Annotated in this window: 54 protein-coding genes and 1 tRNA gene (2 of these 55 only partly in view); 36 read left to right on the top strand and 19 right to left on the bottom strand. The window is 64.2% G+C overall.

What is annotated here, in order from left to right; genetic code table 11:
• The 6 genes from GGD67_RS03275 to GGD67_RS03255 all read left to right on the top strand — a co-directional run.
• Positions 1-1,003, top strand: the 3' portion of a protein-coding gene (locus GGD67_RS03275; RefSeq protein WP_179730851.1) for an iron-containing alcohol dehydrogenase. Its footprint begins 185 nt before the window's first position; the window shows 1,003 of its 1,188 coding nt (coding positions 186-1,188); its start codon lies off the left edge, out of view; it ends in the stop codon at positions 1,001-1,003.
• Between the two features lie 60 nt (positions 1,004-1,063).
• Positions 1,064-2,035: a tripartite tricarboxylate transporter substrate binding protein gene (locus GGD67_RS03270; RefSeq protein WP_179730849.1), complete on the top strand. Its 972-nt coding sequence runs from the start codon at positions 1,064-1,066 to the stop codon at positions 2,033-2,035.
• Between the two features lie 16 nt (positions 2,036-2,051).
• Positions 2,052-3,008, top strand: a complete 957-nt coding sequence (locus tag GGD67_RS03265) for an acyltransferase (protein WP_179730847.1) — start codon at positions 2,052-2,054, stop codon at positions 3,006-3,008.
• Between the two features lie 44 nt (positions 3,009-3,052).
• Positions 3,053-3,184 carry a hypothetical protein gene (locus GGD67_RS39680; protein ID WP_283814087.1) on the top strand — a complete coding sequence of 44 codons (132 nt, stop codon included), beginning with the start codon at positions 3,053-3,055 and terminating at the stop codon, positions 3,182-3,184.
• 175 nt (positions 3,185-3,359) lie between these two features.
• A tRNA-Gln gene (locus GGD67_RS03260) sits at positions 3,360-3,433 on the top strand.
• 168 nt (positions 3,434-3,601) lie between these two features.
• Positions 3,602-3,964 carry a DUF1428 domain-containing protein gene (locus GGD67_RS03255; protein WP_026202257.1) on the top strand — a complete coding sequence of 121 codons (363 nt, stop codon included), beginning with the start codon at positions 3,602-3,604 and terminating at the stop codon, positions 3,962-3,964.
• 212 nt (positions 3,965-4,176) lie between these two features.
• Here the strand turns inward: GGD67_RS03255 and GGD67_RS03250 are convergent, their stop codons facing one another.
• The 3 genes from GGD67_RS03250 to GGD67_RS03240 all read right to left on the bottom strand — a co-directional run bounded on the left by GGD67_RS03250 (position 4,177) and on the right by GGD67_RS03240 (position 9,133).
• Complete coding sequence (locus GGD67_RS03250) at positions 4,177-4,743, bottom strand: invasion associated locus B family protein (protein ID WP_018319814.1); 567 nt, start codon at positions 4,741-4,743, stop codon at positions 4,177-4,179.
• Positions 4,744-4,808: 65 nt separating this feature from the next.
• The gene (locus GGD67_RS03245) at positions 4,809-7,955 is read right to left on the bottom strand and encodes a multidrug efflux RND transporter permease subunit (RefSeq protein ID WP_092252580.1); all 3,147 of its coding nucleotides are present in this window, start codon (positions 7,953-7,955) and stop codon (positions 4,809-4,811) included.
• Positions 7,952-9,133 (bottom strand): efflux RND transporter periplasmic adaptor subunit, encoded by a 1,182-nt coding sequence (locus tag GGD67_RS03240; protein WP_179730845.1) that lies wholly within the window; start codon positions 9,131-9,133, stop codon positions 7,952-7,954. The genes GGD67_RS03245 and GGD67_RS03240 overlap by 4 nt, the downstream gene beginning before the upstream one ends.
• Positions 9,134-9,510: 377 nt before the next feature.
• Between GGD67_RS03240 and GGD67_RS03235 the strand changes: the two genes are divergently transcribed.
• The 6 genes from GGD67_RS03235 to GGD67_RS03210 all read left to right on the top strand — a co-directional run bounded on the left by GGD67_RS03235 (position 9,511) and on the right by GGD67_RS03210 (position 15,350).
• Positions 9,511-9,750: a hypothetical protein gene (locus GGD67_RS03235; RefSeq protein ID WP_018319817.1), complete on the top strand. Its 240-nt coding sequence runs from the start codon at positions 9,511-9,513 to the stop codon at positions 9,748-9,750.
• A 226-nt stretch (positions 9,751-9,976) separates the two neighbouring features.
• Positions 9,977-12,376, top strand: a complete 2,400-nt coding sequence (locus GGD67_RS03230; RefSeq protein WP_179731414.1) for a TonB-dependent siderophore receptor — start codon at positions 9,977-9,979, stop codon at positions 12,374-12,376.
• 2 nt (positions 12,377-12,378) lie between these two features.
• Positions 12,379-13,068, top strand: a complete 690-nt coding sequence (locus GGD67_RS03225) for a Fe2+-dependent dioxygenase (RefSeq protein WP_018319819.1) — start codon at positions 12,379-12,381, stop codon at positions 13,066-13,068.
• The gene (gene exbB / locus GGD67_RS03220) at positions 13,065-14,066 is read left to right on the top strand and encodes a tonB-system energizer ExbB (protein WP_179730844.1); all 1,002 of its coding nucleotides are present in this window, start codon (positions 13,065-13,067) and stop codon (positions 14,064-14,066) included. The genes GGD67_RS03225 and exbB overlap by 4 nt, the downstream gene beginning before the upstream one ends.
• Before the next feature lie 3 nt (positions 14,067-14,069).
• Positions 14,070-14,528 carry a TonB system transport protein ExbD gene (gene exbD / locus GGD67_RS03215; protein WP_018319821.1) on the top strand — a complete coding sequence of 153 codons (459 nt, stop codon included), beginning with the start codon at positions 14,070-14,072 and terminating at the stop codon, positions 14,526-14,528.
• Between the two features lie 9 nt (positions 14,529-14,537).
• Positions 14,538-15,350, top strand: a complete 813-nt coding sequence (locus GGD67_RS03210; protein WP_018319822.1) for an energy transducer TonB — start codon at positions 14,538-14,540, stop codon at positions 15,348-15,350.
• Here GGD67_RS03210 and GGD67_RS03205 read toward each other — a convergent pair.
• The 3 genes from GGD67_RS03205 to GGD67_RS03195 all read right to left on the bottom strand — a co-directional run bounded on the left by GGD67_RS03205 (position 15,338) and on the right by GGD67_RS03195 (position 17,444).
• Positions 15,338-15,760: a hypothetical protein gene (locus GGD67_RS03205; protein WP_179731412.1), complete on the bottom strand. Its 423-nt coding sequence runs from the start codon at positions 15,758-15,760 to the stop codon at positions 15,338-15,340. The two genes, GGD67_RS03210 and GGD67_RS03205, sit on opposite strands and share 13 nt — an antisense overlap.
• Before the next feature lie 64 nt (positions 15,761-15,824).
• On the bottom strand, positions 15,825-16,505 hold the full coding sequence (locus GGD67_RS03200; RefSeq protein WP_026202259.1) for a site-2 protease family protein: 681 nt from the start codon (positions 16,503-16,505) through the stop codon (positions 15,825-15,827).
• 75 nt (positions 16,506-16,580) lie between these two features.
• The gene (locus GGD67_RS03195) at positions 16,581-17,444 is read right to left on the bottom strand and encodes a LysR family transcriptional regulator (protein WP_179730842.1); all 864 of its coding nucleotides are present in this window, start codon (positions 17,442-17,444) and stop codon (positions 16,581-16,583) included.
• 89 nt (positions 17,445-17,533) lie between these two features.
• On the opposite strand from GGD67_RS03195, the gene GGD67_RS03190 reads away from it, so the two are divergent.
• A complete protein-coding gene (locus GGD67_RS03190; RefSeq protein WP_179730840.1) occupies positions 17,534-18,445 on the top strand; it encodes a DMT family transporter in 912 nt (303 codons plus the stop codon).
• A gap of 2 nt (positions 18,446-18,447) precedes the next feature.
• Here GGD67_RS03190 and GGD67_RS03185 read toward each other — a convergent pair whose 3' ends face one another.
• From GGD67_RS03185 to GGD67_RS03165, 5 genes are all read right to left on the bottom strand, one after another.
• Positions 18,448-18,840 carry a GFA family protein gene (locus tag GGD67_RS03185; RefSeq protein WP_179730838.1) on the bottom strand — a complete coding sequence of 131 codons (393 nt, stop codon included), beginning with the start codon at positions 18,838-18,840 and terminating at the stop codon, positions 18,448-18,450.
• A 7-nt stretch (positions 18,841-18,847) separates the two neighbouring features.
• Complete coding sequence (locus tag GGD67_RS03180; RefSeq protein ID WP_179730836.1) at positions 18,848-19,594, bottom strand: SDR family NAD(P)-dependent oxidoreductase; 747 nt, start codon at positions 19,592-19,594, stop codon at positions 18,848-18,850.
• A 17-nt stretch (positions 19,595-19,611) separates the two neighbouring features.
• On the bottom strand, positions 19,612-20,343 hold the full coding sequence (locus GGD67_RS03175; protein ID WP_179730834.1) for an SDR family oxidoreductase: 732 nt from the start codon (positions 20,341-20,343) through the stop codon (positions 19,612-19,614).
• 135 nt (positions 20,344-20,478) lie between these two features.
• Complete coding sequence (locus GGD67_RS03170) at positions 20,479-22,308, bottom strand: IlvD/Edd family dehydratase (protein ID WP_018319830.1); 1,830 nt, start codon at positions 22,306-22,308, stop codon at positions 20,479-20,481.
• Positions 22,309-22,430: 122 nt separating this feature from the next.
• A complete protein-coding gene (locus GGD67_RS03165) occupies positions 22,431-23,531 on the bottom strand; it encodes a LacI family DNA-binding transcriptional regulator (protein WP_018319831.1) in 1,101 nt (366 codons plus the stop codon).
• A 202-nt stretch (positions 23,532-23,733) separates the two neighbouring features.
• Here GGD67_RS03165 and GGD67_RS03160 point away from each other — a divergent pair, with 202 nt between their 5' ends.
• From GGD67_RS03160 to GGD67_RS03095, 14 genes are all read left to right on the top strand, one after another.
• Complete coding sequence (locus tag GGD67_RS03160; protein ID WP_091954325.1) at positions 23,734-24,801, top strand: ABC transporter ATP-binding protein; 1,068 nt, start codon at positions 23,734-23,736, stop codon at positions 24,799-24,801.
• A gap of 46 nt (positions 24,802-24,847) precedes the next feature.
• Positions 24,848-26,167 (top strand): ABC transporter substrate-binding protein, encoded by a 1,320-nt coding sequence (locus tag GGD67_RS03155; protein ID WP_018319833.1) that lies wholly within the window; start codon positions 24,848-24,850, stop codon positions 26,165-26,167.
• A gap of 100 nt (positions 26,168-26,267) precedes the next feature.
• Positions 26,268-27,185 carry an ABC transporter permease subunit gene (locus GGD67_RS03150; RefSeq protein ID WP_018319834.1) on the top strand — a complete coding sequence of 306 codons (918 nt, stop codon included), beginning with the start codon at positions 26,268-26,270 and terminating at the stop codon, positions 27,183-27,185.
• A complete protein-coding gene (locus tag GGD67_RS03145; protein ID WP_018319835.1) occupies positions 27,178-28,113 on the top strand; it encodes a carbohydrate ABC transporter permease in 936 nt (311 codons plus the stop codon). Before GGD67_RS03150 ends, GGD67_RS03145 begins: the two co-directional genes overlap by 8 nt.
• Before the next feature lie 68 nt (positions 28,114-28,181).
• Positions 28,182-29,168 carry a D-erythronate dehydrogenase gene (denD, locus tag GGD67_RS03140; RefSeq protein ID WP_018319836.1) on the top strand — a complete coding sequence of 329 codons (987 nt, stop codon included), beginning with the start codon at positions 28,182-28,184 and terminating at the stop codon, positions 29,166-29,168.
• A gap of 24 nt (positions 29,169-29,192) precedes the next feature.
• Positions 29,193-30,167: a sugar kinase gene (locus GGD67_RS03135; protein ID WP_179730832.1), complete on the top strand. Its 975-nt coding sequence runs from the start codon at positions 29,193-29,195 to the stop codon at positions 30,165-30,167.
• 26 nt (positions 30,168-30,193) lie between these two features.
• Complete coding sequence (gene eda, locus GGD67_RS03130; RefSeq protein WP_018319838.1) at positions 30,194-30,844, top strand: bifunctional 4-hydroxy-2-oxoglutarate aldolase/2-dehydro-3-deoxy-phosphogluconate aldolase; 651 nt, start codon at positions 30,194-30,196, stop codon at positions 30,842-30,844.
• 61 nt (positions 30,845-30,905) lie between these two features.
• Positions 30,906-32,075 (top strand): acetyl-CoA acetyltransferase, encoded by a 1,170-nt coding sequence (locus GGD67_RS03125; protein ID WP_026202261.1) that lies wholly within the window; start codon positions 30,906-30,908, stop codon positions 32,073-32,075.
• 123 nt (positions 32,076-32,198) lie between these two features.
• Positions 32,199-32,405, top strand: a complete 207-nt coding sequence (locus GGD67_RS03120) for a hypothetical protein (RefSeq protein ID WP_028145154.1) — start codon at positions 32,199-32,201, stop codon at positions 32,403-32,405.
• 126 nt (positions 32,406-32,531) lie between these two features.
• A complete protein-coding gene (locus tag GGD67_RS03115) occupies positions 32,532-33,731 on the top strand; it encodes a CaiB/BaiF CoA-transferase family protein (protein WP_179730830.1) in 1,200 nt (399 codons plus the stop codon).
• Positions 33,732-33,741: 10 nt separating this feature from the next.
• The gene (locus GGD67_RS03110) at positions 33,742-34,878 is read left to right on the top strand and encodes a thiolase family protein (protein WP_179730828.1); all 1,137 of its coding nucleotides are present in this window, start codon (positions 33,742-33,744) and stop codon (positions 34,876-34,878) included.
• Complete coding sequence (locus GGD67_RS03105; protein WP_179730827.1) at positions 34,875-35,234, top strand: Zn-ribbon domain-containing OB-fold protein; 360 nt, start codon at positions 34,875-34,877, stop codon at positions 35,232-35,234. The genes GGD67_RS03110 and GGD67_RS03105 overlap by 4 nt, the downstream gene beginning before the upstream one ends.
• A 481-nt stretch (positions 35,235-35,715) precedes the next feature.
• Complete coding sequence (locus tag GGD67_RS03100; RefSeq protein WP_179730825.1) at positions 35,716-36,243, top strand: carboxymuconolactone decarboxylase family protein; 528 nt, start codon at positions 35,716-35,718, stop codon at positions 36,241-36,243.
• 26 nt (positions 36,244-36,269) lie between these two features.
• Positions 36,270-36,572, top strand: coding sequence for a nucleoside triphosphate pyrophosphohydrolase family protein (locus tag GGD67_RS03095; RefSeq protein WP_179730823.1), 303 nt, complete (start codon positions 36,270-36,272; stop codon positions 36,570-36,572).
• Positions 36,573-36,578: 6 nt separating this feature from the next.
• Here GGD67_RS03095 and glsA read toward each other — a convergent pair whose 3' ends face one another.
• From glsA to GGD67_RS03075, 4 genes are all read right to left on the bottom strand, one after another.
• Positions 36,579-38,426 carry a glutaminase A gene (glsA, locus tag GGD67_RS03090; protein WP_179730821.1) on the bottom strand — a complete coding sequence of 616 codons (1,848 nt, stop codon included), beginning with the start codon at positions 38,424-38,426 and terminating at the stop codon, positions 36,579-36,581.
• Positions 38,427-38,447: 21 nt separating this feature from the next.
• Positions 38,448-40,523 carry a TRAP transporter permease gene (locus GGD67_RS03085; RefSeq protein ID WP_179730819.1) on the bottom strand — a complete coding sequence of 692 codons (2,076 nt, stop codon included), beginning with the start codon at positions 40,521-40,523 and terminating at the stop codon, positions 38,448-38,450.
• A gap of 240 nt (positions 40,524-40,763) precedes the next feature.
• Positions 40,764-41,930 carry a TAXI family TRAP transporter solute-binding subunit gene (locus GGD67_RS03080; protein WP_179730817.1) on the bottom strand — a complete coding sequence of 389 codons (1,167 nt, stop codon included), beginning with the start codon at positions 41,928-41,930 and terminating at the stop codon, positions 40,764-40,766.
• A gap of 168 nt (positions 41,931-42,098) precedes the next feature.
• The gene (locus tag GGD67_RS03075) at positions 42,099-42,320 is read right to left on the bottom strand and encodes an acetyl-CoA carboxylase biotin carboxyl carrier protein subunit (protein ID WP_179730816.1); all 222 of its coding nucleotides are present in this window, start codon (positions 42,318-42,320) and stop codon (positions 42,099-42,101) included.
• Between the two features lie 94 nt (positions 42,321-42,414).
• On the opposite strand from GGD67_RS03075, the gene GGD67_RS03070 reads away from it, so the two are divergent.
• The 3 genes from GGD67_RS03070 (at position 42,415) to GGD67_RS03060 (ending at position 46,683) form a co-directional block, all read left to right on the top strand.
• The gene (locus GGD67_RS03070; RefSeq protein ID WP_092252623.1) at positions 42,415-43,389 is read left to right on the top strand and encodes an IclR family transcriptional regulator; all 975 of its coding nucleotides are present in this window, start codon (positions 42,415-42,417) and stop codon (positions 43,387-43,389) included.
• On the top strand, positions 43,319-44,878 hold the full coding sequence (locus GGD67_RS03065) for an acyl-CoA carboxylase subunit beta (protein WP_179730815.1): 1,560 nt from the start codon (positions 43,319-43,321) through the stop codon (positions 44,876-44,878). Before GGD67_RS03070 ends, GGD67_RS03065 begins: the two co-directional genes overlap by 71 nt.
• 107 nt (positions 44,879-44,985) lie before the next feature.
• Positions 44,986-46,683: a GMC oxidoreductase gene (locus GGD67_RS03060; RefSeq protein ID WP_179730814.1), complete on the top strand. Its 1,698-nt coding sequence runs from the start codon at positions 44,986-44,988 to the stop codon at positions 46,681-46,683.
• Between the two features lie 997 nt (positions 46,684-47,680).
• Here the strand turns inward: GGD67_RS03060 and GGD67_RS03055 are convergent.
• Entirely contained in the window at positions 47,681-49,156 is a 1,476-nt protein-coding gene (locus GGD67_RS03055) for an FAD-binding oxidoreductase (protein ID WP_179730813.1), read from the bottom strand.
• A gap of 191 nt (positions 49,157-49,347) precedes the next feature.
• Between GGD67_RS03055 and GGD67_RS03050 the strand changes: the two genes are divergently transcribed.
• The 6 genes from GGD67_RS03050 (at position 49,348) to GGD67_RS03025 (ending at position 54,342) form a co-directional block, all read left to right on the top strand.
• On the top strand, positions 49,348-50,034 hold the full coding sequence (locus GGD67_RS03050; RefSeq protein WP_179730812.1) for a TetR/AcrR family transcriptional regulator: 687 nt from the start codon (positions 49,348-49,350) through the stop codon (positions 50,032-50,034).
• A 4-nt stretch (positions 50,035-50,038) separates the two neighbouring features.
• Positions 50,039-50,614: a peroxidase-related enzyme gene (locus tag GGD67_RS03045; RefSeq protein WP_179730811.1), complete on the top strand. Its 576-nt coding sequence runs from the start codon at positions 50,039-50,041 to the stop codon at positions 50,612-50,614.
• A gap of 56 nt (positions 50,615-50,670) precedes the next feature.
• Positions 50,671-51,885, top strand: a complete 1,215-nt coding sequence (gene acdA / locus GGD67_RS03040) for a 3-sulfinopropanoyl-CoA desulfinase (RefSeq protein ID WP_179730810.1) — start codon at positions 50,671-50,673, stop codon at positions 51,883-51,885.
• 56 nt (positions 51,886-51,941) lie between these two features.
• Positions 51,942-52,748 (top strand): CoA transferase subunit A, encoded by an 807-nt coding sequence (locus GGD67_RS03035; RefSeq protein ID WP_210286294.1) that lies wholly within the window; start codon positions 51,942-51,944, stop codon positions 52,746-52,748.
• Positions 52,745-53,491 (top strand): CoA-transferase, encoded by a 747-nt coding sequence (locus GGD67_RS03030; protein ID WP_179730808.1) that lies wholly within the window; start codon positions 52,745-52,747, stop codon positions 53,489-53,491. Before GGD67_RS03035 ends, GGD67_RS03030 begins: the two co-directional genes overlap by 4 nt.
• 356 nt (positions 53,492-53,847) lie before the next feature.
• Complete coding sequence (locus GGD67_RS03025) at positions 53,848-54,342, top strand: hypothetical protein (RefSeq protein WP_179730806.1); 495 nt, start codon at positions 53,848-53,850, stop codon at positions 54,340-54,342.
• A gap of 52 nt (positions 54,343-54,394) precedes the next feature.
• Here the strand turns inward: GGD67_RS03025 and GGD67_RS03020 are convergent, their stop codons facing one another.
• The 3 genes in view from GGD67_RS03020 to GGD67_RS03010 are tightly spaced (at most 23 nt apart) and all read right to left on the bottom strand, a layout consistent with a single transcriptional unit that may run on beyond the window.
• A complete protein-coding gene (locus GGD67_RS03020) occupies positions 54,395-55,162 on the bottom strand; it encodes an amino acid ABC transporter ATP-binding protein (RefSeq protein WP_210286293.1) in 768 nt (255 codons plus the stop codon).
• Positions 55,163-55,185: 23 nt separating this feature from the next.
• Positions 55,186-55,878: an amino acid ABC transporter permease gene (locus GGD67_RS03015; RefSeq protein ID WP_179730804.1), complete on the bottom strand. Its 693-nt coding sequence runs from the start codon at positions 55,876-55,878 to the stop codon at positions 55,186-55,188.
• Positions 55,875-56,401: the 3' portion of an amino acid ABC transporter permease gene (locus GGD67_RS03010; protein ID WP_179730803.1), read on the bottom strand. 268 nt of this gene lie beyond the right edge of the window; only the last 527 of its 795 coding nucleotides appear in the window; its start codon lies off the right edge, out of view; it ends in the stop codon at positions 55,875-55,877. Before GGD67_RS03010 ends, GGD67_RS03015 begins: the two co-directional genes overlap by 4 nt.

The raw sequence follows: 56,401 nt of genomic DNA, 5'->3' as shown, positions 1-56,401 counted from the left end.
TCCGTTCAACGCACGCCGCGTCGACATGCTGGCGCTGCCGGGTGCGGTGAAGGTGTTCGGCGACGTCAAGCCCGAGCCGGACCTGCCTAATCTCGAGAAGGCGGTGGCGATGGCGAAGGACGTCAAGCCCGATCTCGTCGTCGGCTTCGGCGGCGGCAGCGCGATGGATCTCGCCAAGCTGGTCGCGGTGATGTGCACGAGCGACGTGCCCTTTGCCGACATCGTCGGGCCGGAGAAGGTGGCCGGCCGCAGCGTCGCGCTGATGCAGATTCCGACGACGTCGGGCACCGGCAGCGAGGCCGGCACCCGCGCGCTCGTGACCGATCCCGTCAGCCAGAACAAGCAGGCGGTGCAGAGCCGCTTCATGCTGGCCGACATCGCCATCGTCGATCCGGATCTGACGATGACCGTGCCGAAGGAGGTCACCGCGGCGACCGGGGTCGATGCGCTGGCGCATTGCGTCGAGGCCTATACCAGCCGCAAGGCGCATCCGACGATCGACCTCTACGCGCTCGAAGGCGCGCGGCTGGTCGGACGTTATCTCAAACGCGCGGTGGCCGATGGCGGCGATCGCGAGGCGCGTGCGGGCCTCGCGCTGGCCTCGCTCTATGGCGGCTATTGCCTGGGACCGGTGAACACGACAGCCGGCCACGCGGTGGCGTATCCGCTCGGCACGCGGCACCACGTGGCACATGGCCTCGCCTGCGCGGTGATCTTCCCGCATACGCTGGCGTTCAACATGCCGGCGGTGGAAGCGAAGACGATCGCGGTGCTCCAGGCGCTCGGCCTGCCGGAGCAGGGCGATCCGAAGCTCGCGTTCGAGGCAAGCTACAAGTTCTGCAGCGATCTCGGCATCGAGATGCGGCTGTCCGCGCTCGGCGTGCCCCGGGACGATTTCGGCGTGATGGCCGACGAGGCGCACGCCATTCGCCGCCTGCTCGACAACAATCCGCGCGACCTCGGCCGGGACGCGATCCTGAACATGTACGAGGTCGCGTTCTGACCGTCTCCGCCGCTCGCGCGCGGCAGCCAATCAACAACACGGAAAACAGAGGAAACTTCTATGAGATCGATGTGGCTTGTCCTTGCCTCAGCCTTGGTGCTGGCGGCCTCACCCGCAAAGGCGCAGGACGGCTATCCGTCCAAGCAGGTGACGGTGGTCGTTCCCTTCGCCGCCGGCGGCACCGCGGACATCTTCGCGCGGATGGTCTCCAACCATTTGCAGGCGAAGTTCGGCAAGCCCTTCGTGGTCGAGAATGTCGGCGGTGCCGGCTCGATCCTCGGCGTGACGCGGGTGGCGAAATCGGCGCCGGATGGCATCACGCTCGGTCTTGCCAGCACGTCCGCGCTTGCGATCAACCCGTCGCTCTACGGGCCGAAGCTCAGCTACCAGCCGGACAAGGATCTGGTGCCGGTCGCCCAGATCAGCGTCGTGCCCAATGTTCTCGTCGTCAATCCCAACAAAATCAAGGCGCGTACCGTGCCGGAGCTGATTGCCTATCTGAAGGCGAATCCGGACAAGGTCTCGTTCGGCTCGGCCGGCGTCGGCACCTCGCAGCACCTTGCCAGCGAGCTATTCCAGCAGATGACGGGCACCAAGATGGTGCACGTGCCCTACAAGGGCTCCAGCCAGATGCTGACGGATCTGCTGAGCGGACAGATTGATCTCGCCTTCGACAACGTCCCCCTGCTGCTGCCGCAGGTGAAGACCGGCCAGCTCGCGCTGCTCGCGACCGCAACGCCGAAGCGCGCCGCCTTCGATCCCGAAGCTCCGGCCGTGGCCGAATTCCTGCCCGGCTTCGAGGCGGTGGCCTGGCACGGTTTCATTGTGCCCGCGGGCACGCCCAAGCCGATCGTCGAAAAGCTCTCGGCCGAGATCCGCGCCTTCATGGCGCAGCCGGAGACGGTGCAGAAGATGGCCGAACTCGGTGCCACCGCTGTCGCCGTGGATTCCGAACCGTTCGCGGCCTACATCAAAGCCGAGACGGCGCGCTGGAAGAAGGTGATCGAGGCCGCCAACATCAAGCTGGAGTAGGGCGGCACGCGATGAGATGAGCCGGCCGCCGCATGCAGATGGGGCGGCCGCTTGTTCAGTGCCGGTCGCCGGTCTAAGTTCGCATCAGCCAACGGGTGCGGGGGTGATGGGGACTGTTCGTTTTCTGCTGGCGGCGATCGTCGTTGGATTTCATTGCCAATTTGGCGTCATTCACCAGACAATCGGAGGTTTGGCCGCTGTAGAAGTCTTCTACATCATCAGTGGCTTCTACATGGCCGCCGCCTATGAGCGGCACTATCCGGGACGGCCTGCTGCATTCTTCGCCAGCCGCTTCGCGAGGCTTTATCCGTTCTACCTCGCTGTCCTGGTGGCTACGTTCGCGCTACACCTGTGGAACCCGGCGAACGAGAGCGGCATCTTCAATTCCCTCCGAACGGAAGAGCGGCCCTATGTGATCAACCTGTCGCTGCTGGGTCTCGATCTCTATTCGGCCATGCACAGCACCACGTATCTCCTGGTTCCGCAGGCGTGGTCGATCAGCGCGGAGATCGTCTTCTACGCGTTGCTGCCTGCCTTGCTTCTCCTGAACAGAAAATGGCTCGCCGGGTTGGTGGTCGCCGCCTTCGCGATCAAGATGACCATTCTGCACGTCTACGAATGGAAATGGGCTTACTTCCCGTTTTACAGCCAGATCGGCTATTTCGGCACCGGCGTTGTGCTCTTCTCGTTGCGAGATCGCCTGACATGGTCGACGCGTGCGGGCTACTGGCTCGCGGCCCTCTACTGCCTCTATCTCCTCGCCGACGTCTATGCCGACGTCGACTATCACGGGGCATCGTTCAGGGCGTGCCGCTGGTTATCGCAACCTGCATCGTTATTCCGACGCTCTTCTCAAGGATCAACGGACCGCTGTCGACCGCGTTGGGCGATGCCTCCTATGGCGTCTATCTCTCGCATTTTCTCTTCATCCAGATCGCGATCAATCTGCAGGTCTTTGATCCGATCACGCTGACCAATCCGCACATTGTGAGCCATTGGCGAATTCTGTTTCAGACCTTGGGCATCCTGCTCGCATCCACGGTCGTCGCGCTCGCCTTCGAGTTCACGGTGCAGCGATGGATTGATCGGGCGCGCCGATCGCTGTTCTACAACCGCAAAGGGCCGCAGGATTCCTTCGGGAAGGCTTGAGACAGTCCGTCTGTCGGTGCGAACGCAGCCAGAACAAGCCGAGATGTTCACAGAAGGGCTGGACCGCGAAGGTCAGCGCGGCTATATGAGCGGCCTGCGAGCCGCTGATTTGCAAAGTTGTCAGCCCGCCCTCGCAGAACTTCCGAAGAAAGCTTAGCGATTTCAAGCGCTTCGGTGGGGAATGGTGTAACGGTAGCACAACAGACTCTGACTCTGTTTGTCTTGGTTCGAATCCAGGTTCCCCAGCCAGTTCCGGGCATGCCCAAAGGTCCAGATCTTCAGGTCCTTCGGTGACAGTGACGGTCCACGGGCCGCGCCGCCGGTCGCGACCGTTTGCCTCATCAGAAATCGCATTTCCCCGGTCGGATCGCCGTGCTCTGCATCGTCCTTGGGTCACACAACTCAAGGAGATTCCTGATGCCCTATGTCGATGGTTTCGTTCTGGCTGTGCCGAAGGACAAGATCGAGGCCTACAAGACGCTGTCGACGACCGCCTGCGCGCTCTGGATGGAGCACGGCGCGCTCGATTATGTCGAATGCGTCGCTGACGATGTCCCCTATGGCGAGCTCACCTCGTTTCCGCGCGCGGTGATGGCGAAGGAGGACGAGGTCGTGGTGTTCGCCTGGATCGTCTACCGCGACCGGGAGACCCGCGATGCCGTCAACAAGAAGGTGATGGAGGACCCGCGGCTGAAGATGGAGGGCATGCCGTTCGACGGCAAGCGCATGATCTATGGCGGGTTCACGACCTTGCTCCGGGCGAGCGACGTCGTCAGCTGACAGGCGAGGAGAAAGCCTATCTCGGAGTGCGCGGTCGACTTCGGCCTGCAGCAGCAGCAACAGGCAGCCGGCGAGCCGCGCCTCCATCACCGAATACACGCTGCTGATCGACGGGGCTGCTGCACGTCACCGTCACCATGCACAATGACCAGCGGCTCGACGGCGATGCCGTCGGCAACGCGCAGATGGCGCGGCAGTAACGGGGACTTGCGTTACTTGATCTTGTCGTAGGCGGAAGCGAAATCGCCCAGCGGCATCGGAATCGCGATCGTCTCCTTGGCCATGTTCTGGAAGGAGACCTTGAGCTGCTTGCCCGACCGCAACGCGGCGAGCAGATCCGGCGCGATCGGCGCCGAGGCGTAGCAGCCGCGGTTCTCGCAGGTCTGGATCTGGAGATCGACCGTCTTGCCCTCGTCGACCTGGAGCTTGGCGCCGATGGGAAGGTTGAGGCCGAGCGGCAATTGCAGCAGCGCCACCGGCGTGCGGGTGTCGGGCGCGATGCGGATGTTGATCAGCACGATGGTCTGGCCGGTCTTGGTCAGCACCGCGTTCTGCTCCATCGCACATTCGAGCGGCGCGTCACGGCTGGCGCTGGTGCAGCGTACGATCCAGCCGGGCTGTTGCGCCGGCGCGCCGTCAGCCTGTGGCTGCGTCGGAGCCGGTGCCGGCTGCGCCGCAGGAGCGGGGGCGTTCTTCTTGGCGGCCTGTTGGGCATACGCGGCGCCCAAGGGCAACAGGACAGCTGCGGCGAGGGCGACAAGTCTGGATTGCATGAGCATGGCGAAACCGCGTTGGCGTGAACCGGGGCCTCGCTGTAGCGTCGCCGGAAGCGCCGTGCAAGCCGCTACTCGGCAGCTTCCTTAACGGTGCCGTGCTCCACCGCCTCGCCGCCTTCGCCGTCACCCGAACGGCCCCAGCCCGAGAACCAGTTGTTGAGCTCGTCGAGATAGAGATAGACCACCGGCGTGGTGAACAGCGTCAGCGCCTGGCTGACGATCAGGCCGCCGACCATGGCGTAGCCGAGCGGCTGGCGGATCTCGGCGCCGGTGCCGTGACCGAGCATCAGCGGCACGCCGCCGAGCAGCGCGGCCATCGTCGTCATCATGATCGGGCGGAAGCGGAGCAGGGCGGCCTGGCGGATCGATTCCGCCGGCGTCTTGTGCTCGTCGCGCTCGGCGGCGATGGCGAAGTCGACCATCATGATGCCGTTCTTCTTCACGATGCCGATCAGGAGAATGATTCCGATCAAGGCAATCAGGCTGAAGTCGAAGCCGGCCGCCATCAGGATCGCGAGCGCGCCGACGCCGGCCGAGGGCAGCGTCGACAGAATCGTGATCGGATGGATGTAGCTCTCGTAGAGGATGCCGAGGATCAGGTAGACCACGACGAGCGCGGCAAGGATCAGCAGCGGCACGGTGCCGAGCGATTGCTGGAACGCCTGCGCCGTGCCCTGGAAGCTCGAGTTCAGCGTCGGCGGCGCGCCGAGCTCGGCCATCGCCTTCTGCACGGCTTCCGTCGCCTGGCCGAGCGCGACGCCCTGGCCGAGGTTGAAGCTGATGGTGATCGCCGGGAATTGGCCCTGGTGGCTGATCGAAAGCGGACGGACCGGATCGGTGGTCCAGGTCGCGAAGGTCGACAGCGGCACCTGGTCGCCGGTCAGCGGCGACTTCAGATAGAGCTTGTTCAGGCTGTCGAGATTGCCCTGCATCTCCGGCAGGATCTCCAGGATCACCTTGTAGGTGTTGAGCTGGGTGAAATACTGCGTGACCTGTCGTTGTCCGAAGGCATCATACAGCGTGTCGTCGATCAGCTGCGGCTGGATGCCGTAGCGCGCGGCGGTGTCGCGGTTGATCTTGAGCTGGACCGTGGTGCCCTGGGTCTGCTGGTCGGTCGCGACGTCGCGCAGCTCCGGCAGCGTCTGCATCTTGGCGAGGATTTTCGGCGCCCACTCGTTGAGCTCGGCGAGGTCGGCGTCCTGCAAGGTGAACTCGAATTGGGTGCGCGTCGGCCGCCCGCCGAGCCGCACGTCCTGGGCCGCCTGCATGTAGACGCGGGCGCCCTCGACCTTGTCGAACTGCGGACGCAGTCGCGCGATGATCTGCTGAGCCGAGGCATCGCGCTTGTCGCGAGCCTTCAGCGTGATGAATATGTTGCCGTTGTTGCCGGCGCGGCCGCTGCCGCCGATCGACATGGCGACGCTGGCGACGTCGGGATCGGCGAGGATGATCTTACCGAGCTGTTCCTGACGCCGGGTCATCTCCTTGAACGAAATGTCCTGCGAGGCTTCCGAAGTCGCCGTGATCAGGCCGACATCCTGCTGCGGGAAGAAACCCTTCGGGATCAGGACGAACAAATAGATCGACAGTCCGAGCGTGGCGAAGAAGATCGCCAGCGTGGTGCGCCGCCAGGCCAGGGCGTGATCGAGAACGTATTCGTAGCCGCGCAGCATCGCGTCGAAGGCGCGCTCGCTCCATTGATAGAAGCGGCCGTGGCGCACCTCGCCATGGGCGCGCAGAAAGCGCGAAGCCATCATCGGCGTCAGGGTCAGCGACACGAACATCGAGACGAAGATGGTCATCGCCAGCACGACGGCGAATTCGCGGAACAGGCGCCCGATGATGCCGCCCATCAAGAGCAGCGGGATCAGCACCGCGACCAGCGAGATGCTGATCGACACGATGGTGAAGCCGATTTCCTTCGAGCCACGAAAGGCGGCCGCCATCGGCGATTCGCCTTCCTCGATGTATCGCGTGATGTTCTCGAGCATCACGATGGCATCGTCGACGACGAATCCGACCGCGATGGTGAGCGCCATCAGCGACAGATTGTCGAGTGAATAGCCGACGACCCACATCAGCGCGCAGGCGCCGAGCAGCGCCAGTGGAACCGTGATGGCGGGAATGACGGTGGCCCAGAAGCTGCGCAGGAAGATGAAGATGACCATGACCACGAGCGCGATGGTCAGCAGCAACGTGAACTGGACGTCCTCGACCGCGGCGCGGATGGTCGTGGTACGGTCGCTGATGAGCTCGATCTTGATGGCGGGCGGGATCGCCGCCACGAGGCGGGGCAGGGTCGCCTTGATCCGATCGACGGTCTCGATGACGTTGGCGCCTGGCTGCTTGAAGATCACCAGGAATACGCCGCGCTTGCCGTTGGCCCAGGCCGCCTGCTTGGCGTCTTCAGCGGCGCTGACCGCCTGGCCGATGTCGCGGATTCGCAACGGAGCGCCGTTGCGATAGGCGATGATGACGTCGTTCCAGTCCTTCGCGTGCGTGAGCTGGTCGTTGGCGTAGATCGTGTAGGCGCGCTTCTCGCCGTCGATATTGCCCTTCGGACTGTCGACCGTGGTGATCGCGATCTGGCTGCGTACGTCCTCCATCGACAGGCCCTTGGCGACCAGCTTCGCGGGATCGACCTGGACGCGGATGGAGGGTTTCTGCTGGCCGCCAATGAAGACCTGGGCGACGCCGGAGAGCTGGCTGATCTGCTGGGCGAGCTGGGCGTCGACCGCGTCGCTGACGCTGGTCAGAGGCAACGTCTCCGATGTCGCCGACAGCAGCAGGATCGGCGCATCGGCCGGGTTGACCTTGCGGTAGGTTGGCGGCGAGGGAAGATTCTTCGGCAACTGGCCGCTGGCGGCGTTGATGGCACCCTGCACGTCATTGGCAGCGCCGTCGATGCTGCGGTTGAGATCGAACTGGATGGTGATCGACGCGGTGCCCAGATAGCTCGTCGAGGTCATCTGCGCGATGCCGGGAATCTGGGCGAACTGCCGCTCCAACGGCTGCGCCACCGACGAAGCCATCGTCTCGGGACTGCCGCCCGGCAAATTGGCGGTGATCTGGATGGTCGGGAAGTCGACCTGCGGCAGCGGTGCGACCGGGAGCAGGGGATAGGCGACGAGACCGACGAAGAGGATGCCGGCCATCAGCAGCGAGGTGCCGATGGGATAACGGATGAAAGGTGCCGAAATCCCGCCCTCGGTCATTCCTGTCGTACCTTGTTCTGGGCGTTCTGGGCCGGGTTCGAACTCGCCACCGCCGTCGAGACGAGGCTTCCGGGCTGCACCTTGAACTGGCCGCCGGTGATCACCTGCTGACCGGGGCTCAGCCCTTCTTCGATGACCGAATGTCCATCGATAGCGTAGGTGACCTTGACCTTGTGCACCTCGGCCTTGTTGTCCTGATTGACGGTATAAGCGTAGAGACCGTTGGTCGAATGCTGAACCGCGTCATCCGGAACCACGGTCGCATCCTTCAGCGTCCGCACCAGAAGCCGCGTCGAGACCGACTGGCCCGGCCACAGCGTGTGGTCCTTGTTGTCGAACACCGCCTTGAGCCGGATCGTTCCGCTGCTGGTATCGACCTGGTTGTTGATGACCGCAAGCTTGCCCTCGGCCAGCGTCTTCTTGCCGTCGGTGGTGAAGGCGATCACCTTGAGCGCGCCGCTCTTCTGGCCTTCGGTGATATAGGGCAGCTGGTCTTCCGGCGCGGTGAAGATCACCGAGATCGGTTCGACCTGCGAGATCGTGACGATGCCCGTCTGCGTCGAGGCGTTGACGATGTTGCCGATGTCGACCTGGCGCAGGCCGGCGACGCCGGTGATCGGCGCCTTGACCTGGGTGTAGTCGAGCTGGGTCTGGGCGTTGGCGATCGCGGCTTCGTCGGCGGCGATCTGGGCGGTGAGCTGGGCGACGGTTGTGCGCTGGGTGTCGACCCGCTGGGCGGTCGCGAATTCGCCGAGCTTCATGGCGCGCTGAAGTTCGAGATTGGCGTTGGCCAGACTAGCCTCGTCCTGCGCCTTCTTGGCCTTGGCCTGGTCGAGCGTGGCTTGATAGGGACGGGGATCGATCGAGACCAGCAGCTCGCCCTGCTGGACGATCTGGCCTTCGCGGAAGGCGAGCTTGTCGATCTGGCCATCCACGCGGGTGCGGACTTGCACGGTGTTGAACCCCTGAACCGTGCCGAGGCCGGTCAGATAGACCGGGAAATCGACCTTCTGAACCGGGGCAACGCTGACGGGGACGGCGGGCGGGCGGGGTGGACCCTTCTGGGCGGTCTGGGTTTTTCCAGCCTGGGAGGCGTCGAATTTCTGCCAACCATAGTAACCCGCGGAGGCCACGGCCGCGATGATCAGAATCCAGAGGATCGGCCGGGACTTTTTCATATCGTCTCGTGTCGGCTCTTGTGCCCTCAGCTACGAATTATGGGGCAATCGTAGGGTTCCAGAGCGTTTGTATAATACACGCCAAGTTCCAGTGTAAACAGCACTATCAGTTGAGAATCCTAAACAATTGGAAAGCTTTGCACCGTCTGGGCAGTGGTCTGGCGCGGCGATGTGCAGTGCTGCATTTTCCCGGCAGGCGCGATCGGCGAACACACCTCAAGCAGCACTCCCGGACGGTGTGCTCGGGCCGAATGGCGCCGGGTCGAGCCGCCGGTCGGTATCGGTAACAAGAATGGTTCTAAGTCGGGCGGAAGCCGTTTCGGTTGTCAGGAATTTCAGCATCGTCCATATCGGCGCCGCCACAACGGGAGCGCAGGATGGACGAGCTGAACGGCAAGCTGATCGCGTGTCAGATTCTGATCACGGGATTGATCGCGCGTGTCGCCAATGAGCAGCGTGATCCCTTGCGCTTCCTCACCGACTTCCGGGACGAGATCAAAGCGGTCGTGAACGGCGTCAACATCGCCGGCATGGACTCAACCGATCGCGTGCGCGCTGTTGCGCTGAAAACCGTCGACGAATTGTTTTCGCTGATGAAGCCGCCGAGCAGCGATTGATGCTGCGAGCGAGCCATCGATTGCCCGGCATTCGGCGCGCGGTCTTTTAGAACGAGTCCAATATCAGTTTAGAACGATTTCAAACTGTAGTTTAGAATTGTTTTGAACTGGACCGATTCAAGGGTTCTTGCGAGGCGCTCGCATTGACCCGCTATTTTGCGGCCGATACCAACAACTCATCGTTCGTCAAAGTGAGTGAGCGAACAGGAAGATGGGGCGTTTGGTAATGGGGCAGGTGGTCGCACCGAGGTCGTTGCGTTCGGTCGCAGCATTCGGTCTGGTGGATGAAAAGTTCGCAGGTGTTTCCGGCAAGAAGGTCTCGGCAGTTGCGAGCTTGATCGCGGTGGCGTCGGTGTCGAGTGGCGCGCAGGCGCAGCAGTCCAACCTGCCGCCGGTAACGGTCGATGCTCCCGTCGAACGTCCGCGTCCAACGTCGTCGAAGCCTTCGCCGGAACAGGTCCGCGCCCGCAATGCGATTCGTCGCGCCGCGCAGCGCGAGCAGGCGGCACAGCAGACGGCGCCGACCACGCCGTCAGGCGCTCCCGACGGCAATCCCTATGCCGATCCGGCCGCGCCCTACAAGGTCGACCACGTCCAGGCCAGCGGCAAGTTTCCCGAGAAGATGCTGAACACGCCCAAGTCGATCACGGTGCTCAGCAAGGAAGTGCTCGAAGACAAGAACGCGACGACGCTGAAGGAGATCGGGCGCTCGACGGCGGGCGTGACGCTCGGCTCGGGCGAGGGCGGCAACGCGTTCGGCGACCGTTTCTTCATCCGCGGCTTCGATGCGCGCAACGACGTGTTCATCGACGGCATCCGTGATCCCGCGGTTTCCATCCGCGAGAACTTCTTCACCGAGCAGATCGAGATCCTGCGCGGGCCGGCATCCTCCTACGCCGGCCGTGGCACTGCCGGCGGTGCCATCAACATCGTCACCAAGCAGGCTGGCGACGTCAACTTCAAGCGCATGGACTCCGAGTTCGGCACGGATCAGACCAAGCGCGTCACGCTCGACGTCAACCAGGTCATCGACCCGACCTTCTCGGTGCGCACCGGCGGCCTGTTCCAGGATGCCAACGTCGCCGGCCGCGACTACGTGACCGACAATCGCTGGGGCACCTTCATCTCGACCAAGTACACCCCGACCAACGACATCAAGATCACCACGAACTACGTCCACACCGACCTCAGCGGCCTGCCGGATTTCGGCGTGCCCTATTACAAGCAGGGCAATGTGCCGGTGACCTCGGCCGGCATTCCGCGCGGCAATTGGTACGGCTTCCTTAATCGCGACTTCCAGACGGCGCGGCAGGATTTCGGTACCGGCACGATCGAGTACAAGGTCAATGAGGCCATCACGCTGACCAGCAAGGTGCGAGGCGAGCACTCGGTGCTCAACTATATCGGCACGCTGCCGCAGAATCCGAATACGACCAGCCCCAATCCGCTGCTCTGGACCACGACGGCGAGCGCGCAGAGCCGCTACCAGACCGTGGACGTGTGGGCCAACCAGAACGAGGCCACGTTCAAGCTCGACACCGGCGGGGTCAAGCACACCGCGGTGTTCGGCGTCGAATATTCGAACGAGAACATCTCGATCGACCGCTACGCCGGCCTCGCGTCGGAGCTGTCCGGCTCGCCCTTCACGAGCAACGGTGCCGTGACAGGGGTCAATCTCTACTCCCCGCAATACACCAACATTCCCTTCGGCATTCCGTCACTCCTCGGAAACCCGACGCGCTACGGCGTCAACACCAGCAGCGTCTATGTCATGGACACCGCGAACTGGCAGGACACGATCATCGTCAATGGCGGCGTGCGCTACGACGGCTACAGCCAGAGCGCGTCGAACAATTCGAGCTTCGTGAAGCAGAACGCGGATCTCGTGAACTACAACGTCGGCCTGGTCTACAAGCCGATGTCGATCGGCAGCATCTATGCAGCCTATGCGACCTCGGCCAATCCGTTCGGCTCGGAGCTTGACGCGACCGGCACCGATTACGGCGGCGTTCCGCCCAACTCGACCCTGTTGCTCGGGCCCGAGCGCAACAAGGCGATCGAGGTCGGCACCAAATGGGAACTCGCCGACCGCCACCTGCTGGTGACCGGCGCGCTGTTCCAGACCACCAAGGACAACGCGCGCGAGACCGTCAACGGCCTGCTGACCTCGGGCGCTGCCTACAGGATCCAGGGCATCGACATCGAAGCCGAGGGCAAGATCACCGATCGCTGGAGCATCTTCGGCGGCCTGGTCCTGATGCAATCCAAGGTCACCCAGAGCGGGGTTGCCTCCAATCTCGGCCTGCAGCTCGCCAACATTGCCCACCAGTCGTTCAGCATGCTGACCAAGTACAAGTTCGATGACGGCTGGGAGCTCGGCGGGCAGGCGGTGTACCGCTCGAAGGTTTACGGCGGCACGTTCGCGGCCAACACCAACGAGCTACCGAGCTATTGGCGCTTCGATGCCTTCGTCGAGAAGAAGATCGACAAGAACTGGACCATGAAGTTCTACGCGCAGAACCTGACCAACAAGCTCTATTACGACTCGTTCTATCGCAGCAACGTACCGTTCGTAGCGGTCGCGCCCGGGCGCGCGTTCTATGTCGTGACGACAGCGAAGTTCTGATCATGTTGACGTGCCTGCCAGGCGTTCTCAGCAAGGATGATGTGGCGGATTTCCGCCGCATCATGGACGCCAGCGAATGGGAGGATGGCCGGTCCACCGCCGGCGCGCAGTCGGCGATGGTCAAGCGCAACGAGCAATTGCCGCCCGATAGCGAAGTCGCGCGAAAACTCGGCAACCGCATCATCTCGGCGCTGACATCGAACCCGCGATTCATCGCGGCGGCTATACCGCTCCAGATCTTCCCGCCGCTGTTCAACCGCTATGCGGCGGATAGCGGCCACCATTTCGGCCTGCATGTCGACAATGCGATCCGCGGCGACCGTCTGACCGGCCTTCGCATCCGCACGGACCTCTCGGTGACGCTGTTCCTCGCCGAGCCGGAAGAGTACGACGGTGGCGAACTTGTGATCGAGGACACTTACGGCTCGCACGAAGTCAAGTTGCCAGCCGGCGACTGCGTGCTCTATCCCTCGACCAGCCTCCACCTCGTCACGCCGGTGACCAGGGGAACACGGGTTGCGTCTTTCTTCTGGCTTCAGAGCATGATACGGGACGATCAAGCCCGGAGCATGATCTTCGACCTCGACACCGCGATTCAGGCGCTGGTGGACCGGCTCGGGCGTGACGATCCCGAAACGGTCAAATTGACGGGTATCTATCACAACCTCATTCGCTACTGGGCCGAAGTATGAAGACCATGACCTTCCAAGCAAGCCTTGCCGCAGCCTTGATGCTGGCGGCCGCCTGGCTCGCATCCCCCGTTTCCGCCCAGACACAACCCCCCTCGGCACCGACGCAGTCGACGGCTCAGCCGGCCCCGGTCGCTCCGGCTCCGGCGGCGCCCGCGGCGACCACGCCTGCGGTCCCGGCGCCTTCGGCTTCGACGGCAGCCACCCCGGTCGCTCCGACGGCGCCCTCCGCGGCCGCCGTTTCGACCACCGCCAAGCCTGATGCCAAGTCCGATGCCAAGTCCGATGCCGCGGCTGGCATCGCGCCGGCGATGAAGGAATTGTCGCCCTGGGTGATGTTCATGTCGGCGGACGTCATCGTGAAGGCGGTGATGATCGGGCTCGCCTTCGCATCGCTGATGACTTGGACCGTCTTCATCGCCAAGTCGATCGAGCTGTCGGTCGCATCCTCCAAGCTTCGTTCGGCGCTGAAGAAGGTTGCGGAGACGCGCTCCCTCGCCGAAGCGCAGATGGCGCTCGGAGCGAAGGAAGGTATCCTGCCGTCGTTCCTGACGGCGGCCCTGCGCGAGGCGCGGATGTCGGCCGGCCTGTCCAGCGACGCCGGCATCAAGGAGCGCGCAGCCTCCAGCTTTTCCGAGATCGTGCGCGCCGAGGCGCGGCGGATCCGCATCGGCATGGGCGTGCTTGCGACCATCGGCTCGACCTCGCCCTTCGTCGGCCTGTTCGGCACGGTCTGGGGCATCATGAACAGCTTCATCGGCATCTCGAAGTCGCAGACCACGAACCTCGCCGTCGTCGCGCCCGGCATCGCCGAAGCGCTGCTCGCCACGGCGATCGGCCTCGTCGCCGCCATTCCCGCCGTCATCATCTACAATCACTTCTCGCGCGTGACGAAGGGCTATCTCGAGCTCGTCAGCCGCGCCTCGGGTGCGGCGGCGCGGCTGCTCTCGCGCGATCTCGACCGCAGCCACGGCAGCGTGCATTCGCGCGCAGCGGAGTGAGCCATGGGCGTTTCGCTCGCAGACAACGACGGCGACGACGACGATTTCTCGGAAACGCATGACATCAACGTCACGCCGTTCATCGACGTCATCCTGGTGCTGCTGATCATCTTCATGGTCGCAGCTCCGCTCTCCACGGTCGACCTGCCGATCGATCTGCCGACGTCGAGCGCGACGCCGCAGAAGAAGCCGGACAAGCCGACCTATCTCAGCATCAAGCCCGATCTGACGCTTGCCCTCGGGGAGAACCCGGTCCATCGGGCCGAGCTGATCGGGACGCTCGACGGACTGTCCGACATGAGCAAGGACAAGTACGTCTTCCTGCGCGCCGATCGTTCTGTGCCGTACGGGGAGTTGATGGGCGTCATGGAGCTCCTGCGCTCAGGCGGCTATACGCGGGTGAAACTGGTGGCGCTGGAAGGCGCACCGGGAGCGCCTGCGGCAGGCGCCGCTCAGCCTTAGAGGCCCGCTATGTCGGACGAACACAGACCATCCCGGAAGCTCTGGATCCTGGCGGCGGTGGCCGCGCTCGTGCTCCATCTGGGCGGTGCTGCGCTCGCGCTGGCTCATTTGCGTGCTGACGAGGACGGCGACGGCCTAGGTGCGAACGGTGCGGAATTCGCCGTGGAGATGGCATCGCCCAAGGCGCCCGAAACCGATCTGCCGCCCGGGCCCGACAGCGAAGCGATGCAGGAGCAGCAGGCGCTTCCCGAGCAAAAGGCCGAGACCAAGGAGACGGAGCTTCCAAAGGACCAGTCGCAGCAGGTCGAGGATCCCGATCGCGTCGTGACCGAGAACAACGCGAAGAAGCCGACGGAAGACGATCCGAAGATTCAGGCGGTCGAAACGCCGGCCGCCGAGGCCTCGCCGAAATCGGTTGCGACGGCACGGCAGACGCTCGAGGAGGACGCGCGCGAGGCCGAGAAGGCGCTGGCGCCCGTCATCGGCATCGGCAAGGACATCCTGAGGCTGACCGCCGACTGGAACCGCAAGATCAGCGCGCATTTGTCGCTGCACAAGATCAATCCGGAAGGCAAGCAGCCCAATAACCAGAAGGTCAAGGTGAGCTTCGCGATCAACCGGAAGGGCAACGTGCTGTCGGTGGATGTCGTGGAGTCATCCGGGGATTCAGCCTACGACGCGGCCGCGGTCTCGATTGTCCGCAAGTCCGATCCGATCCCGCAGCCGCCTGCCGGGCTGACCGAGGATCGGTTCGAGCGGACCGTCGATATCATCTTCACGCCGGCCGACGCGAAAAAGAAGAAGACGGCTCAGCGCCAGTAGAGCCGGATCCCGACATAGACGACGACGAGGCAGGCGAAGATCAGCGCCACCGGGAGCGGCCGTTTCTGGGTTCCAGCTGCCGCGCCAGGCCCGAAAAAGCTGGTCGTCTTTGGCTTCGGCGCCGGGCGGCGGAAAGCGGTAACATTGTCCGCCGCTGCTTCAGGCGGGCGAGGGCGGACGTCGGGTGCCGTTCCCGCGCCGCCCATCTCGGCATAATAGGCCTTGTAGATCGCACCGATGGTCGCCTCGGTGGCCTCGCCCTCGCTCATCTGCGCCAGCAGGTTCTGGTAGCTCGCCAGAAACTCCTGGGCCTCCGGTGGGAGCGCGGACGCCCCATTGAGCTTGGCCATCATCTTCCAAGTGGCAAAATCGGCGCGGGCGCGGGTGTCCGCGCGTCGCGCGATCAGCATATCGGCAGCTTTGACCAAGTCGGCCTCTGGCCTTTCGGCTTAAAGTTCGGGTGCGGTTGTTCAACTACGCATTGCCGGTCAGGAAGAGAACAGCCTGAATCACATAACCGGTCAACGTTCGCAGTATTACTGAAATAACATCAAGATTTAGACCGAACTGGGAACCTGCAAGGGGCAGCAGGATCAACAGGCCGATCAGGATCAGCATCCCGAACGGCTCGAGCCGGGCCAGTGGCATGGCGAGCGGGCGCGGCAACAGCCCGACCGCAACGCGCCCACCATCGAGCGGCGGGATCGGCATCATGTTGAAGACCGCGAGGATGGCGTTGATGATGAGCGCATTCTTGAGGTTGTCGGCGACCCATTTCGCCGAGCTTGCGGGGACAAGGGGCAGGGCGTGGAAGGCGAGGGCCACTGCAAGCGCCAGCAGGATGTTGGTGACAGGCCCCGCCAATGCCACCCAGACCATGTCCAGCTTGGGGTTGTTCAGCTTGCGGAAGTTGACCGGCACCGGCTTGGCATAGCCGAACAGGAACGGCGAGTGCGCGAACAGCAGCATCGCCGGCAGGATCAGGGTGCCGAACGGGTCAATATGCCTGATGGGGTTGAAGCTGACGCGGCCGAGCTGTGCGGCTGTGTTGTCGCCAAGCCGGTCGGCGACGAAGGCGTGCGCGGCCTCGTGGAAGGTGATGGCAAGCACCAGCGGCAGCACCCAGACGGAAAGGTCATAAAAGGAAATGTTCACGGCTCGTCCGTCCTGGTTTGCCTGCGCGCCTCGCAAAGCAGGCCGTATAGGGCCACAATCCATCACGATCTAGCGCTATATGGCGCCCAATTCCGAAATTGCCCGTTGCAAATGGTCCGCCAGGTGGGCGCCTGCGGTCGACAGGTCGTTCGCGCGGTGGAGGCGGATCTCCGCCGCCGGCAACGGCGGCATGCCGTCACGATCGGACAGCGCACGAAGGCTCGGCGGCAAGGTCCCGGCCTTTACCACCGTCACTGCGAGACCTTGAGCCGCGATCGTCTCGACCGCAGCGAGCGTCCGGCTGACATAGGCGAGACGCCAGGGCAGGTCCGCGGCGTCGAGCGCTTCCGCAGCCCACTGGCGAAACAGACAGCCCGGCGGGTAGAGCGCCATGGGAAGGGGACACTGCGCCGCGGTCCGATAGGATGGGGCGGCGGCCCAGACCGCCTGTTCGCGCCTCAATAACTCGCCATCGCCGCATCCTTGCGGATGCATGGCGATGACGAGGTCGTAGGCATCGCCGAGCCGCGCCGGCATCGTCGCGGTCAGTCCCGTCTCGATCTCGACCCGGACCAGAGGATGGTGCCTGGCAAAGCTCGCCAGCAGCGGCGGAATGACGAGGGTGCCGTAATCGTCCATCACGCCGAGGCGGACGACGGCGTCGGCCTTGCGTGCGCGGAGCGCCCCGACGGCCTCCGCGTTGAGTGCGAGAATGCGCCGCGCATAAGCGCGCAACTCTTCGCCCGTCGCGGTCGGCACGACGCCAGCCCTGGTGCGCTGAAACAGCTTGGTGCCAAGCCGCTCCTCCAGCCGCCTGATCTGGACGCTCACCGCCGATTGCGTGCGATTGAGCACATCGGCCGCGCGCGTGAACGAACGATGCTCGTCGACCGCGAGAAACGCCTTCAGCAGCTCGGGATCGAGATCGGGTGCGCTCATGACGAAAACTTATCCCAGCATCACGGAAATTCCATTCCATGTTTCGGCGTGCCTCGTATGCTGCCTTCGAAGTATCGACGGGAGGAAGCGTGGGCGAAATCTCCGGCGTTCTGGCGGCCGTGCTGTCGAGCGGTCTTGGCGGCACCTCGATCGGCGCCACGCGCTATCTCGTGAGCAACCTCGATCCGCTGGCGATCGGTTCGTTCCGCTTCGGCATCGGCTTTCTCCTGCTGTTACCACTGACGCTGCTGCGCGGCGATCGCTGGCCACTGCGAGCGGACTGGGCCGCCGCGACCGGGCTCGGCATGCTGTTCTTCGCTTTGTTTCCGATCCTGTTCAATGCATCGTTGATCTTCACCACTGCCGCGCGCGGGGCGCTCGCCTTATCCACGCTGCCGCTGTTGTCCCTCGTGATCGGCGCCGCGCTCGGTGCCGAAGCGCTGACCTGGCGCAAATCGATCGGCGTGGTGATTGCGACATTGGGTGTTGCTGTAGCGCTTCTCTCCGACCTGACCTCGGCACCGCCGGGCGCCTGGCGCGGTGACCTCCTGATGATGGCGGCCGCACTGTGCATGGCACTGTATGGTATCTGGTCGAAGCCACTGATCCGGCGCTCCAGCCCGATCGCCTTCACCACCATGAGCATGGCGGCGGGCGCTGCCTGCCTCATCTTGCTCTCCTGGATCCGCGGCAGCTTTGCGCCGGTCGCGGGCTTCGGCGCGCCGCAATGGCTGGCGGCTCTCTATCTCGGTGCATTCGGCGCGGCGCTGACCTTCTATCTCTGGGCTTTCGCGCTGGAGCGGACGACGCCGACGCGTGTCGCGATCTCGGTGACGGTCAACCCGATCACGGCGTCGCTGGTCGGCGCTTGGCTGCTGAACGAGCCGTTGCGCTGGAATCTGGCGGCCGGCATCGTCGCGGTGTTTGGCGGGATCTGGATCGCGACGACAACGGGCCGGCGGGCGCCGGCGGCAAGCGCGTCTGCGTCAGGCCAAGCCTGACATCACGCCGGGATCGTTCCCGGATATTGCACCAGGCCGTCGTCGAGCTTGAGCCAGGCGGGCTTTTCCGAGACCCAGATGTGCTCGGTCGGCGTGAAGGCATTGCGATCGTCGAAAACGGAGAGGGACACGCCCGCCAGCGTGCCGTTGCGCCGCCAGGCGAACAGGCGGGTGCCGCAGCGTTTGCAGAACACGCGGTCGATGTTCTCCGACGACGCATAGCGCTCCGTCTCGCCTTCGACGCTCAGCGCGCGCTGGTCGAACTGCGCGCGGGCGAAGAAGGGCGAGCCCATCGCCTTCTGACAGTTGCGGCAATGGCAGACGCGAACGTTGAGCGGCTCGCCCTCCGCCTTGAACCGGACCGCGCCGCACAGGCATCCGCCTTCCCGGATCATGCTGCCCTCAATAGGTTGCGCGTCCGCCCGAGATGTCGAACACCGCGCCGGTCGAGAAGGCGCAGTCCTCGGACGCGAGCCAGGCCACCATCGCGGCGAGCTCTTCGACCAGCACGAAGCGTCCCTTTGGAATTTTCGACAGCATGAAGTCGATATGCTGCTGCGTCATCTGGTCGAAGATCGCGGTCTTGGCCGCGGCCGGCGTCACAGCATTGACGAGGATGTCATGCGCGGCGAGCTCCTTGCCGAGCGACTTTGTCAGCGCGATCAGGCCGGCCTTGGACGCCGAATAGTGCGAGGCGTTCGGGTTGCCTTCCTTGCCGGCGATCGAGGCGATGTTCACGATGCGCCCGTATTTCTGCTTGAGCATCGCAGGCACGATGGCCTTGCAGACGATGAAGGGACCGTCGAGGTTGATGCGCAGCACCTTGCGCCATTCATCGAGGTCGGTTTCCCAGACCGGCTTGTTGACGCCGGCGATGCCGGCATTGTTGACGAGGATGTCGATCTTGCCGAACGCGGCGAGCGTCGCATCGCGCGCCTGCTCGACGGCCGCGGTGTCGGTGACGTCGACCTTGAAGACCTTGGTCTCGCCGCCGATCTCTTTCGCCGTCTTCTCGGCCAGCACGGAATCAAAATCCCAGATCGCGACCTTGGCGCCGGAGGCGGTGAGGCGCTCGGTGATAGCGCGGCCAAAACCCTGCGCGCCGCCGGTGACGATGGCGACGCGGCCGTTGAGGTCGATCTTGTTCATGCCGGGTGCCTCTGGGATCAGAGCATGTAGCCGCCGTCGACGACGAGGTCGACGCCGGTGGTGAAGGCGCTCTCGTCGCTGCCGAGATAGACCGCCATGGATGCGATCTCGTCGGCGGTGCCGAGCCGGCCCATCTTCTGGCGGGAGATGAACATCTCCTTGCCTTGCGGTCCCTGCGCGGCGGCGCGGTCGAGCATCGAGGGCGTCTCGACGGTGCCGGGGCAGATCGAGTTGCAGCGGATGCCCTTGGTGATGAAATCGAGCGCGACCGCACGCGATAGCAGCGACACCGCCGCCTTCGAGGAGCTGTAGACGTAGCGGTTCGCCGGCGGCCTCAAGGCCGCGCAGGAGGAGATGTTGACGATGCTGCCGCCGCCGCCCGCGATCATGTCGGGCAGGAAGGCCCTGATGGTCCGGTGCATCGACTTGACGTTGAGGTCGAACGAGAAATCAAAATCCTCTTCCGAGCATTCCAGGATGGTGCCGTGGTGCACGAAGCCGGCCGCGTTGAGCAGGATGTCGATGTTGCCGATACGCTTGGCGAAGGCGTTGACGTCGGCGGTGTTGCGGACGTCGAGCTTTGCGACCTCGGCGATGCCTTCCTTGGTCAGGCCGGCGATGCCGGCTTCATTGATGTCGGTGGCGATGACGGTTGCGCCTTCACGCGCGAATGCGAGGGCGCATGCGCGCCCGATGCCGGCGGCTGCAGCCGTGACGACGGCGCGTTTGCCCTTGAGGCGGTCTGCCATTTTCTTGTTCTCCTCGATTTCCTCATTGCCGTGACGCCGTAGCCCGGATGGAGCGCCAGCGTAATCCGGGATCCTGCGTTCGCGGATGGTGAACCCGGATTTCGCTACGCTCCATCCGGGCTACGGGTGCCCAGTTCAGTGATTATCCCGCGCCACACCAAAGGTGCCGGCGACGTTCTGGTAGCGCGTGGCGAGCTCCATGCATGCGCCGGTCGATTGCTGGCCGACGGTGTTGCGATAGATCTCCTGCCACGGCGTCTGGTTCTGCGGATGCTTGAAGCCGCCATTGGCCTTGAGCTCGGCGTGACGCTTCTTCAGCTCCTCGTCCGAGATCAGGATGTTGGCGCTGCCCTTGTTGAGATCGACGCGGACCTTGTCGCCGGTCTTGAGGACCGCAAGCCCGCCATTGGCGGCAGCTTCCGGCGAGGCGTTCAGGATCGAGGGCGAGCCCGAGGTGCCGGACTGGCGGCCGTCGCCGATGCAGGGCAGGGACAGGATGCCGCGTTTGATCAGCGCTGCCGGCGGCTGCATGTTCACGACCTCGGCTCCACCAGGGTAGCCGATCGGCCCGGTGCCGCGGATGAATAGCACGCAGTGCTCGTCGATATCGAGCGAGGCGTCGTCGATCCGCTCGTGATAGTCCTCCGGACCCTCGAACACGATGGCGCGGCCCTCGAATGCGTTGGGGTCTTTCGGATTGCTGAGATAGCGATCGCGGAATTCCTTGGAGATCACTGAGGTCTTCATGATCGCGGAATCGAACAGATTGCCCTTCAGCACCAGGAAGCCGGCGTCCTTCACCAGCGGCTTGTCGTAAGCCCAGATCACGTCGTTGTCGGGGACCGGCGCGTCCTTGCAGTTCTCGCCGATGCCGCGGCCGTTGACGGTGACGGCGTCCTCATGGATGCGCTTGTGCTTCATCAACTCGCGCACCACCGCAGGTACGCCGCCGGCACGGTGGAATTCCTCGCCGAGATAGAAGCCGGCCGGCTGCATGTTGACCAGGAGCGGCACGTCATGGCCGACCTTCTGCCAGTCCTCGATGGTGAGCTCGACGCCGATGTGGCGGGCCAGCGCGTTGATGTGGATCGGCGCGTTGGTCGAGCCGCCGATCGCCGAATTGATCACGATACAGTTCTCGAACGCCTTGCGGGTCAGGATGTCCGAGGGCTTGAGGTCTTCCCAGACCATCTCGACGGCGCGCTTACCGGTCTCGTAGGCGATCTGGCCGCGCTCGCGGTAGGGCGCGGGGATCGCCGCGCAGCCCGGCAGCGAGAAGCCGAGCGCTTCGGCAAGACCGTTCATGGTCGAGGCGGTGCCCATGGTGTTGCAATGGCCGACCGACGGCGCCGACGAGGCCACGATCTCCATGAACTCTTCATAGTCGATCTCGCCCGCGGCGAGCCGCTCGCGCGACTTCCAGACGATGGTGCCCGAACCGGTGCGCTCGCCGGCATGCCAGCCGTTGAGCATCGGGCCGCCCGACAGCACGATCGCGGGCAGGTTGACGGTCGCAGCCGCCATCATGCAGGCCGGCGTAGTCTTGTCGCAGCCGGTGGTGAGCACGACGCCGTCGAGCGGATAGCCGTAGAGGATCTCGACCAGGCCGAGATAGGCGAGGTTGCGGTCGAGCGCGGCGGTCGGGCGCTTGCCGGTCTCCTGGATCGGATGGGTCGGGAATTCCATCGCGATGCCGCCGGCCTCGCGGATGCCCTCGCGGACGCGATGGGCAAGCTCGATATGGTGGCGGTTGCAGGGAGAGAGGTCGTTGCCAGTCTGGGCGATGCCGATGATCGGCTTGCCGGACTGAAGCTCGGCACGGGTGAGGCCGTAATTGAGGTAGCGCTCCATGTAGAGCGCCGTCATGCCCGGATTATGCGGGTTGTTGAACCATTCCTGGGAACGAAGGTGGCGTCGGGAGCCGTTGCCGGCGGGCGCATGCCCATTGGTCGGTTTTTTTGTCATTGGTTTCTCCTGCAATGCAAACGCACTGGCGTCCGTCCTAGGGTGTCGGCTTGTGCGATGCCCAACGGCGCGAATGACGGATCGCTGGCCCGCTGGCGGGTCGTTTCCTCACAAATGCGATACTAGTCATGGCTACTTGGTAACGCTACCATTTTGTTCGCCGCGCCCACGCCCGAGACGGTCGGCCGGCTGTCTGAATGGCGCGGCGACGAGCTTTGCCGCTCGATCACCCGGAAGCCGAGATCGAGCACTGGCTGCTCCGGGCGCCGTCCGTCGATCGCCTCGATCAGCATGGTGGCGGCCGTTTTGCCCATCTCGTAGCGGTTGGTGCGCACGCTGGTAAGGGTGGGGACGGCGGAGGCCATGAATTCGAGGTCGTTGAAGCCGACGATCGCGATCTGCTCGGGGACGGCGATCTCCCGGCGCCGGCATTCGAACAGCACGCCGAGCGCAAGGTCGTCATTGGCACAGAACACCGCATCGAGATTCGGCTCGCGCGCCAGGAGATCGGTGAACAGCGCGCCGCCCAGCGTCACCGAGGTCGGTGTCGCCGTGGTGACGACGAGGCGCTGCTCGAACAGTGCGGCATCCTTCATCGCCGAGACATATCCGTCCAGCCGCCGCTGCACCCGCGGGTCCATGCGCGCGCCGACGAAGCCGATCTTGCGGCGGCCCTGCTCGAACAGGTGCGCAACCGCTGCGCGGGCTGCATCATAGTGCGAAAAGCCAATCATCATGTCGACCGGGTCGGGGCCGATCTCCATGATCTGCACGATCGGGCAATCGGCGGCCTCCAGCATGGCGCGCGATTCCGTGGTCTGGTCGATGCCGGTGACGATCAGCCCGGCCGGCTTCTGCGCCAGAAACAGTCGCAGCAGCTTCTCTTCCTGGAGGATGCTGTAGCGCGTGTTGGACAGCTGGATCGAGTAACGGCTGCCTTCGGACGCGTCGTAGATGCCGCGCAGCACGTCCGAGAACACGTTGTTGGTGAGGGAGGGGATCAAGACACCGATCACCTCGGTGCGTTGCGAGGCCAGCGCGCGGGCCGCAAGGTTCGGCACATAGCCGAGCTCCTTGGCGGCGCTCTCGACCCGTGTCCGCTTGGCAACCGAGAGGGCCTCCGGATTACGGAAGAAGCGGGACGCCGTAATCGGGCTGACGCCGGCAAGCTCGGCGACTTCCGCCAGCCGGATCTTGCCTGACTTGGTGCGTTTTCGACCCATTTGCTGCTCTTAACACAGTCAGTCCCGCAAACAAAGGAACGTTGACAGCGCTACCAGCAACGACTAACCAAAGACAAATTGCCAAAACCGCACAAACTGCCGACAATGTTGCCCGCTAAGATCGGGCTGAGTTCGGTGAAGTCTGAAAAAACAAGACGGTCGCGGCGCTAGAGGCGCCGTGGACTTTCGAGGAGGGAGCTAGATGTCGTCTGTGCAAATCCGCGACGTGCGGAAATCGTTCGGCAATTTTGAAGTCCTGCACGGCGTGACTGTACCGATTGAGGACGGCCAGTTCGTCGTTCTGGTCGGCCCCTCCGGCTGCGGCAAGTCGACGCTTCTGCGCATGCTCGCCGGTCTTGAGAACATCACCTCCGGCACGATCTCGATCGGCGACCGCGTCGTCAACAATGTCCAGCCCAAGGAGCGGGACATTGCGATGGTGTTCCAGAACTACGCGCTCTATCCGCACATGACGGTCGCCGACAACATGGGCTTCTCGCTGAAGCTGCGGAATGCGGGCGCCGACGAGATCAACAAGCGCGTCAAGCGCGCCGCCGAGATCCTCGCGCTGTCGCCGCTGCTCGATCGCTATCCGCGCCAGCTCTCCGGCGGCCAGCGCCAGCGCGTCGCGATGGGCCGCGCCATCGTGCGCGACCCGCAGGTCTTCCTGTTCGACGAGCCCTTGTCCAACCTCGACGCCAAGCTGCGCGTCGCCATGCGCACCGAGATCAAGGAGCTGCACCAGCGGCTGAAGACGACGACCGTCTACGTCACCCACGACCAGATCGAAGCCATGACCATGGCCGACAAGATCGTCGTCATGCATGACGGCATCGTCGAGCAGATGGGCACGCCGCTCGAGCTCTATGACAAGCCCGACAACCAGTTCGTTGCCGGCTTCATCGGCTCGCCCGCGATGAACTTCCTGAAGGGGCATGTGCGCGTCAACGGCGTTGCGACCTTCGAGGGACCGAACGGCGTCAAGCTGCCGCTCAAGACCGCGCCCGCGGCGTCCGACGGCCGTCCCGCAGTCTACGGCGTGCGGCCCGAACATTTCACCATTGCCGACGACGGCGCCGAAGCCGAGATCATCGTGGTCGAGCCGACCGGCTCGGAGACGCAGGTGTTTGCCAAGATCGGCGGCGAGCAGGTCGTCGCGGTCTTCCGCGAACGCCACCAGTTCAACCCGGGCGACAAGGTCCGGCTGAAGCCGGACCCGTCACTGGTGCATCTGTTCGACGAGGCGACGGGAAAGCGCCTGAACGCGTAGCGTAAGTTTAAGTCAAGACAATAAAAAGCATCACAGGGAGGACGACATGCAAGACTTTACCCGCCGGACTCTGCTTCAAGGCGGAACGGCACTGGCTGCGACCGGCATGCTGACCGGGCCGGCACTGTTCGATTTCGCCAAGGCCTGGGCGCAGAGCGCGCCCTGGAAGGCGGAGCCTGGCGCCAAGCTGACCGTGATGCGGTGGAAGCGCTTCGTGCCGGCTGAGGACGATGCGTTCAACGCGATGGTCGCGGCGTTCAAGGCTGCCACCGGCACCGAGATGAACGTGTTCAGCGAATCCTTCGAGGACGTGCAGCCGAAGGCTTCGGTTGCGGCCAATACCGGCTCCGGGCTCGATCTCGCCTGGGGCCTGCACACGCTGCCGCAGCTGTTCCCCACCAAAGTGCTGAAGATGAACGACGTCGCCGATTATCTCGGCAAGAAATACGGCGGCTGGACCGATGCGGCCGCCAAGACCTGCAAGCAGGGCAACGACTGGCTCGGTATTCCCGTCGCCACCAACGGCGGTTACATGACGTACCGCAAGTCGGCGCTCGACAAGGCGGGGTTCAAGGAATTCCCGAAGGACTTCCCCAGCTTCCTCGAGATGTGCAAGGCGCTGAAGGCGAACAACACGCCGGCCGGCTTCGCTCTCGGGCACGCCTCGGGCGACGGCAATTCGTGGCTGCACTGGGTGCTGTGGGGCCACGGCGCCTACACGGTCGACCAGAACGACAAGATCATCATCAATTCGCCGGAGACGGCAAAGGCGCTTGAATATTGCAAGTCGCTGTACGATGCCTTCATCCCGGGCACCGCGTCCTGGAACGATTCCTCCAACAACAAGGCGTTCCTCGCGGGCGAGCTCTATTGCACGGCGAACGGCATCTCGATCTACGTCGCCGCCAAGACCGATGCGAGCAAGAAGGAGCTCGCCGAGGACACCTATCACGCGCTCTGGCCGGTCGGACCGGTCGGCAAGCCGACCGAGCTGCAGCTTGCGCTGCCGATCCTCGCCTTCAACTTCACCAAATATCCGAATGCGGCGAAGGCCTTCGTCGCCTTCATGCTGGAGAAGGAGAATTACGAGAAGTGGCTGGACGGCGCGCAGGGCTATCTCACGCAGACCTTGAACGCTTATGAGTCGGCGCCGATCTGGACGGCGGATCCCAAGAATGCCGTGTTCTCGCAGGCGTCCAAGCGCACTCTCCCGGCGGCCGGTATCGGTTCGGTCGGCGAAAAGGCGGCGACGGCCATCGCCGACTTCATCGTCGTCGACATGTTCGCTAACTACTGCACCGGCACCAAGGATGCGAAGGGCGCGATGGCGGAAGCCGAGCGCCAGCTGAAGCGCATCTACCGCTGAGCGTCACGGGGCGGGCGGCCATTCGGCCGCCCGCTCGTCAACATTTCGATCAGGGATATCGGGCATGGCTGATGTCGCAATTCCCCGGGCCAAGCCTCAGATGAGCGAGGACAGCGCCTGGACCCAGCTCAAACACAATCGCAACTGGCTCGGCTTCTGGTTCATGGTGCCGGCCATGGCCTTCCTGATCTTTTTCCTGGCTTATCCGCTGGGCCTAGGCATCTGGTTGTCCTTCACCGACACCCGCATCGGCAGGGTCGGGCATTTCGTCGCTACCGAGAACTATGAGTGGCTGTGGGACGACTCCATCTTCTGGCTGTCGGTGTTCAACACGCTGCTCTACACCTTCGTCGCCAGCGCCCTCAAATTCGCGATCGGGCTTTATCTCGCGTTGCTGCTGAACGAGAACATGCCGTTCAAGGCGATGCTGCGCGCGATGGTCCTGATCCCCTTCATCGTGCCGACGGTGCTCTCGGCGCTGGCGTTCTGGTGGATCTTCGATTCGCAATTCTCCATCATCTCCTGGTCGCTGAGGCATCTCGGCCTGATCGACCAGAACATCAACTTCCTCGGCGACACGACCTGGGCACGCATTTGCGTGATCTTCGCCAATATCTGGCGCGGCGTGCCGTTCGTCGCGATCACGCTGCTGGCCGGCCTGCAGACGGTGTCGCCCTCGCTCTATGAAGCCGCAACGCTCGACGGCGCCACGCGCTGGCAGAATTTCCGCTTCATCACCTATCCGCTGCTGACGCCGATCATCGCCGTCGTGATGACCTTCTCGGTGCTGTTCACCTTCACCGACTTCCAGCTGATCTGGGCGATGACGCGCGGCGGACCGGTCAACGCCACCCATCTGATGGCGACGCTGTCCTACCAGCGCGCGATCATCGCCGGGCAGCTGGGCGAGGGTGCCGCGATCTCGAGCGCCATGATCCCGTTCCTGCTCGCCGCAATCATGGTCTCGTGGTTCGGCCTCCAGCGCAGGAAATGGCAGCAGGGAGAGAACAATGACTGATCTGCCCACCAGGTCCGTTGATCTCAAGGCCGTGCTATCGGGATCCTCTCCGACGGTGGCGAAGGACGATCACAGCGAGGGCATGAGCTATCTGCAGTCGGTGCCGCGCCGGATGGTGACGCTGTACCTGCCGCTCGCGATCATCGTCATCGTTCTGCTGTTCCCGTTCTACTGGATGGCGCTGACCTCGGTGAAGCCGGACGAGCAATTGCTCGATCTCGACAGGTACAACCCGTTCTGGACCTGGAATCCGACCTTCAAGCATTTCCACAAGCTGCTGTTCGAGAGCTACTACCCGTACTGGCTCTGGAACACGATGTACGTGGCCGTCTGCGCGACGGTGCTTTCGATCATCGCGTCGGTGCTGGCTGCCTACGCCATCGTGCGCTTGCGCTACAAGGGCGCCAATCTCGTCGGCGGGCTGATCTTCCTTGCTTATCTGGTGCCGCCGTCGATCCTGTTCATCCCGCTCGCCACCGTCGTGTTCCAGTACGGGCTGTTCGACTCGCCGCTGGCGTTGATCCTGACCTATCCGACCATCCTGATCCCGTTCTCGACCTGGCTGCTGATGGGCTATTTCAAGACCATCCCGTTCGAGCTCGAGGAATGCGCGTTGATCGACGGGGCGAGCCGCTGGCAGATCCTGGTCAAGATCGTTCTGCCGCTCGCAATCCCCGGCCTGATCTCGGCCTTCATCTTCTGCTTCACGCTATGCTGGAACGAGTTCATCTACGCGTTGACCTTCCTGCAGTCGACCAGCAACAAGACGGTGCCGGTCGCGATCGTCAACGAGTTCGTGGACGGTGACATCTACCGCTGGGGTTCGCTGATGGCCGGAGCCTTGGCCGGCTCGCTGCCGCTCGTCATCCTTTACGCCTTCTTCGTGGAGCATTATGTGTCCGCGATGACCGGCGCCGTGAAGGAATAATCGCGGAGTCTGCCACGGGAGCGCGCCGGAGGCTGCGCGCTCCGGCCAATAACCAAGGAGTTAAGCTCTTGCACGTTCTGGTTCTGGGCGCCGCCGGCATGGTCGGCCGCAAATTGTGTGAACGGCTGTTGCGTGACGGCCGGCTCGGCAAGAGCGACATCACCAAGCTCACCATGCATGACGTGGTCGAGCCGAAGAAGCCCGAGAAGGCTGGTTTCCCCGTCGAGACGGTGTCGGGCGACTTCGCCGTGCCGGGCGCTGCCGAAAAGCTGATCGCCGGCCGCCCGGACGTGATCTTCCATCTCGCCGCGATCGTCTCGGGCGAGGCCGAGCTCGATTTCGACAAGGGTTACCGCATCAATCTCGATGGCACGCGAATGCTGCTCGATGCCATTCGGTTGGTCGGTGGCGGCTACAAGCCGCGCGTGGTGTTCACGTCCTCGATCGCGGTGTTCGGCGCGCCGTTCCCGGATGCGATCGGCGACGAGTTCTTCCACACCCCGCTGCTCAGCTACGGCGCCCAGAAGGCGATCGGCGAATTGCTGCTGGCCGACTATTCGCGCCGCGGCTTCCTCGACGGCATCGGCATCCGGCTGCCGACCATCTGCATCCGGCCCGGCCTGCCCAACAAGGCGGCATCGGGCTTCTTCTCCAACATCCTGCGCGAGCCGCTGGCCGGCAAGGAAGCGGTGCTCCCGGTTTCCGAGGATGTCCGCCACTGGCACGCCACGCCGCGCTCGGCGGTCGGATTCCTGCTGCACGCCGGCACCATGGATCTCGCCGCGGTGGGCCCGCGCCGCAATTTGACCATGCCGGGCCTGTCGGCGACGGTCGGCGAGCAGATCGCTGCCCTGAAGCGGGTTGCGGGCGAGAAGGTCGCCGCGCGCATCAAGCGCGAGCCCGATCCCTTCATCGTCGGCATCGTCGGCGGCTGGCCGCGCAATTTCAATGCGAAGCGGTCGCTCGAGCTCGGCTTCACCACCGCCGAGAAGACCTTCGACGACATCATCCGCATTCACATCGAAGACGAGCTCGGCGGCAACTTCGTCGCATGATCTCCGACTGAGCGGGCCCTGGTGATGGCGAGCGTTGCTTGCATCGGCGAATGCATGGTCGAGCTCAGGCAGGCGCAAGGCGGCGCGTCTGCCGGGCAAGGGCAGGGCGGCGGGTTGTATTCGCGCGGCTTCGGCGGTGACACCCTCAACACCGCCGTCTATCTGGCGCGGCTCGAGGTCAAGGTCGATTATTTCACCGCGCTCGGCGATGACGGCCTCAGCGACGAGATGATCGCGGCCTGGAACGCGGAGAATGTCGGCACAAGGCGCGTCGCGCGGCTGGCCGGCAAGCTGCCCGGCCTCTACATGATCCAGCTGGATGCGAAGGGCGAGCGCCAGTTCTTTCACTGGCGCGACAGCGCGGCGGCGCGGCAGCTGATGAGCCTGCCAGAGACCGATGAGCTCCTCAACTCGCTGATGAGCTACGACATCGTCTATCTCTCCGCGATCACGCTCTCGATCTACGATGCGCCCGGCCGCGAGCGCCTGTTCGCGGCAATCAAGCGCGCACGCCTGCTCGGCACCCGCTTCGTGTTCGACACCAATTTTCGCGCGCGGGGGTGGCCGGACCGCGACGTCGCGCGCGAGGTTTTTGCGGCTGCTTTCACCGCCGCCGACATCGTGCTGACCTCCACCGAGGATCTGCTCGCGCTCTATCCCGGCGAGAGCAACGATCAGCTGATGGCACGTATCCCGACGCCCGAGCTGGTGTTCCGGCTCGCCGAGCCCGTGAGCCTGCTGCGCTTCCCCGGCGGAACGAGCGAGGTCCGTGCCGAACCCATGACCAAGCCCGTCGTCGACACCACGGCGGCCGGAGACAGCTTTGCCGCGGCCTATATCGCGGCCCGGCTCGCCGGTTCCGATCCGGTCGAGGCCGCCCAGGCGGGGCATCGCCTCGCCAGCCTCGTGATCTGCTATTCCGGCGCCATTATTCCGGGCTATGCCATGCCGCCGAAGAAACGACACCGGCCGGCGACCTCCCGCCAGGCGACCAAGTAGAAGCGACCAAGTAAAGATCGAGACCTATGACCACGACTGCCCAACAGAACCATCTCGCCGCGCTGTTCAAGGCAGCGACCGTCATTCCCGTGCTCACCATCGAGCGCATCCAGGATGCCGTGCCGCTGGCGCGCGCGCTGGTTGCCGGCGGCGTCCGCACGCTGGAGGTGACGATGCGCACCCCGGTTGCGATCGAGGCGGCGCGGGCGATGATGGCCGAAGTGCCGGAGGCGGTCGTCGGCATCGGCACGATCCTCAATCCCACCGACTTCACCCGTGTCGAGAAGCTCGGCGTCGCCTTCGGCATCAGCCCGGGCCTGACCCCCGATCTCCTGAAGGCCGCAGCCCACAGCTCGCTGCCGTTCGCGCCGGGCATCGCCACGGCGTCCGAACTGATGCTGGCGCTTTCGCACGGCCTCGACGTCGCAAAATTCTTCCCGGCCGAGCAAGCCGGCGGCATCAAGGGCCTGCGTTCGCTCGCCGGCCCGTTCCCGAACGTGCGGTTCTGCCCGACGGGCGGCATCGGTGAGGCCAATGCGGCGAGCTGGCTCGCCGAGCCCAACGTGGTCGCAGTCGGCGGTTCCTGGCTGTGCCCGACGGCCGAGATCAAGGCCGGGAACTGGGCCGGCATAACTGCCATCTGCCAGCGCACCCTCAAGGCCCTGAAACCCGCGTGAAGTCTTGCCATCCCTGCGCTAAGACTTAGCTCAGGAAGAGAGACCCCAGGGAGACATGACCATGACCGCCAGCATCGTCGGATGGGCGCATACGCCGTTCGGCAAGTTCGACACCGAAACCGTCGAAAGCCTCGTCACCCGCGTCGCCAATGAGGCGATGGCCGATGCCGGCATTTCGGCCGGCGATGTCGACGAGATCGTGCTCGGCCATTTCAACGCGGGCTTCTCGCCGCAGGATTTTACCGCCTCGCTGGTGCTCCAGGCCGACCCGAAGCTGCGCTTCAAGCCGGCGACCCGGGTCGAGAACGCCTGCGCCACCGGTTCTGCCGCCGTGCACCAGGGCCTGCGCGCGATTGCCGCAGGCGCCGCCAAGATCGTCCTGGTCGTCGGCGTCGAGCAGATGACGCGCACCCCGGGGCCCGAGATCGGCAAGAACCTGCTGAAGGCATCCTACCTGCCCGAGGACGGTGACACCGTCGGCGGCTTTGCCGGCGTGTTCGGCAAGATCGCCAGCTCCTACTTCCAGAAATACGGCGACCAGTCCGACGCGCTGGCGCTGATCGCGGCCAAGAACCACAAGAACGGCGTCGCCAATCCCTTCGCCCAGATGCGCAAGGATTTCGGCTTCGACTTCTGCCGCGCCGAGAGCGAGAAGAATCCCTACGTCGCCGGCCCCCTGAAGCGCACCGACTGCTCGCTGGTCTCCGACGGCGCCGCCGCGCTGGTGCTGGCCGACGCCGAGACCGCCAAGGGCATGGCCAAGTCGATCGGCTTCCGCGCCACCGCGCACGCCCAGGACTTCCTGCCCATGAGCAAGCGCGACATCCTCCAGTTCGAGGGCTGCACCGTCGCCTGGCAGCGCGCGCTGGAAAAGGCGGGGGTCACGCTGTCCGATCTCTCCTTCGTCGAGACCCATGACTGCTTCACCGTGGCCGAGCTGATCGAATACGAAGCGATGGGCCTGACGCCGCGGGGGCAGGGCGCCCGCGCCATCAAGGAAGGCTGGACGCTGAAGGACGGCAAGCTGCCGGTCAATCCGTCCGGCGGCCTCAAGGCCAAGGGCCATCCGATCGGCGCCACCGGCGTCTCCATGCACGTGATGACCGCGATGCAGCTCGCAGGCCAGGCGCCCGAGGGCATGCAGCTCAAGAACGCCAAGCTCGGCGGCATCTTCAACATGGGCGGCGCCGCGGTCGCCAACTACGTCTCGGTGCTGGAGCCGCTGAAGTAGGCTCTCGTAGGGTGGGCAAAGGCGCGAAGGCGCCGTGCCCACCATCTTCCTTGCGTTAGATCATGGTGGGCCCGCTTCGCCTGGCCCACCCTATGGCTCCTGATTGATTGGCGGAAGAGCATCATGAGCACTGACTACGAAGACTCGCTGTCGATGGACGCACTCAACGGTCGGATTGCGATCCTCGAGGACAATATAAGGCAGCTCATCGAGCAGGCCGCGGCCGCTTCAGGCGAGCAGAACGAGTCGCGCATCGCCGACCGGATCAGCCAGCAGAACGAAGAGCTCGACCGGCTCCTCAAGATCCGCGAATCCCGCCAGAAGAAATAGCCGCCGATATCACCGCGCGGCGCATGCGGCCATACGCCGGCCGCCCTTGTGCGCGCGGCTTTGCTGCCTTTAGCTGGACCGAAATCGCGGGGCCGCGCCTGGCCCCCGCGCAATCGGGAGCGAATGATGGGGCCGCTGAAGGGCATCAAGGTCATCGACATGACCACCGTGCTGATGGGGCCTTATGCGACCCAGATGCTCGGTGATTACGGCGCCGACGTCATCAAGGTGGAATCGCTCGATGGCGACGTCACCCGCCTGATCGGCCCGATGCGCCACGCCGGCATGGGCCCGGTGTTCCTCAACACCAACCGCAGCAAGCGCTCGATCTGCCTCGATCTGAAAAAGCCGGCGGGCCGCGAGGCCGTGTTGCGACTGCTGAAGGACGCCGACGTTCTCGTCTACAACGTCCGCCCGCAGGCGATGGCGCGGCTTCAGCTCGGCTACGACGTCGTCTCGAAAATCAACCCGCGCCTCGTCTATGCCGGCGTGTTCGGCTTTGGCCAGGATGGCCCGTATGCCGCAAAGCCCGCCTATGACGATCTGATCCAGGGCGCCACCGCGCTGCCGGCGCTGATGGCGCAGACCGGGGACGGCGTGCCGCGCTATGTGCCGAACGCGCTGGTCGACCGCATCGTCGGCCTTACCGCCGTCGGCGCGATCTGCGCCAGTCTCGTGCATCGCGACCGCACCGGACGCGGCCAGCGGGTCGATATCCCGATGTTCGAGACCATGGCCGGCTTCGTCATGGGCGATCACATGGGCGGTCTCACCTATGAGCCGCCGCTCGACAAGGGCGGCTATGCCCGCCACCTCTCGCGCGACCGCAGGCCGTACAAGACCTCGGACGGCTATCTCAGCGTCATCGTCTACAACGACAAGCAGTGGGACAATTTCTTCAAGGCGACCGCGCGCGACGACCTCCGCGCCGATCCCAGATTTGCGACCTTCGCCGGCCGTGCAGCCAATATCGATGTGGTCTATGCCGAGCTCGCGCGCATCTTCGAGACGCGCACGACCGCCGAATGGATCGAGCTGCTGACCAAGGCGGATGTGCCGGTCATGCCGATGCACGACCTTGCCTCGATCCTGCACGATGAGCATCTGGCGGCGACGAATTTCTTCCCCGTCGTGACCCATCCGACCGAGGGCCCGATCCGCAGCATGAAGGTGACGGCGACCTGGTCGGAGACGGAGGCCGAGCCGGTGCGGCTGGCCCCGCGGCTCAACGAGCACGGCGCGGAGATTCTTCGCGAGATCGGATACTCCGCCGACGACATCGCCGCCATGGTCCGCGACGGCATCACGCGCTCGCCGCCGGAGTAGGGGAGGCACCATGAGCTTCATCACCGGCGTCGGCCTCACATCCTTCGACAAGCACGAAGGCTCGTCCTCGCTCGACCTGATGAGCCAGGCGGCACAAGCCGCGCTCGACGATGCCGGGCTGAAGCGCTCGGACATCGACGGCATCCTCTGCGGCTATTCCACCGTCTCGCCCCACATCATGCTGGCGACCGTGTTCGCAGAGCACTTTGGAATCCGCCCGAGTTACGCTCACGCCGTGCAGGTCGGCGGCGCCACGGGGCTGGCGATGACGATGCTGGCGCATCACCTCGTCACCTCGGGCGTCGCGCGCAACGTGCTCGTCGTCGCCGGCGAGAACCGGCTCACCGGGCAGAGCCGTGATGCCTCGATCCAGGCGCTGGCGCAGGTCGGCCATCCCGACTACGAGGTGCCGCTGGGGCCGACCATTCCCGCCTATTACGGCCTCGTCGCCAGCAGGTACATGCACGAATATGGCGTGACCGAAGAGGATCTCGCCGAATTCGCGGTGCTGATGCGCGCCCACGCCTGCACCCATCCCGGTGCGCAATTCCACGACCCCATTACCGTCGCCGACGTCATGGCCTCGAAGCCGGTGGCGATGCCGCTCAAGCTGCTCGACTGCTGTCCGGTCTCCGACGGCGGCGCTGCCTTCGTGATCAGCCGCGAGCGGACCGGCGAGGCGGGCGTGCGCATCCGCGGCTGCGCGCAGGCGCATACCCATCAGCATGTCACGGCCGCGCCCGCGCTCAGTGAACTCGGCGCCGAGATCTCCATCGCCCGCGCCAAGAAGGCCACGGGCCTTGCGATCTCCGACGTGCGCTACGCCGCGATCTACGACAGTTTTACCATCACGCTCGCGATGCTGCTGGAAGACCTCGGCCTTGCCGGCCGCGGTGAGGCCGCAGCCCGCGTGCGATCAGGCCATTTCAGCCGCGACGGCGCGATGCCGCTGAACACACATGGCGGCCTGCTCAGCTACGGTCATTGCGGCGTTGGCGGCGCCATGGCGCATCTGGTCGAGGCGCATTTGCAGATGACGGGGCGCGCAGCGAGCCGCCAGGTGCGTGACGCCCCGATTGCGCTGCTGCATGGCGACGGCGGCGTGCTGTCATCGCATGTGAGCATGTTCCTGGAGCGAGTGCGATGAGTGGGCGTCTGGCAGACTGGACCAAGGGCGAAGCGGCCATCACCTACCAGACCTGCAACTCATGCGGGCATGTGCAGTATTTCCACCGCGCCTTCTGCGCGGCTTGTGGCGAATCGGATCCGCGCGAGCAGCGCGCCAGCGGCAAGGGCAGGGTCTACGCCACCTCGCTGGTCTGCCGCGCCGCGACGCCCGAGACGCGCGCACACGTGCCCTACAACATCTTGCTGGTCGATTGCGCCGAGGGCTTTCGCATGATGGCGCATGGCGACAACGGACTCGCGATCGGCGATTCGGTCGTCGCGAGCTTCAAGCCGTTCGCCGGGAAGCTCGCGCCTTTCTTCACGAAGGAAACGTAACGGGATTCGTCATTCGGGGGCGGTCATGGACCGAGCCTGGAACGGGTATTCTGGGCCTGGCCTGTGCGAGGGGCCACCCCGGAATGACGAAAACTCTAGAACTCCAACTAACGCCCGTAGAACAAGATGCTGGCGATGACGAGCATCGCCGTCACCGCCAGCATATGCGCGAGCGCTCCCGAGGCCGCCCCCTTGGTGGCTTCCTTCATGCCTTTTTCTCCCTAGACTTGGGCGTGACTCATCGTTGTGCGGCTAGCGCACCCGATGGCCAATTGTTTTACTCGGAACACCCCATTTGCGAGTACTCACCGCGATTTGTCCCCACGCGGCGAATATCGACTGTGTCAGGGTCGATCAGCAATGCGGCGGCAATTTGACTCGATAATGTTGCTCCTGCGTCCTCGCGCGAATAGAGTCTTTGGGAACTTGCGCGGACGACGACAAAAAGCATCAAAAAATCAGGGAAAACTTCAGGAAAATCATGGCCCGCATCAGCTACAGCGACCCGTCCAAGGCATCCGACCGCACCCGCGAAATTCTCGACAAGAACCGCAACGCCAACATCTTCCGCATGATGGCGCACTCGCCCAGCTATTTCGAGCAGTACTGCCGCTTGGGGGGCGCCATCCGTCACAAGGGCGAGCTCGATCCGGTCGTGCGCGAGCTTGCGATCACCCGCACCGGAATCTTGTGCGAGGCGCCGTACGAGATCGTCGCGCACAAGCGGATCGGCAAGAATGTCGGCATCACCGACGCGCAGAACGAGGCGCTCGAAAACTGGCAGGCGGCGACGTGCTTCAACGAGGTGCAGCGCGCCGCGCTCGCCTTCACCGACGAGATCGTGAAGCTCAGGAAGCCGACGGATGCGACCTTCAAGGCAATCGCAGCGAAGCTGACGCCGGCCGCGCTGGTCGAGCTCCAGCTCTCGGTCGGCTTCTACATCATGACTTCGAAATTCCTGGAGACGTTCGAGATCGATCTCCAGCCCGTTACCGAAGTGGTGGGCTGATCGAAGCACCGCGGCGAGGGATGCCAATGACGATCGATGAATATGCGGCCTGGGCTGCGAGCGTTGCGAAAGTCGATGAACATCCGTCCAACGAGCGGCTGTCCTATCTCGGTCTCGGCCTCGCGGGCGAGGCCGGCGAGGTGGCCGAGCACATCAAGAAGCTGCTGCGCGATGACTGGCTCGATAAGGCGGGCCTCGTCGATGAGCTCGGCGACGTCATCTACTACTGGGCCTGCCTCTGCGCGACGACCGGCCAGAAACCGTCCGAGCTGCTCGACAAGAGTGCAGCGAAGATCAAGCGAAGGCTGAGCGAGGCGGCGAGCCGGTAGGCTCGCTCACGTCGACGTCAGGATATCCACCTTCGCGTTCGCCACGATCAGGCGATCGGCGAGGAGCTGGGCGAGGTTGCGCATGATGCGCTCGCTGGCGTGCGGGTGCTGCTGACGGAAGCGTTCGAAATCCTGCAGCGGAGCCTCATAGGCGGTCGCGGCCATGTCGGCGAAGACGTCGGCCGAGCGCATGGACTCCAGCAGCGCCATCTCGCCGAACGCCATGCCCGCGGTCAGCGTCGCGAGCCGCACGCCGTCGGGCAGCGTGACGTGCACGGCGCCGCTGCGCAGGAAGAACAGGGAATTGGCGCGATCGCCGGTGGTGAGAATCTTGGCGCCGGACTGATAGGTGCGGATGGTGCAGATCGAGGCGAGATCCGCCAGCTCGTCCTCGCCGAGGCCCTCGAGCAGCGGCTGCTCGGCAAGCTCGGTGGTCTCATGAAAGTCGATCGAGCCGCCGTAGCGGTAGACGATCTGGTCTTCGGCCCATTCGATCGCGGTGTCGAGCAGGTAGAAGTCGCGGACGTTCTTCAGCTCGGCCGTCCATTCCCGCAACGTGTCCCACTCCCTGGATGCGCGCCTGACGCCCGACAGCACCACCGTGACATTCAGTGCGGCGAGCTCCGCGAACGCTTCGGCGACAAGCCGCGCGCCGGCGCGCGTGGTGGAGGTGACGCGGTGGAGATCGAAGATCACGAATTGAGGGCGGGGCCGGGCAGCGAGCCGCCGGGAGACGTAGTCGACCGCGGACAGCGACAGCGTGCCGACCAGCTCGATGATCCGCACCTCCTGCTCATGCGCGGCGAGAATCTCGCGCTCCTGCGGCCGGCGCACGCGGCGTGACGGGCTCTTGCCGATATCGTAGTCGGCGATGACGGCGTTGCGCGCATCGTCGCTGCGGTTGAGCATGTGCAGATCGTAATGCGAGGACAGCGCCTCGCAGACCTTGATGCCGCGCACGCTGTTGCCGTGCTTGTCGAGCTTTGGCGAATAGCTGCCGAGCCCGAGGCGGGCGGGGAGCGCGGCGAGGATGCCGCCTCCGACGCCGCTCTTGGCGGGAATGCCGATCCGGTAGATCCATTCGCCGGCATAGTCGTACATGCCCGAGGAGGTCATCACCGACAGCGTGCGGGAGATGGCGTAAGGCGTCAGCACCTGCTCGCCCGTGACCGGATTGACTCCGCGATTGGCGAGGGTCGCCGCCATCACCGCGATGTCCCGCGCGGTGACCAGCACCGCGCATTGCCGGAAATAGACGTCGAGCACGGCTGCAACGTTGTCGGAGATCACCGCGTTGGTCTTGAGCAGATAACCGATCGCGCGGTTGCGGTCGCCGGTCTGGCTCTCCGAGCCGTAGACGGCCTCGTCGACGGCGAGATCGCGGCCCGCGAAGCGGCTCAGCGCGAGCCGAATCTGCTCGAAGGCATCTGCGCCCTTGCTGTCGTAAATCAGCCCGGTGCAGGCGATCGCGCCGGCATTGACCATCGGGTTGAACGGGTGGTTCTCGGAATTAAGCCGGATCGAGTTGAAGGGATCGCCCGACGGTTCGACGCCGATCGCGCTCTCGACCCGGCCTGCGCCCAGAAGGTCCAGCGCCAGCGCGAACACGAACGGTTTTGACATCGACTGGATGGTGAAGGGCACCCTGGAGTCGCCGACCTCGTAGACGTGGCCATCCAGTGTCGCGAGGCTGATGCCAAAATAGGCAGGATCAGCCTTGCTCAGTTCGGGAATGTAGTCGGCGACGCTGCCCGAGGTTTCGGCGGAGAATTCGTTGAGGCAATTGTCCAGAAACCGCAGCAAGGGCGGCTTCGAGCGGGTCCAGGCGGCGGCGAGAGGCGAGAGCGGGGTCATCGCCTCTCTTGTGCAACGCAATCAGGGCACGCGCAACCCGTTCGGAACCACGGTCTGCCGCCGGACCAGCAGCAGGGCGAGCAACGCCGTGGGCGCAAGGATGGCAAGGCCCAGCAGCGTCACCTGCATCTGCGACAGCGGCATGATCCCGCCGCCCGGTGTCGCCACCACGAAGCCGCCGATCACCAGCAGCACGCGGATCGGCCATTCCAGCGCGCCGGCGCGGCGGAGGTCACCGACAAAGGGCTGATAGCCCTGGATGCCGCCGCAGATGAACAGCGTGCCGAACGCCGCAAGTCCCATCAGGCCGAGACCGGCGAGATACGGGCTCGGCCCTTGCAGCACCAGCGCCGGATTGAGCACGAAGAAGAACGGGATGAAATAGATGATGCTGCCGACCCACATCGATTCCCAGCCCGTCTTCATCGCCGGCGAGCCGGCAATGCCGGCGGCCGCGAAGGACGCGATCGCGACCGGCGGGGTGATCGAGGACAGCATGCCCCAATAGAAGATGAACATGTGCACGGCCATCTTGTTCAGCCCGAGCTTCTCCAGCGCTGGCGCGACCAGGATGGCGAGGAAGATGTAGCAGGCCGTCGTCGTCAGCCCGAGGCCGAGGATCAGGCTGGTGAGCGCACACATGCCGAGCAGCAGGAAGGGATTGTCTCCGGCAATATGCAGGAGGTCGTTGGCGAGGCTCGACACCACGCCTGTCATCGAGAACGCGCCGATCAGGAGACCGCAGCCGGCGAGGATGCCGACCAGCTCGACGAAGGTGCGGCCGTTGACCTCCAGGAATTTGCCGATCGTCGCAAAGGTCCAGCGCGTGTCCTTGGAGAAGAACTGGTTGAGCACCAGCAGCAGCGCGGTCGCGTAGAATGGCGCATGGCTCTCGCGCTTGAAGTAGAGCAGCATCACGATCAGCAGGGCGATGACGAAGACGTAGTACCAGCCGTCCTTGATCGTATCCATGATCCGCGGCAGCTCGGCGCGCGGAATTCCCTTCAGCCCGTGGCGCGCGGCGTAGGAGTCGACCTGCATGAACAGGCCGACATAATAAAGCACGGCCGGGATGATCGCGGCGACCGCGACCTCGGCGTAGCTGACATTGAGGAACTGCGCGATCACGAAGGCGGTCGCGCCCATCACCGGCGGCGCCAGCACCGCACCGGTCGAGGCGCAGGCCTCGATCGCGCCGGCATAGGAGGCGCGAAAGCCGCTCTTCTTCATCACGGGAATGGTCATGGTGCCGGCGGTCAGCACGTTGGAGATAATCGAGCCCGACATCATGCCGAGCAGGCCGCTGGCGAAGATGCAGACCTTGGCCGCGCCGCCGCGGAAGGTGCCGCACAGCGCGAAGGCAAGGTTGATGAAGAATTTTCCGGCGCCGGTCATCATCAGCGCGGTGCCGAACACGAGGAAGCCGATCACGGTGTCGGCGAAGGCCTGGATCGGAATGCCGAGCAGGCTCTCGCCCGACAGCACGTGATAGGCGGTCGCCTGCTCCAGCGTCGATTGCGTGCCGCGGAACGGGCCGAGCCAGCTGGATTCGGCGAATAGCGGATAGACCGTGAAGGGGAGCACGCTCAACAGCAGGCTCCAGCCGCCGGTGCGCCGCAACGCCTCCATCAGCATCGCCCACATCACGAGCCCCGCCGCGATCACGTTGTTCGGCGCGCCGCCGAACTCCCAGCCGGCCTCCGCCGCCTTGCGCACGTTCGACATCAGCAGCAGCGCTGCGGCGAAAGTCGCGACGAACAAGACGAGGTCGTACCAGGGGATCCGGTCGAGCGGCGCGCGCTCCGTGCCGGGAAAGATCAGGAAGGTGAAGGGCAGCATCAACGCGATCAGGAGATAGAAATACTCCGTGTTGAGCTGGGTGTAGCCGATGAAGAAGCGCAGCGAGAACTGCTGGTTGATGCAGAGCAGGATCGTCGCCGCGGTCGCTGCGACCAGCGTCCAGCGCCAGGCGCCGCGCAAGGTGCGCACGCGCGTGACTTCGGCCTCCTGCATGTTGCCGGCCGCGCCATGGGGATCGTCGAACACGATCCGCTTGGTCTCGTCTTGCGGGGCAGTGGAGGTGGAAACAGAAGACATCGTCGATCCCGCGCGTGGGCTGGTAACTAACTAAGCGAATGGCCGTTGGTTGAATCGATCAAGCCGCGGGCTCCTCAACCTCTCCCGCTTGCGGGAGAGGTCGGCGCGCAGCGCCGGGTGAGGGCTGTCTCCTCTGGGGGAATCCCACTGCGGAGATACCCTCTCCCCAACCCTCTCCCGCAAGCGGGAGGGGGAGCGCACTTCTGGCGCGGCGGCCATCAAGCCCAACAACATCGTGCTCTAATCCTCGAACCCGTTCGGCATGTCGGCTTTCGCAAGCGCTGTTGCGCGCGCCTTCATCCAGCCATCGAGGAACGCCTTGTCGTCCGACGGCGGGTTGGACTTGCCGTAATCGGCCCACGCGGCTGCCAGCACCTCCTGCCGCTTGATCAGCTTGTTGTTGTGCGCCTCCTGCGCGTCGCTCCACTGTCCGGCTTCCTTCAGTGCCTTCACCGAGCCGGGATGCACCGGCACCACCCAGTTCTTGGTCTGGCGGTCGGCCGCGAGCCCGCCGGCACCGGGCGCCGAATCCTTGTAAGCGTCGTAGTTCGTGATCATCGCCTTGGTGATCGCATAGACCTGGTCGGCCGGCTGCGAGGCATAGGCGACGAAGATCGGGTAGGGGTAGTTGCCGAGCTCGACCGGCTTGTCCGGCGAGATGCCGGCCCCGCAGGTCGCCACTTGCGGGAAGAAGAACGATCCGACCTTCTGCATTCGCGCCCAGCCTTCCTTGTCCTTGGCAGGCAGCGGCGGCCAGATCAGGCCGCGCGGCGAGGTCTCGGCTTCCTTGGCGGGGCCGGTGATGGTGGTGCCGAATGCGGCATCGACGTCGTTGTTGATCAGCCCTTTCCACATCGCGCCGTAGCTTGCGAATTCGACGGCCTTGATGTCTTTTTGCGTCAGCCCGGCGAAAGCGAGCACGGCGAGCGAGTTCTGGTTCAGCGCGGGTGAGCCGACCACGAAGCCGACACGCTTGCCCTTGAGGTCCTTCAACTCCTTCACGCCGGTGTCGGCGGCGACGCCGAGCGAACCGCAATTGCAGTCGACGCTCGAAAGCAGGATCTGAAGCGGCTGCGGACCCCATTCCTTCGCGCCGAACTCGAACACGCCTTCCTGCGCGAAGTAGGTGCCGGATCCCATCGCCGAGGATGCCGCGCGCTTGGCGCGCAGCGGCGCGAGACGGGCAACGTCGTTGCCTGCGGGCAGCACGCGCACGTCGGTGCCGTATTTGTCCTTCATCATCTTGCCGACGCCGACCGCGATGTTGAAGCCGGCGGTTCCGGTGTCATAGGCGGTGAACGTCAACGTCGCCGGCAGCTTGATGTCTTCGGCGAACGAATAGCGTGTAGACGCAAAAGAGATGCCCGCCACCAAGGCAGGCGCGAGCACGAGCAGCCCACGAAGCATGTTTCCCTCCAATGATCTTTCGCGTTTGCCGCGAAGATTTTCGTTCTTTGTTTGAAACAGAGTTTTGTTTGCGACGGATCATGTCACCCGCGTCGGGCGATGGCAACGCCGTACCGCGCATGCGGGAACGAGACTGACAGATTGCCGCGGAAGCGACGGATAACGCCGTCAGCACGCGACAATCGCGACCGCCTGTCCCTCCGCAACGACGTCGTCGAGCTTGATGAGAAGCGATGTGATCGTGCCGCTTGCAGGCGAGAGCACCGGTATTTCCATCTTCATTGCTTCGACGATTACAATTTCATCGCCATCCGCAATGGTTCCTCCAACTTGCACGGGAGTTGCGCAGACGCGCCCGGCGACCTCCGTGACGATCTTAATTTCTGGCATGCCATCCCTTTTTGTTGTCGTCGCAAAATGCCTGAGGTAGCGTCGTCTGCAAGTGGAATTTAATTCCGCAGAGCGGAACAACGGTAGGGAACACATGGGACGACGATCGGAGCGGTTGAGTAGGCAAGGCGTGCTCGCTGGCGATGCCGGTGAGGGTGATGTCATCCAGGTGGTCTCGCGCGCGTTCGACGTGTTGCGATGCTTCGAGGGCCACGAGGCAAGGCTCGGCAATCTCGAGATTTCAAATCGCTGCGGCCTGCCGCGCTCGACGGTGTCGCGGCTCACGCATACGCTGACGCGGATGGGCCAGCTCGTCTATCTGCCGCGCGATCAGAAATATCGCATCGGCCCGAGCGCGGTTGCGATGAGCGCTTCGATGATGAAGGGCGCGCAGCTGCGCAGCATGATCCGCCAGCGGCTCCAGGAAGTCGCCGAGCAGCTGCCGGGCACGGTGGGATTCGTCGTGCCCGACCGCTTTCATCTGGTCTATCTCCAGTTCGCACGCTCGCCCTCTGCGCTGGGCCTGCATGAAGGCACCGGCAGTCGCATCTCGATGGCCTCGACCGCCGCGGGCGCGGCCTACACCGCAGCGCTGGCGCCGGAGATCGGCGATGCCTTTATCGCGGACTTCGAACGGGAGGCGCCCGAGGCCGCGAAGATCCTGAAGCCCCGCATCGAGGCCAACCGGCAGATGTTGCGAGAGCGCGGCTATGTCGTGGCCTGCGGCTTGTGGAGCCCGCACATCAACGGCCTCGCGGTGCCGATCTGGTCGCCGCAGTACCAGACCTTCGTGGTCATCACGATCGGCCTGCTCTCGGCGATGTATGACGAGCAGCGTCTGCATGACGAAGTCGCGCCGCTGATGCTTACGCTCGGTCGCTCGCTCGGCAGCCTGATGGAAGGCTCCGAGGGCGATGCCTTCGCCAACCGTATCCCGCGTAAACCGGTCGCAATGGCCGTGCATAACAATAACAAGCCGATCCATTCGGAGGGAGTGAATGAACTGGAAGCCGGAACTCGACGAGCTCGCCCGGCGCGAAGCCTTCGCGCGGGAGATGGGCGGCGTTGACAAGGTCAAGCGACAGCATGACCAGGGCCGGCTGACTGTTCGGGAGCGTATCGACAAGCTGATTGATCGCGGAAGCTTCCATGAGATCGGTGCCGTCTCCGGCATCGGTGAGTACGATTCCAGCGGCGATTTGAAAAAGCTCACGCCGGCGAATTGCGTGTTCGGCCGCGCGCGCGTTGATGGCCGCACAATGGTCGTGGTCGGCGACGATTTTACGGTCCGCGGCGGCTCGGCGGATGCGTCCATTTCCGCGAAGCCGCTGATGGCGGAGGAGATGGCGCACGACTTCCGCCTGCCGATCGTCCGCATCATCGAGGGCTCCGGCGGCGGCGGCTCGGTCAAGACCATCGAGACCAAGGGCGCGGCGAATCTGCCTGGAGGCATCGGCGGCACGCGCTGGTATCGGTTCACGACGGAGAATTTGTCGCGCGTGCCGGTGGTCGCACTCGGCCTCGGCTCGGTCGCAGGCCTTGGCGCCGCGCGGCTTGCCGCCAGCCACTATTCCATCATGACACGGAAGTCCGCGATGTTCGTCGCGGGGCCGCCGGTGGTGAAGGCGCTCGGGCAGGACCTCTCGAAGGACGAGCTCGGCGGCGCCGACATCCAGACCCGCGCCGGCGCGGTCGATCATGCCGTCGACACGGAAGAAGAGGCCTTTGCCTGCGCGCGGCGTTTCCTGTCTTATCTGCCGTCGTCGGTCTACGAGCTGCCGCCGACCTTGCCCTGCACCGACAATCCGGAGCGGAGCGAAGAGGCGCTGATGAATGCGGTGCCGCGCAACCGCAAGCAGGTCTACAAGATGCGCCCGATCATCGAGTCCGTCGTGGACAAGGGCTCGTTCTTTGAGGTCGGCAAGAATTTCGGCAAGCCCATCATCGTCGGTCTGGCGCGGCTCGAGGGCAGGGCGGTGCTGGTGCTCGCCAGCGACAGCTTTCACTATGGCGGCTCCTGGACTGCGGATGCCTGCCAGAAGGTGGTGCGCTGGGTCGACTTCGCCGAGACCTTCCATCTGCCGGTCGTCTATCTCATGGATTGCCCGGGCTTCATGATCGGCCTCGATGCCGAGAAGGCGGCGACCATCCGCCACGGCGTTCGTGCCATGGCTGCTGTGAACCAGACCACCGTGCCCTGGTGCACCGTGATCCTGCGCAACGCGTTTGGCGTTGCGGGTGTCGTGCATCAGCCGGCCGACCGCTTCTCGATCCGCTACGCTTGGCCGTCGGCCTATTGGGGCTCGCTGCCGCTCGAAGGCGGCATCGAGGCCGCCTATCGCGCCGACATCGACGCGGCCGAGGACAAGGCGGAGAAGCTGAAGGAGATCGAGGCGCGCCTCAACAAGCTGCGCTCTCCGTTCCGTTCGGCCGAAAAGTTCTGGGTCGAGGAGATCATCGATCCCCGGAAGACGAGGTCGCTGCTGTGCGAGTTCGCGCGCCTCGCCGAGCCGCTGCGAAAGCCGGGGCCGCCGGAGAACTTTTCGATCAGGCCTTGATATTGGCCATCGCTGCCGCGCGACAATCCTGTCGCGGCTGCGATGGCGTGACCTCAAAACAATTACGCGCTACGTTCCCCGAACAAGAGCAAGAGGACGCGCCAATCGTGTATGACTTCATTATCGTGGGCGGCGGCTCGGCGGGGTCCGTGCTGGCCCACCGGCTCTCCGCGAAGAGTGCCAACAAGGTCCTGCTGTGCGAAGCCGGCCAGGACACGCCGCCCGGTAACGAGCCGGCCGAGATCAGGGACAGCTATCCGGGCACGGCCTATTTCGATCCGCGCTTCCACTGGACCGAGCTCAAGGTCACGACGCAGGTCGTCAGCCACAACAACCCACACGTGGGCCGGCCTCCCTTGCGCAAATACGAGCAAGCGCGCGTGCTCGGCGGCGGCTCGTCGATCAACGGCCAGATGGCCAACCGCGGCGCCCCCACCGATTACGACGAATGGGACGCGCGCGGCGCCGAAGGGTGGACCTGGAACGACGTGCTGCCCTTCTTCAAGAAAGTCGAGCGCGACCTCGATTTCGACGGACCGTACCATGGCAAGGATGGCCGGATCCCGGTCCGCCGCATCCCCAGGGAGCACTGGACGCGGCATTCGCAGGCGTTCGCCGATGCTTTCCAGCAGGCCGGCCACCGATTCCTGCCGGACCAGAACGGCGAGTTCGTCGACGGCTTCTTCCCCGTGACGCATTCGAACCAGGCCGAACAACGCGTCTCCGCCGCGATGGGCTATCTCGATCGCGACACGCGCCAGCGCGCCAATCTCACCATCTCCACCAACACGCAAGTGCGCGAGCTGCTGTTCGAGGGCACGCGCTGCGTCGGCGTCAAAGCGATGGTTGACGGACGCGAGCAGGAATTCCGCGGACGCGAGATCATTCTGTCCAGCGGCGCCATCCATTCGCCGGCGCATCTGTTGCGCGCCGGGATCGGGCCGGTCGGCCACCTCAAGGATCTCGGCATTCCTGTGCTGATGGGACTGCCGGGCGTCGGCCAGCGCCTGATGGATCATCCCTCGATCTCGCTGTCGTCCTTTGTCCGCCGCGGCGCGCGCATGAACGAGCACACCAGGCGCCACATGCAGCTGGGGCTGCGCTATTCCTCCGATCTCGCAGGCGTGCCGAAGGGCGACATGTTCGTCGTCCTGCTCTCCAAGTCGGCCTGGCATGCGGTCGGCGAGCAGATCGGCTCGCTGCTGACCTTCGTCAACAAGACCTATTCCGAGACCGGACAGGTCAAGCTCGCCTCGCGCGATCCGTCGGCAGAGCCGATCGTCGAGTTCAACCTGTTGTCCGACCGGCGCGATCTCGAGCGCCTGATGAGCGGCTTCCGCAAGATGGCGGCGGTGCAGATGAGCGACGTGGTCAAGGCGGTGACGGACAAGCCGTTCCCGGCCGCCTATACGGACAAGGTCCGCAAGATCGGCGTGGTCAACACCAAGAACAGGATCTTGACCAAGATCGCCGCGACGCTGATGGACGGGCCGGCGGCGCTGCGCCACTACATGATCGACAATTTCGTGGTCGAAGGTTTCACCTTCGATCAGGTGATGAACGACGACGACGCGCTGGAGGCCTTCGTGCGCAAGGCGACGATCGGCGTGTGGCACGCCTCCTGCTCATGCCGCATGGGCCGCGCCGACGATCCGATGGCGGTGGTCGACAATCAGGGCCGCGTCAAGGGCATCCAGGGCCTGCGCGTCGTCGACGCCTCGATCTTTCCGGTGGTGCCATGCGCCAACACCAACTTTCCCGTGTTGATGTCGGCGGAGAAGATCGCAGCAGCGATGATGCAGTGAATAGCGGCGTCGCGCCGATCAGGGGCAGCGCAGTGACGAGGAGAGCTTGCCGCAAAATCCACGACGAATACGAACCGGACTTGATTGCATGCGGTGCGTTGGACCCGCCGAGCGTTCATTCGTTCTCTGCGAGTTAATCATTTCGGGCGCTATTTGTAGGCTATGATGATTGCAGACAGCGTCGCGCAGATGCAGCCATTTTCAGCCGCTCTTTAGGCCCATTTCAGCCAAACTGTTATTGGTTTCTCGTTGCCTGGGGCAGGACCACTCTATTTTGGAGTCCTGCAATGTACAGGCTAGTAATTTCTGCGTACCTCTTCGTTGCCTTGAGCTCTATCCCTTCGGAAGCGCGACCTTATCGCATTCATCATGCTTCCGAATGCAATGTCACCATGCCCTGCGACTTCTCGTATTCGCAGATGCAGCGCGAGCGGACTTCCAGGTCCTCACTAACTTCCAGATACTCACTAGCTTCCAGATCCTCACTGAATTCCACGCCGTCACTGCAAGCGTACCGCTCGACGCAGCTGACAGTGACTGACGCAGGGGGCGCCGCCACGCCGGCGACCGTCTCCGGTGTTTCCGGGGCTCGCGTTGTCGGCGGTCGTCCGGCAGGCTGCCCTTCGTCCTTCTGCGGCTGCGGCGCGGCTCTGCGCGTGTTCGGTCGTATCGTGCCGGAATTGAATCTTGCGGCCAATTGGCTGCGCTTTCCGCGGACATCACCCGCGCCGGGAATGGTTGCTGCGCGCCGAGGACACGTTTTCGTTCTGGAGCAGCACCTCGGAGGCGATGTCTGGATGGCCTATGACGCCAACTCGGGCGGACACGCTACGCGAATCCACGCACGTTCATTGCGAGGGTACGCGATCGTGAATCCGCGCGGCGGTTCGGCGGCTTGAGGGTCGCGGACACCACTCTCGACAAGACCGCGGACAGGTCGCAACTTCGTTGCGACCTGCCCAGCTCGATCGATCGTTGACGCGGGGCGCAGCGTCGGTCACAGCCGCAGCACCTTGCCGGGATTCATGATGTTCTGCGGATCGAGCGCGCGCTTGATGGTTCGCATGATGTCGAGCTCGGTCTTCGAGCGGTAATGGCTGAGCTCGTCGAGCTTGTCGATGCCGATGCCGTGTTCCGCCGAGATCGAGCCGCCCATCGAGGTGACGAGATCGTTCACGGCCCGCGTGATGGCGCCCTTGTATTGGGTCAGCGTCTGCTGATCCATGCCGGTCGGCCCCATGAACGAAAAATGCAGATTGCCATCGCCGATGTGTCCCAAAGGATAGGGCCGGATGGTCGGGAGAATGTCGAGCACCGCCGTGGTGCCCTTGGCGATGAACTCCGGAATCCCTGAGATCGCCACCGACACATCGAAGCTGAGCCCCGGACCCTCGGCCCGGGAGGCCTCGGCGACACTTTCGCGGATGCGCCACATGTTGCGCGATTGACTGACCGTGTGGGCGATCACCGCATCGAGCACGCGGCCGGCCTCGAGTTGATCGGCGAGAAACTGCTCCATTTTCCCGGACATGCCCTCAGTGCCGTCCTGGCGCGCCCGCGAGGACGACCATTCCAGCAGCAGGTACCACGGCGTGTCGGCCTTGAGAGGATCCTGGGTGCCGGGAATATGGCGCAGCACCATGTCGATCGCGCTGCGGCTCATCAGCTCGCAAGAGCCGACATTGTCTCCGGATGCCGCGTGCGCTTCCGACAGGATCTCAAGGGCCGCGCGTGGATCGCGGATCGCCAGCCATGATGTAGAGACGTCCTTCGGCGCCGGCCACAGCTTGAGCACGGCCTTGGTGATGATGCCCAGCGTGCCTTCGGCGCCCATGAAGAGGTGCTTGAGGTCATAGCCGGTGTTGTCCTTCTTGAGCGCGCGCAATCCGTCCCAGACCTCGCCGCTCGGCAGCACCACCTCGAGCCCCAGCACGAGATTGCGGGCATTGCCATAGCGCAGCACCTGCACGCCGCCGGCGTTGGTCGACAGATTGCCGCCGATCATGCACGAGCCCTGGGCGCCGAGGCTGAGCGGCAAGAACCTGTCGTGCCGGCTTGCCGTCTCCTGAAGCGTCTGCAGCACGCAGCCGGCCTCGACCGTCATCGCGTAGCCGACGGGATCGACGTCCAGCACGCGGTTCATGCGGCCGAGCGACAACACGATGCCGGTGTGCGCAGGCCAGGGCGTCGCCCCACCCATCAGGCCGGTGTTGCCGCCCTGCGGCACGATGGCGACGCCGTGCTCATGGCAAAGCCGGACCACCTTCGCGACCTCCTCGGTGCTGCCAGGACGGACGACGGCGCCGGCACCGCCAACCAGCAATCCCCGCCAATCCGTCACGAACGGTTGCTTGCCGTGCTCATCTTCGATGAGGCCCTTGTCACCCACGATCGCGCGCAACGCATCGCGCATCTCGGCAGTCAAGGGAGCGGTTGGAATAGCGGGTTCGGACGACGGGAAGGCAGCCGGCATTTTCGTTTCCCCTGGCGCATCTTGGTGTGCACTGCGCACGTGACGTGCCCGGGTATTGTCCACGTTTGGCGCGGGGAGTCTAACGGCAAGATGTCTCGAACTGCAGCCGGCGACGAAGGCGGTCCGCGGGAGATCTGAGCCTTGCGAGGAAGAGGGTTGATTTGACAAGACGATCGGTCTAATAAACCTTCATGAACAGAGCAGCCTCGGTATCAGAGCCGCGCCGACGGGGCCGTCCTCCCAGGGACCAGTCGCAGCCGAATGCGCCGCGCGCGCGTCTGTTGCGCACGGGCGTTGCGATTCTGACCGAAAAGGGATTCAGCGCCGTCGGCGTCGAGGAGATCCTGGACTCCGCGGACGTGCCGAAGGGTTCGTTCTATCACTACTTCGGCAGCAAGGAGGCTTTCGGCCTCGAGCTGATCGATGCCTACGCCGCCTATTTCGCCCGCAAGCTGGATCGATGGTTCGACGATGCAGCGCGGGCTCCGCTGGACCGCCTGCGCGATTTCATCGCGGACGCGCGGTCGGGCATGGCTTGCTACGGCTATCGGCGTGGCTGTCTCGTCGGCAATCTCGGGCAGGAGATGGGGGCGCTGCCGGAGCCGTTCCGAAAGCGCCTCGCTGCCGTTCTCAGGGATTGGGAAGCCCGGACCGCCCGCTGCCTCCAAGCGGCGCAGCAGGCGGGCCACATTCCGGAAGACGCCGATTGCGACAGCCTCGCGCATTTCTTCTGGATCGGCTGGGAGGGCGCGGTGCTGCGGGCGAAGCTGGAAAGACGCCCCGACGCGCTCGACGTCTTCGCGCGAGGATTTCTCGCGATGATCCAGGCCAAGGAACGCGTGATCGTACCAACTTCCATCGACGAGTACCGAGGATAATGCCATGACCCAGGCACTTGCAGTCAGCCGCTTCCCTGTCCCTGATCTGGCCGACATGCCAGAGGACATCCGCGCCCGCATCGTCGCCGTCCAGGAGAAGTCCGGCTTCATTCCGAACGTCTTTCTCGTGCTGGCGCACCGGCCGGACGAGTTTCGCGCGTTCTTTGCCTATCACGACGCACTGATGGACAAGCCCGGCAACCTCAGCAAGGCCGAGCGGGAAATGATCGTGGTTGCGACCAGCAACCTCAATCAATGCCAGTATTGCGTTATCGCGCATGGCGCGATCCTGCGCATCCGCGCCAAGGATCCGCTGATTGCCGATCAGGTCGCGGTCAACTACCGCAAGGCGGATATCACCGACCGGCAGAAGGCGATGCTCGATTTCGCCGTGCGCGTTTCGACCGAGGCCTACAAGGTTTCCGAATCCGATTTCGCCACGCTGAAATCGCACGGGTTCACGGAAGACGACATCTGGGACATTGCCGCGATCTCGGCCTTCTTCGGTCTCTCCAACCGGCTTGCCAACGTCACCAGCATGCGTCCGAACCCGGAATTCTATAACATGGGACGCGGCTGATCGGGCTGACTGACCTGTTCGGCAAGCACGCTCGTCCGCGGACATGGAGAACGGACATGGAGCTCTCATCCCAGCAGCTGGCGCTGAAGGAGAGGGCTGCTGCGCTCTCCAACGAGACGATCCGCAAACGTGCCCCCGACATCGACCGGTCGCGTGAATATCCATGGGACGTCGTCGAGGCGCTGAAGGCCGAGCGCTTCATGGGAATGACCATTCCGCCGGAATATGGCGGCCAGGGTCGGAGCTTCCTCGACACGGTGCTGGTCATCGAGGAGATCGCCCGGTCCTGCACCGTGTCTGCGCGGATCGTGGTCGAGGCCAACATGGGCGCCATCTCGACCGTGATGGCCTACGGCACCGACGCGCAGAAAAAGCGCGCTGCCGATCTCGTCCTGGATGGCGACAAGCCGGCCATCTGCATCACCGAGCCCGACGCGGGCAGCGATGCGAGCGGAATGACGACGCGAGCCGACAAGCGCGGCAACCGCTATGTGCTCAACGGCAAGAAGCACTGGATCACCGGCGCCGGAGTGTCTCGTCTCCATTTGATCTTTGCGCGCGTGTTCGACGAGAGCGGCGAGGAGCTGGGCGTCGGCGGCTTCCTGGCGGTGCGCGGCGAGGCGGAAGGGCTCCGCGTCAGCAAGCGTGAGACGACGATGGGGCTGTGCGGCATGCCCGAGGGCGAGCTCGTGTTCGAGGACCTCGAGATCACGCCGGACATGGTGCTGCTGCCGCCCTCAGGCTTCAAGCGCGGCTTCGCCGACCTCATCAATGCCTACAACAGCCAGCGCGTCGGCGCCGGCACGGTTGCCATGGGGATTGCGGCCGGCGCACTGGAGCACGCCATCGCATGGGCCAAGACGCGCGAGCAGTTCGGCCGGCCGATCGGCGAATTTCAGGGGCTGCACTGGATGCTCGCCGATATGCAGACGCAACTGACCGCATCGCGCCTGATGCTGCACGCGGCGGCGGCTTCACGGGGGCCGGGCGGCAGCGCATTCCCCGATCCCATGCTTGCCGCTCAGGCGAAGATCTTCGCCTCGGAAGCCGCCATCAAGATCGTCAACGACGCGCTGCAGGTGTTCGGTGCCCGCGGCTATTCGCGCGACTTTCCGCTCGAACGGATGGCGCGCGATGTCCGCATGTTCACGATCGGCGGCGGCACGGCCCAGGTGCTGCGCACATTGGTTGCCAGCAAGGTCCTGGGCTGGAAGCTGCCGCAGACGCGCGATGGCTACGTCGTGTCAAGGGACCTTGCGGCAAAGGACTAGGGCGCTATCGTGCGCGACGCGGCGGGTTGATGGGAACCCGAGGGAGAGGTGAAGAGATGACAGACTTCGTAACGCCGCGAGAGATGGCGGAGATGATACCCTCCGGGTGCAAGCTCGGCCTGGCGCCGGACGACTACGCCGCGGCCCCCGGATTGGTCCGGATGCTGATCGATCGCGGCATTCGCGATCTCCATGTGGTCTGCGCACCGATCGGCGGCATGCAGGTCGATATGCTGATCGGCGCCGGCGCCGTGGCGACGCTGGAGACGAGCGCCGTCAGTCTCGGCGAAGCGGGCGGCGCGCCTTGTTTCAGCCGGGCTGTGCGCGACGGATCCATTCGCCTGCGTGATGCCACTTGTCCGGCGGTGTTCGCAGGGTTAACGGCCGCGGAGAAGGGGGTGCCCTTCATGCCGATCCGCGGCATCATCGGCAGCGACGTCCTGGAGAAGCGCGACGATTGGAAGGTGACGTCCAATCCGTTCGATGACGCTGAGAAGATCGTCGTGGTCTCGGCGATCCAGCCCGACATCGCCTTGTTTCACGCGCCTGAAGCGGACCGGTTCGGCAACGTCAGGCTTGGGCGCCGGCGCGAAACAATGCTGCTGGCCCACGCGTCGAAGAAGGCCTTCGTGACCGTCGAGCGAATCTCCGAAGTGTCGCTGCTCGACGACGAGAACATGGCCGCGGGCGTGCTGCCCGCGATCTATGTGAGCGCGGTGGCCCAGCTCGAGAAGGGTGGATGGCCGACCGGGCTCTACGCCGAATATCCCAGGGACGGGCAGGAAATCGAGAAATACGCGCGGGCGGCGCGCTCGCCGGAAGGCTTCCAGGCCTACGTTCGGGACCTGGGGAGCGCGGCATGAGCGAGGCGTGCACCAGCCGTGAGTTGATGATCTACACGATCTCGCGGCTGCTGAAAGGCGTGCGGCATGTTGCGGTCGGTCAATCCTCGCCGATGCCGGCGGCGGGAGCGATGCTGTTGCGTGCGCTCAACCAGCGTGACGGGCTGGAGCGCGTGCAGGTCTCGATCCTCGGGTCGGTCAAGCACAATTCCTTCACCGGCGGTGCCGAGGAGCTGTTCGATTGCGCCGCGCAGGGACGTCTCGACGCCTTCTTTCTCGGTGGCGGCCAGATCGACGGCCGGGGCAACGTCAACCTTGTCGGCACCGGCGACTATCCGAACAATCCGGTCAGATGGCCCGGCTCATTCGGCTCCGCCTATCTGTATTTCCTGGTGCCGCGGGTCATTCTGTTCCGTGAGGAGCACAGCTTGCGATCCCTGGTGGAGCGCGTGGACTTCGTCTCTGCGCCTGGAGTTACCGACGAGACGGTCTATCGGCGAGGCGGTCCTCATGCGCTGCTGACCAATGCGGCGTTGTTTTCCTTCGACCGAGAGGCGGGACGTTTTCGCCTCGAGAGCACGCATCCGGGATATGGTTGGCGCGACATTCGAGGCACGACGGGCTTCTCGTATGACAACGAGCAATGCGAGGTCACGACGCCCTTGCCGGACGAGGCGACGTTGTCCTTGATCCGGGGCCGAATTCGCGAGGAGCTGCGCGAGTGCTATCCGCAGTTCGCGGGCAATATGCCCGGTCCGGGGTGAGGCGGGTTTCGTTCCGATCTGCCGCGACTCTCTCCCGCTTGCAGGCAGGGCAAGCGCATTTGGCGACTTCTCTGTGGCCATCCTTCGAGACGCCCGCCGTTGGCGGGCCCTCAGGATGAGGACGGAGTGTGCGGCAGCACTCTCAACGAGCTCCGATGCCGCTTAGCCTCATCCTGAGGAGACCGCTGAAAGCGGTCGTCTCGAAGGGAGAGGCGCGCGCTCAGGTCGCCAAGTACCAAAATGCGATTGCGGCAACGTTCGGACAATCTCTGCAACGTTTCTAAACATCTTCGACAACTTCCCGCGACTGTTCGGGCGTAGAACGCGCTCGGACTTTTCAGATCGGGATTGATGGAATGTCATTGAAGATTTCGGCGGCGCGCATGGGCATCGGCGCGGTCTGCCTCGTGCTTGGCGGCGTCAGCCCATTGTGCGCAGAGCCGGTGTTCGACAGCCTGGCCGGTGCCTGGTCGGGCATCGGCACCATGAAGCCGTCGGACGGTCCGCGAGAGAAGGTTCGCTGCAAGGTGGCGTACAACGTGACCAGGCCGGGGCGGTCGTTGACACTCGACCTGCGCTGCGCGAGCGATGCGTACAAGATGGTCCTGTCCGCGAACATCGAGCAGAGCGGGACGGAGCTTTCCGGCAACTGGTTCGAGAGCGAGTACCGGCAGGGCGGCAAGGTCTACGGCACCAACAAGGACGGCCTCATCGAGGCGCGAATAGAGGGAAATACGGTGGCCGCGCTGGTGACGATCCAGACCAGGAGCAACCATCAGTCCTTCCTGATGGAGGCACCGGGCTCCTGGATGGCGGAAGTCGCGATCGAATTGAACAAGGATGTGAAGTAGCCAAACACTAAATCAAAGCGCGATGACGATTCATCCTGATCTCATCGCGCCTTTAGTGGATGATCTGGTTCAGAAAGCCCTTCGCTCGTTCCGTGCGAGGGGCCCGAAAGAAGGTTTCCGGATCTGCCTCCTCGACGATGCTTCCGCGATCCATGAAGACCACACGGTCGGCAACCTCGCGGGCGAAGCCCATCTCGTGTGTCACGCAGACCATGGTCATTCCGTCCCGCGCCAACTCGACCATGGTGTCCAGCACTTCCTTGACCATCTCGGGATCGAGCGCGGATGTCGGTTCGTCGAACAGCATGATCTTGGGCTGCATGCACAGCGCTCGGGCGATGGCAACGCGTTGCTGCTGGCCGCCTGACAATTGTGCAGGATATTTGTCCGCCTGATCCTGAATGCGAACCTTCCGCAGCAAGCTCAGGGCGCGATCGCGGGCTTCTGCTTGCGAAATGCCGCGAACCTTCATCGGGGCCAGCATGCAGTTCTCGGCGACCGTGAGGTGCGGAAACAGGTTGAAACTCTGAAACACCATCCCGGTTTCGCAGCGCACGCTGTTGATGTCGGCGAGGCGGTTGCTCAGTTCGGTGCCGTCCACGATGATCCGGCCTCCGTCGTGCTTCTCGATATGGTTGATGCAGCGGATCAGCGTCGACTTGCCGGAGCCCGAAGGTCCGCACAGCACGATCTTCTCGCCTTTGCCGACCCTGAGATTGACGTCGTTCAGCGCGGTGAATGCGCCGAACCGCTTCACCAAGCTCTCGACGACGACGATCGCACCGGGCTGTGCGGCATTGCTGGAGGTCTCTCGATGCATGTTCGTCTCCCGGACTAGAGGCGTTATCGCGATGTGGCGAGCGCGTATCGTTTGCGAAGGACAGCGACACACTGGGAAGCTGCCGAGCTGATGGCGAGATAGGCCACTGCGACGACGAGGTACATTTCGACGAGGCGGCCGTTGAGCTGTGCAAGCTTGGAAGCGGCGCCCAGAAGATCCGTCAGGGAAAGGACGTAAACGAGTGAGGTGTCCTGAAAGAGGATGATCGTCTGGCTGAGGATGATCGGACTGGCCACGCGCAGGACCTGCGGGAGGACGATATGGCGGTAGGTGTCGTAGGTGGACAGCGCGAGCGCCTGGCAGGCCTCGAACTGGCCCTTGTTCACCGCTCGCAGCCCGACACGGATGATCTCGGAGTAGTAGGCGGCCTCGAACAGGCCGAAGGTGATGAAGGCCGTATAGGTGGCGCCGATCGGAATCGGGCGGCCGTTGCCGCTGAGATGCCCAAGCACGATCGGCACCAGGAAGAAGAACCAGAACAGGACGAGGATCAGCGGAATCGATCGGATGACCGCAACGTAGCCGCGGATGATCTGGGCGAACACCGGAATCTCGAAATGCTGAACGAGCGCCAGGCAGGTTCCGAGAACCATGCCGATGACGAATGCGGCGGCCGTGAGCGCAAGCGAGAACAGCAGGCCCGACCAGAGATAGGGCCACGATTGCGTTGCAATCGAGAAATCGAGGGTGTTCATTTCACGACCTCCATGGCGTTGGTCAGGGCGCCGCCTTGCCGCATCTCAGTGGCCAGATCCTCGTCAGTCCCGGGCTTGACGGGAGCGCTGCCCGGAATGCGGACGGCTTTGTCGATGAGGGTCATGGCCTGATAGGCGACCAGCGCCAGACAAAGGTAGATGATCGTCGCTGCGCCAAATGCCGTAAATGTCTGGAACGTGGCCTCGCTGATCTGGCGCGCCTGGGCGGTCAGCTCCATCAAGCCGATCGTGAGGGCGACGGAGGTGTTCTTGTAGATGCCCATCACCTCGCTGGTGAGGCTCGGCACGATGAGGCGCAAGGCCTGCGGCACGATGACGTATCGATAAGTGAGATAGCCATTGAGGCCGAGAGCGTTGGCCGCTTCGATCTGTCCCCTTGGGAGCGCTTCGATGCCCGCCCGGACCTGCTCGGCTATTCGGGACGCCGTGTAGAGTCCCAGGCAGAGGAGCGCCGGGAAAAACGACGCCCAGGGTGGCGGGATCTGCTTGATGGCATCGCCCA

Origin of the sequence: Bradyrhizobium sp. IAR9 (genome assembly GCF_013408065.1) — a bacterium.
GTDB lineage: Bacteria > Pseudomonadota > Alphaproteobacteria > Rhizobiales > Xanthobacteraceae > Bradyrhizobium.
Note: the sequence above shows the minus strand (reverse complement) of the source record. Positions and strands in the feature narration are given on the sequence as shown.

Coding starts and splice junctions, on each gene's coding strand:
- GGD67_RS03270 (WP_179730849.1), top strand. CDS start 1,064: ATGAGATCGATGTGGCTTGTCCTTGCCTCAGCCTTGGTGCTGGCGGCC.
- GGD67_RS03265 (WP_179730847.1), top strand. CDS start 2,052: ATGAGCCGGCCGCCGCATGCAGATGGGGCGGCCGCTTGTTCAGTGCCG.
- GGD67_RS03255 (WP_026202257.1), top strand. CDS start 3,602: ATGCCCTATGTCGATGGTTTCGTTCTGGCTGTGCCGAAGGACAAGATC.
- GGD67_RS03250 (WP_018319814.1), bottom strand. CDS start 4,743: ATGCTCATGCAATCCAGACTTGTCGCCCTCGCCGCAGCTGTCCTGTTG.
- GGD67_RS03245 (WP_092252580.1), bottom strand. CDS start 7,955: ATGACCGAGGGCGGGATTTCGGCACCTTTCATCCGTTATCCCATCGGC.
- GGD67_RS03240 (WP_179730845.1), bottom strand. CDS start 9,133: ATGAAAAAGTCCCGGCCGATCCTCTGGATTCTGATCATCGCGGCCGTG.
- GGD67_RS03235 (WP_018319817.1), top strand. CDS start 9,511: ATGGACGAGCTGAACGGCAAGCTGATCGCGTGTCAGATTCTGATCACG.
- GGD67_RS03230 (WP_179731414.1), top strand. CDS start 9,977: ATGGGGCAGGTGGTCGCACCGAGGTCGTTGCGTTCGGTCGCAGCATTC.
- GGD67_RS03225 (WP_018319819.1), top strand. CDS start 12,379: ATGTTGACGTGCCTGCCAGGCGTTCTCAGCAAGGATGATGTGGCGGAT.
- exbB (WP_179730844.1), top strand. CDS start 13,065: ATGAAGACCATGACCTTCCAAGCAAGCCTTGCCGCAGCCTTGATGCTG.
- exbD (WP_018319821.1), top strand. CDS start 14,070: ATGGGCGTTTCGCTCGCAGACAACGACGGCGACGACGACGATTTCTCG.
- GGD67_RS03210 (WP_018319822.1), top strand. CDS start 14,538: ATGTCGGACGAACACAGACCATCCCGGAAGCTCTGGATCCTGGCGGCG.
- GGD67_RS03205 (WP_179731412.1), bottom strand. CDS start 15,760: ATGCTGATCGCGCGACGCGCGGACACCCGCGCCCGCGCCGATTTTGCC.
- GGD67_RS03195 (WP_179730842.1), bottom strand. CDS start 17,444: ATGAGCGCACCCGATCTCGATCCCGAGCTGCTGAAGGCGTTTCTCGCG.
- GGD67_RS03185 (WP_179730838.1), bottom strand. CDS start 18,840: ATGATCCGGGAAGGCGGATGCCTGTGCGGCGCGGTCCGGTTCAAGGCG.
- GGD67_RS03180 (WP_179730836.1), bottom strand. CDS start 19,594: ATGAACAAGATCGACCTCAACGGCCGCGTCGCCATCGTCACCGGCGGC.
- GGD67_RS03175 (WP_179730834.1), bottom strand. CDS start 20,343: ATGGCAGACCGCCTCAAGGGCAAACGCGCCGTCGTCACGGCTGCAGCC.
- GGD67_RS03170 (WP_018319830.1), bottom strand. CDS start 22,308: ATGACAAAAAAACCGACCAATGGGCATGCGCCCGCCGGCAACGGCTCC.
- GGD67_RS03165 (WP_018319831.1), bottom strand. CDS start 23,531: ATGGGTCGAAAACGCACCAAGTCAGGCAAGATCCGGCTGGCGGAAGTC.
- GGD67_RS03160 (WP_091954325.1), top strand. CDS start 23,734: ATGTCGTCTGTGCAAATCCGCGACGTGCGGAAATCGTTCGGCAATTTT.
- GGD67_RS03155 (WP_018319833.1), top strand. CDS start 24,848: ATGCAAGACTTTACCCGCCGGACTCTGCTTCAAGGCGGAACGGCACTG.
- GGD67_RS03150 (WP_018319834.1), top strand. CDS start 26,268: ATGAGCGAGGACAGCGCCTGGACCCAGCTCAAACACAATCGCAACTGG.
- GGD67_RS03145 (WP_018319835.1), top strand. CDS start 27,178: ATGACTGATCTGCCCACCAGGTCCGTTGATCTCAAGGCCGTGCTATCG.
- GGD67_RS03135 (WP_179730832.1), top strand. CDS start 29,193: ATGGCGAGCGTTGCTTGCATCGGCGAATGCATGGTCGAGCTCAGGCAG.
- eda (WP_018319838.1), top strand. CDS start 30,194: ATGACCACGACTGCCCAACAGAACCATCTCGCCGCGCTGTTCAAGGCA.
- GGD67_RS03125 (WP_026202261.1), top strand. CDS start 30,906: ATGACCGCCAGCATCGTCGGATGGGCGCATACGCCGTTCGGCAAGTTC.
- GGD67_RS03120 (WP_028145154.1), top strand. CDS start 32,199: ATGAGCACTGACTACGAAGACTCGCTGTCGATGGACGCACTCAACGGT.
- GGD67_RS03115 (WP_179730830.1), top strand. CDS start 32,532: ATGGGGCCGCTGAAGGGCATCAAGGTCATCGACATGACCACCGTGCTG.
- GGD67_RS03110 (WP_179730828.1), top strand. CDS start 33,742: ATGAGCTTCATCACCGGCGTCGGCCTCACATCCTTCGACAAGCACGAA.
- GGD67_RS03105 (WP_179730827.1), top strand. CDS start 34,875: ATGAGTGGGCGTCTGGCAGACTGGACCAAGGGCGAAGCGGCCATCACC.
- GGD67_RS03100 (WP_179730825.1), top strand. CDS start 35,716: ATGGCCCGCATCAGCTACAGCGACCCGTCCAAGGCATCCGACCGCACC.
- GGD67_RS03095 (WP_179730823.1), top strand. CDS start 36,270: ATGACGATCGATGAATATGCGGCCTGGGCTGCGAGCGTTGCGAAAGTC.
- glsA (WP_179730821.1), bottom strand. CDS start 38,426: ATGACCCCGCTCTCGCCTCTCGCCGCCGCCTGGACCCGCTCGAAGCCG.
- GGD67_RS03085 (WP_179730819.1), bottom strand. CDS start 40,523: ATGTCTTCTGTTTCCACCTCCACTGCCCCGCAAGACGAGACCAAGCGG.
- GGD67_RS03080 (WP_179730817.1), bottom strand. CDS start 41,930: ATGCTTCGTGGGCTGCTCGTGCTCGCGCCTGCCTTGGTGGCGGGCATC.
- GGD67_RS03075 (WP_179730816.1), bottom strand. CDS start 42,320: ATGCCAGAAATTAAGATCGTCACGGAGGTCGCCGGGCGCGTCTGCGCA.
- GGD67_RS03070 (WP_092252623.1), top strand. CDS start 42,415: ATGGGACGACGATCGGAGCGGTTGAGTAGGCAAGGCGTGCTCGCTGGC.
- GGD67_RS03065 (WP_179730815.1), top strand. CDS start 43,319: ATGAACTGGAAGCCGGAACTCGACGAGCTCGCCCGGCGCGAAGCCTTC.
- GGD67_RS03055 (WP_179730813.1), bottom strand. CDS start 49,156: ATGCCGGCTGCCTTCCCGTCGTCCGAACCCGCTATTCCAACCGCTCCC.
- GGD67_RS03050 (WP_179730812.1), top strand. CDS start 49,348: ATGAACAGAGCAGCCTCGGTATCAGAGCCGCGCCGACGGGGCCGTCCT.
- GGD67_RS03045 (WP_179730811.1), top strand. CDS start 50,039: ATGACCCAGGCACTTGCAGTCAGCCGCTTCCCTGTCCCTGATCTGGCC.
- acdA (WP_179730810.1), top strand. CDS start 50,671: ATGGAGCTCTCATCCCAGCAGCTGGCGCTGAAGGAGAGGGCTGCTGCG.
- GGD67_RS03035 (WP_210286294.1), top strand. CDS start 51,942: ATGACAGACTTCGTAACGCCGCGAGAGATGGCGGAGATGATACCCTCC.
- GGD67_RS03030 (WP_179730808.1), top strand. CDS start 52,745: ATGAGCGAGGCGTGCACCAGCCGTGAGTTGATGATCTACACGATCTCG.
- GGD67_RS03025 (WP_179730806.1), top strand. CDS start 53,848: ATGTCATTGAAGATTTCGGCGGCGCGCATGGGCATCGGCGCGGTCTGC.
- GGD67_RS03020 (WP_210286293.1), bottom strand. CDS start 55,162: ATGCATCGAGAGACCTCCAGCAATGCCGCACAGCCCGGTGCGATCGTC.
- GGD67_RS03015 (WP_179730804.1), bottom strand. CDS start 55,878: ATGAACACCCTCGATTTCTCGATTGCAACGCAATCGTGGCCCTATCTC.